The sequence below is a fragment of the Corynebacterium sp. HMSC27B11 genome, from assembly GCF_001815985.1.
Lineage (GTDB): Bacteria > Actinomycetota > Actinomycetes > Mycobacteriales > Mycobacteriaceae > Corynebacterium.
The window spans coordinates 1-47,861 of sequence record NZ_KV823567.1 but is presented as its reverse complement, the minus strand read 5'-3'; the positions used below and the strand labels follow the sequence as shown (position 1 = coordinate 47,861).

The following is a 47,861-nucleotide window of genomic DNA, read 5'->3' as shown; positions in this document are numbered from 1 at the left end:
GGCTCATCCCCGCTAGCGCGGGGAGCACACTGGACGACCAGCGGATATTCGAGCCTCAGCGTCATTCTAGCTTCAACTGTACGAAGCCATCCCGCCCCGACCTACCGGCCCTCGTACTTACGCCTCAACTGGCGGGCCTTGCTCCAGCCCGTTCTGCGTCGTGTTTTCTCACTATCGCTTTTGCGCATCATGAGCTTAAGACCGTCAAAATCGGTGGGCTCCCAGTCATGCCGATGCGTGCGGAACTCCATACCTTGCTCGTTATTGCTGCTGTAGACCAGCAGCGCACGGCCGTCCTTGCACAACTCCACCGTTCGATCCCATAGAAGCTCACGAATCCGCGCCGAAGGCCTACCAACAAACGTCCCCGGTGCGAGTTCCATTAACCACTTCGTTAGGTCCCCTCGCAGTCCCGCTGGACAGGCAGTGACGATCAGCACCATCACTGCTCCGCTCCTTCCTTCCCCCAATTAATGCCCGCGGACGTCAGCTCCAGCTCGCTCCACAACATGAGCTCAATGTCGCTCAGCGGCTCGTCATCCGGGACGTTCATCACGAACTTCAAATCCCGCACCATCCGTGGCATCAACCGCTTCTCCACAACGGCGTCCCGAACCAAGCGACGCACCATCGGCCCCACATTTTCAGTGCCGGACGCAACGGCGTTGAACGCTGCCGGAATGGATACCTCCGCCTTATAAAGGTCCGCGACATCGTAAACAAATGACCGGTCAGTTCCCGTATGAATCACTCCCAAAGCAGGCACGAAGCCAAGCCCGACGATCACAGCATGGGCGATGCCGTAAAGCGCCGCACTGCCCGTCGTCAACGCCTGATTAATCGGGTCTGAGGAGTCGTAATTATTCGGGTCGTAGCGCCTCCGATCCCACGCCACACCCGTCCGTCTCGCCTCCTCCGCATACAGCCGTTTCATGCGGGAGCCCTCCCGGCCCCGCAACTGCGCCATCGTCAGCCCCGACACGTCCTCACCGGGAAAACGAAGCCCATACATCCGTCGAGCGCAGTCCAAACGTTTACGCTGATGCGTCACAACCCTGGCCTGCAGCTCAGCCATTCGAGAAGACTTAGCAGGTGGACGACCATGGGCGTAATAACGCACACCACGCTCACCAACCCAGACCGTGGAAACCCCAGAATCTCCCAGCAGAGCTATCGCAGCATTCGTGATCCGAGTCCCCGTACCTAACAGCAAGGCAGCGAGCTGTGTTGCAGGCACATGTGCAACTCCCCGCTGATCCGTCACCGTCAGCGCGTTCCCGTCCCGACTGACCACCGCCCGCTCCACATAGAGGAAAGAAATCCGATCCCCCATCTGCGACAGCGATTGGCGCTCAATCGGAACCTGCTGCGGGGTGCGCACGGCTAACTCACCGGCGCCAAGGTCAGTAGCCCACAGCCATAGCCACGCGCACGACCGATACCCTGCTCCAAGGCCCGCCTCAATAGCTCCGGGTCTGTCACCTCCAAGGTGCCGGTGAACCGAGCCTTCGCAATCCGTACTGGTCGGCTGCGCCCGCCACCAGCCTTCCTGCGGTGAAACACATCAGTCCAGCGCTCCGTGACCTGCGGGGTGTCGAACTCAGACCACCGCGAACGTTCCTCGTCGCTGACCTCGTCATCAACCCGGGGTGCCAACGCAAAGCCAGCCGCATCAGCCTTGCGGTAAAGCCAGCCAATCTGATGCCGCACAGAAACGTGGGCCTTCACCTTGCCCCGCTCTCCCTTCCGGAACTCGGAATACGTCGGGTTGGCCACCAGCTCGAAACGCCATCGCTGCCCACGAGTGAGCTTGTCCAGGAACCGGGAGTAGTCTGCCGTCTGCGCAGGAAGCGTATCCCACCCGGCCTGTTCCACCAGAACCGCGCCCGTCGGTTTCTCTGGACCCACCAAATAAAGCACGTGCCCGTGCTCACCTGGATCCACGCGCCACAGCACTCTGGCGTCCGATTCGTCCAGCTCGGGAGGGAATGCGGCACGCACCGCGGCGTGCATGCGCTGCGGGTCACTCAGTAGCTTTCGCCCTTCCCTCCGGTGAGGATTGAGCCGAATTTTCGTGAATGTCGTCATGCTCGCATCACCGTTTCAAAAAACACGTCACCCGTCGCGGACTTCTCGTCACCATCCGGATTGTCAATCTCCACGTCCTCGGCACGGATCACTTCCCGCCACCCGTACTTTCGGTGCTCCGGGCTGAAGGACACCGGCACGTCCTGGCGGGGAACCGAGCCACCCTCACCGGGGTTGGCATCTCGGTAAATCGCCAAAGACACCTTCTTCGGCGACTCCTTGCGGTGCACCGCGGTGGCGTGCCACGTGTCGTGCGCGCGCAGGGCAGACTCCGCGTCGCCATCCACCACACCGATCACAAGGCCAGGGTGCACTGGGCAAGACCGGCGACCCATGTACAGCGGGTAAGCGGGTCTGCGCAGGGCCTCCGCCATCTGGTCCAGCAGCTCCCGATCTTCCGATTCCACCGCCGCGACGAACGCCGCATCTGAGAGGAAGTACCTGGTCACGAGGCTGGCGTTTGCTCCCGGGTTCTTCAGCCAGGGCTGCGCCGTCTGGTAGTCCCGCAGCAGGCTCCCCGACTGATCAACACGCACTGCAATCCGCAACTTGGCCAGGTCCTCCACGCCGTCAGTACGGCGCCGCCCCTGCGCAGCCGCGATCAGCCCCACGATGCCGGACTTGGTTGGCGTGGTGGCCGTCGCCCGAACACTGAAGCGGGACTCGTCGCCCCAGGACTGCATGGGACCTTTGAGTAGTAGTAAGAGGGAATGCACCATTACTCATCACCCATGAGCTGATCGATGGCGCCGGCCAGCTGCTCCTTCAGCTCCGGAAGAGTCACCTGGGTCGCGATATCGGTAAACGGCTCCGCCAGCTGCCCCAGGCCCATGACGAAGGAGGCCTGCGGCTTGAATCCATAGACGTTCTCCACGTCCCGCGCCTCCTGAGCCAGTACCTCGGCACCGACCTCGCGGCGGCCCTTGTCCTCGGTTGCTTCGACAGGAGCCTCGAAGGCGTTCACCAGGGAGACCGGGCGGGTATCGCGAACCGCGACGTAGACGAGCTCCGGCAGGGTCTGGTTAGCGAAGGTGTTGATCTTTCCGGTCGGCATCGACGCGATGAAGGCCTCAACGAACTCCACGGCAGCCTGCTTCGCTGCGTCCTCGGAGTCCAGGTTCTCGGCCAGACCCTCCAGGTTGACGGTGGCGTAGCGGTACAGCGTCGAGGACATCATCTGTACCGTGCCGATCATGCCAGCACCGGTCTCTTCACCCTCCTCGGCGAGGTCATCGACGGCGGTGAAGTAGTCGAACTCCGGGGCGGAGTCGTGAATCCCGAGTGCGTGGGCGACCTGCACAGCGGCGTCGACGTTGTATGCAGCATCGTCGGCAACCATGCGGCCGAACATGGCGATATCCACCGAGTGCTCCTGGTCGAGGATCGCCTGCGCCTCGCGCTTGGTGAAGTTCTTACCGTCGCGTTCCTGGATCGCCTTCACCGCGTTGTCGATCTGGTGAGCGCTGAGGAACAACAGGTAGCCGGTCTGTGGGTAGGCAACCTCTGCGTCGGTCTCGTCCTTATCCTTAGGCTTCTTCTCGACGGCCGTCTTAATGCCAGCTGCCTTGAAAAGCTGTTCGGTTCGCTCGATCGCGGTGCCCTGCTCCATGCCCTGCTCTTCGAGCTGACGTGCAATCTTCTCCGGGAGTCGCTTGGAACGGTCGCCGATGTTGGCGGCGTCGAAGTTCTCGAAGAAGTAGCGGCGAATCGCACGCTTCCAGGACTGGGAGGAGACGCGCTGGCGCGGCACGCCACCGAAGACGGCGTTCTTCGGCGCGCCCGTATCGTCACGGTTGATCAGGGATGGTGGCAGGGACTGGAGGGCATAGATATCAACGATCTTGGACATGGTGTTTCCTTCCGGATTAGTGGTCGACGGTGTCGTCGTGGTGGTTGTTTAGGACTCTTCGGTGGTGGCTCGGCCACGGAATGTTCCGTTGGCGAAATCTCGACCCCATCGCAGGAGCACGCCGTTACGCCGGCGGGGGTTCTGCAGGCTTCGCAGGTCCTGCGCAAGCTGCCCGTAGTCAAAGCCAATCTTCTTGTCTCGCAGCAGCGCAATGAGATTGCGCAGGTGGATCATGCGCGTGTCTTCGTTAAACGCGGACTGCATCGCGTCAAACCTCGGTTTGATCGACTTCGATTCCACCGTGGCGTGCAGCCGACCGCAGGCCGCGGCGAAAGACTGCTCCGAGTTATGCACCTGCTGCTGGGAACTCTGCATGTGCTGGCCGAAAAGAGTGAGTGCATAGAACGCCGCGCGCTCAGACGGGGATGCGTGGTCCGACTTCCCCTGCTCCCTTTCACTCAGGGGCACGACCAGTGCCATGAGTACGGATTCCAGCGCGAGGGGGTGGTTCTCCAGCTTGAGGGCTCCCGCCTTACGGAGCTCGGCCAGCGTCCCGCGCGCGTTTGCTGCCGCAGTGTTCCCACCCGCGAGGTAGTCGCGCTGCAGGACCTCTGCCGTGCGCCCGACCGCAAATTTTAGGTTCGGACGCTGCTCCGCGGGAGTGGTCGCCTCCGCCGTTCCAGTGCCCGCCACGTCCGCAGCCACACCGGGTGACGGAGCGGTTGTTTTAAGATCGCTCGCCATTGCCTTCTCCTTCTTCGCTCATCGTTTTCTGTGGGGCAGTAAGGGGGAGTTCCTTATTGAGTTTTCGTTTGAGTTGCTGGAATGCTGTGCCTGCATTGATGACGCGGCCGCCAGAGTCCTCGTCCAGGAGCCTGCCAATCAGCGCCTTTTGCCCCGCCCCATTCAGCAGATCCTGGGCGATGCCCAGCGCTGCCTCACGTACGGTGTGCTGCCAGGAACTCACTTCCTGTGCCATATTCTTCGGATCCAGTCCCCGCAGCCAGTTGTGGAAACGGGGCTCCAGCTGGGCATAGAGGCGGTCGGCGGCATCGACACCGAATTCGTATTCTCCGCCGGCAGCCACGTAGAGCTGGCCAGCAAAGGCGCCCACCGCGGTCGCCGCCCGTCCCGTGGCCTCCGCGCTGTTACGGACATCATTACGAACCGCGCGGCTCCACTCAGAGTTCCGGAGCAGATGCACTGGAAGCCCGATGGAGGAGCTCACGATTGTGCCGTAAGTGGAGCTCTGCGGGCCATAGGCCATGGACACAATCTGCAGGTCGAGGACCTCCCGATCCTCGAGGATTCTCGCGACGTTATCGACATTCTCCGGCCTTTTCGGCGGCAGCTCCCGGCTTGAGAAGCCTGGGTCTCCGTCCACCGCAACAAGGGCATCCAGCGAGCGCCAGGTAGTGCGCTGTTCGTCGTAGGGCCGCGGGTAGTAAGCCTCAAGGCCCTTCTTGGACTTGTTCTTACTGAACCTATAAGGGGTCATCGGGTCCCCGAAGACGTTCAGCCCAGCATTCGGGATGCGGTCGCCATTACTCACCAGCACCCGGGTGACCACACCATCTTCGGTGAAGAGCCGGATTCTGCGGGACTGCCACGTCGCCAAGTCTGCTGGCCCTTTCGGTTGGGTGGCTTCCAGGTCCTGAGGCGCGGCGGTATCGGGCTCGCGCTCCCAGACTGGCTTATCCGTCTCGGCGGCAGTGGACACGCACGACCCCGTGGTGTTCAGCACGAGGGTCTCGAGTAGGTTGGCCCCTCGGATAACGGTGCCTCCGGTTAAACCGGACCAGCCCTGCCCGATGGGGTAGCCCCTGCCTCCCTTGATCCGTGGATCCCCCACGGCCCCGGATTTAATACCCGAGTAGTCGTAGGCCTGGGCATGGATGAGCCAGCGTGCCGCTTCGTCATAGTTGATCGACGTCCGGCCTGGCCCGGTGCGCATGGTGAAGTAGCTATCCTCCGAATCCGGCAAGATCCGGCGGATCTCGTTGCTGGTGTTTTTCGCCGTATGAAGGTCAGCTACCTGCATGAAGGGCACCGCCGGGTCCAGCAGGTCGAAGCGGTCCTCGATGTTAGCCAGATACCCGAGAACGACCTCGTCCTTCCCCGTCTCCCGCAGTGTTTCCCTCGTATCGAGGAACCATGTTTCCCACTCAAATTTCTTGCGCGACCGTGGGCTCGGGTAACGCCGCACAAAATCGTGGTAGTGCGCTCGCCAAAAAATGGCGAGTAATACCCGCAGCACCGCGTAATCCTGCGTGGGGGAATCCCCGACGACGGCTAGTGGTTTCGCGCTACCGTCGAACACCTGGCGGATGCTCAGCAGCTGGTTTCCTTCTGCGGTCCGGCACTTGATCCACGGTTCATGCACGAGGTTAAAGGTCTCGTTACTTCCCACCGTTTTCTCCTTTCCCGCTCACTGTCCCACTCCCTGCCTGTTAATCCTGTTCATTAATCATTTTTCCGATCTAGCTAATAACCTACGTTGCGGTGCAGACACGGTTCGGTCGCTCCGTTGTGGTGTTCGAACAGCCACACTGCTCTCCCCGTGATCCTCGGTCACCTCCTTGACTTAGGCACGACCTCAAGGCCCAACTCCGAGCTGTATCGCACCAGGAACCTCCCGATCTCGGCTTCTCCCTTCTCATCAAGACGAAGAGCCAACTGCCCCTTGAGGAGGAAGTGCTCCTGCCACTCCGGTGGTGTTTCTTCCTCCAGCCGAGTGACGACCGCCTCGAAGTCCTCCTTCCAGTTCGTCATCCGGGTCGGCAGCCGAACCGTGCTCATGGCCAGATCCCAGGCCTGCTGAAATTCAGGCGTAACTCCGCTCAGAATCTCCACGGAGTGCTCAGCGCTCCGCGCGGTCAGGGGTCGGTAGCCATAGTCAGTACTCACCACTGGAATGACCTCGACGGTCGGCTCGCTGTCACGGACCTGTGCCGCACCCCGTTCCTCATCTCCCAGTGACTGCGCCGCAGCAATAAGGCCACAGAAGAGCGATTCGAACTCCTCCGCATCGAAGGCCGATGGAACCCGGTATCTTGCAGACCGCGCGTGCGCCCGTTCCGCTCGGCTCCGGCTCTCACGTTCTGTCTCTGCCCAGAGCTCAGCCCACCCCTCCGGAACCGCGTGAGTAGCCCCGTACACCGCCTCCACCAAGGGGGCGGTGTCGTCCGGCCGTCGGAATCTTTCCGGCAGGTGCAGCAGGGTGGCGAGGAGGATTTTGGGGTCGTAAATCGCCTGGGCTCCCTTATCGAGCTCCGGCACGCCGTCGCGGTCCACAACACCGCGAATAAATACCTGCGGCTTCCGCAGCGCCGTCGGCCTGTCCGACGTTGGCCGATGGTGGCGGTGAATGCGCCCGATACGCTGAATCACCAGGTCCATGGGAGCCAGGTCGGTGATCAGAACGTCGGCATCGATGTCCAAGGACTGCTCCGCGACTTGGGTTGCGACCACGATCTTCCGCGCAGGCCTCCCGGCCCCCCGGCGCGCCGCAGGCCCAAGCTCCTCGCGCAAACGGTCCTCGCGTTGCGAGCGCTCCCAGGCCATGAAGCCCGCGTGGTGCAGCTCGACCTCATCCGGATAGGCCTCGGCGAGCTCCTGGTATGCCTGCTGTGCACGCGCGATCGTGTTGCAAATAACCAGCGCACAACCACCCTCAGCGAGTAGCTGATCAAGCAGCGCCTGCAGCTCGGTGAGCCCGTCCCCGATGACCTGCAGGCTCGCGTCGAGGTTCCTCGGCGACGGTTCCGGTTCCCAGACCTCGTCCTTCTCCTCCGTGACCACCGTGATCCGCGGATATGCGGAGGACTCAACCCTCAGCGGCTCGCCGCTATACGCCTCCGCGAGCTCCTCGCGCTGACGGGTGGGCAGCGTCGCGGTCATGACGATCACGCTCGCCCCGTAGTAGGCGAGCCACGCGAGGGTGGTCTTGAGATAGTCGGAGGTATAGGCGTCGTAAGAGTGAACCTCGTCGAAGATAATGACCTTCCCCGCTAGCGCGAGGTGTCGGAGCATGGAGTACCGCTGCACCAGCGCCAGCATAAGGACCTGGTCCACGGTGCCGACGACGATATTGGAGAGCAGTCCGCGCCGTCTTCCGCTCGTCCACTGGCTGGCGACGACTTTTCCGGCAGCGCCGCCTGCCTCATCTTCCGCGATTCCTTTGTACTTCAACGCCCGGTAAGGTTCCGCGAGCTGGTTCTTCGAGTGCGCCAGGTACAAGGACGCCACCGTGTCGCCGGTCGTCCCCTGCGCCCAGTTAATGGTGCGATCGAGCAGCCCGTTGGCGGTCGCCATCGTCGGCGCGGCGAAGTAGACGCCCTGGACGCCTCCCTCGGCCCCGAGTTGATGGGCCGCGGCGAGTGCGGCTTCGGTTTTACCCACCCCGGTTTCCGCTTCCAGGATGTACAGCGCTGGCCCCTCGGTAGCGCGTACAGCCTCGACCATGGTGCGTTGCACGCTGCGGGCGCAGAATTCTTCTGGCCACGAGAAGGACCGCCGGAAGAACTCATCGATATTCGCAGCCGGCTCGGTTGGGTCCCACGGCGGGGTGATGTCGGTTTTCGTCATACCGTTCTCCAGGCGCTCTCGCATGGGCTGGAGGGCAAGTGGGAAGGCGTCGACGTTGGAGGCAATCCAGTCCGCGAAGACGACGATGCCGGTGAGCAGCTGCAGCTCCGGAGCTCGAGGTGTGGACATCTTGCTCAGAACCGGTTTAATCTCCGTTAACTCAGCGAGCCCGTCCAGGAGTTCCTTGTGGATCTCCCGCCAGGACTGCGGATAGTCCTTCAGGGCGTCCTCGACATCCCGACGGAGGTGCTCCTCTGCCGGAATTCCATGGTGAGCACCAACGATGGAGCGCAAGCGTCTACGCATAGTGCTGGACGCCGAGGTCTCCGACTCAAGCCACTCCCCCAGCATCGCGGCGGAGGCCACACTGTGCGGCACCGCCCGTAAATCGGTCTCTCGATACCCAGTATCGAGCGGTAGTCCGGCGTCCGAGACTGCGTTAAGCAGGTAGTCATATCCCGGCTTTTTATCCAGCAGCCCCTGGAAATACGTAGTGGCCTTTCCTACGTCATGCCCGCCAGCCAGCCATGTCACGAGGCGGCGCAACTCCCCCACGTCAATACCCAACTCGCCACTTAGGTCATTCTTTGTCGCATCCGCGACCCAGATATCGAAAACCTCCCCGGCGGTCGCGGCCACATCCGCCAGGTGTTGCGGCAGATTGAGATACTCCCCCTCTTCCCCAGACTTCGCCCACAGTGCCGCGAGCTGAGGACTCACTCCACGCAACCACGCATCAAGCTTGCTAATAAAAGCATCGCGCGTATTGGAAGCGTTCGATTCACGAGTGTTCGAGCTCCCAACGCCATGTCCGGGGAAAGTCATACAATCCTCACTACTTCCGGTGGTGAACATAACCATAGCTACTTCACAGATCGAAAGCAAGCTTCTCGAACCCCTTTCGAACAATCCCCAATGCCCCAGTTACTTTTTAAAGTTACGCCCATAACCTTCCTGAGGCGTACTCTTGAGCACGCTCCCCGCAGCACTAGCTCCGGCGGGGATGAGCCTTGGGGCATTGGCGAATGCGCCACTTCCCCGCGCTAGCGGGGATCCCCAAGGCTTCTTTTCTTTTTCCGCCCACCCCACCGCAGAACCGCGCACCCAGAACCCCGCCGATTTCGCATAACGCGCGTTACACCATAATGTGAGACAGCGCACGCTTTCACGCTTTTTAGCAAGCTGGCATTCAGAGAAAACTGGTGGAATACCCAGAAACATCGTATTCTTCCCAGAAACGGCGTGATGCACGCCACACCCCCGCCCCGTTCGACATGATTCGTCGGGGCTCGCACTTTTCGCTCGGGAGATCCCCGCACCGGAAACAGATCCAAGGAGGAACATTGACACCCAATCAAGTCGGCCTAGCGCTCGTGCTGCTAGGCGTGATGGTCTTGCTGGGCAAGACCATGCGAATCAAGTGGGGCTGGACCCAAAAGCTGTTCCTCCCTGCCTCCATCCTCGCGGGCTTCCTGGCTCTCTTCCTCGGCCCTGAGGTCTTCGGCTCCATCGCCTCGGCGCTGGGCACGGACCGCTTCGCCGAAGGCGGCATCTTCGGCGAGGAGACCCTCGCCGTATGGAAGACCCTCCCTGGCCTGCTGATTTCCGTGGTCTTCGGTACCCTCTTCCTCGGCCAGAAGCTGCCGAAGCCGAAGGAGGTTGTGGAACTCGCCGGCCCGCAGCTCTCCGTGGGTGTGGCCTTCGCCTCCGGCCAGTACGTCGTGGGTATCGCGCTGGTGACCTTCCTGCTCGCCCCGCTGTTCGGCATTAATGAGGCCGCCGGTGCGCTCATCGAGATCGGCTTCGAGGGTGGTCACGGCACCGCTGCCGGTATGCAGTCCGTCTTCGAGGACATCGACTGGGCTGAGGGCTACGACCTCGCCGTCGCCGTAGCCACCGTTGGTCTGCTCTCCGGCATCGTGATCGGCGTGGCCGTCATTAACTGGGCCATCCGCACCGGTCGCACCGAGGTCATCACCGAGGTCAAGGACCGTTCCATCGAGGACCAGCGCGGTCTGTTCCGTCGCGACGAGCAGTACATGGCCGCGAAGATGACGACGCGTCCGTCCTCCGTCGAGCCACTCTCCCTCCACGTCGCCTTCCTTGCTGTGGCAATCGGCGTGGGTGTGATCCTGCTGAAGGGCCTGCAGTGGATCGAGCAGATGCTGTGGATCGACAAGATCGAGCTGCTGAGCTACGTCCCGCTGTTCCCGATGGCCATGATCGGCGGCATCTTCGTCCAGCTCGGCCTGAACTTCCTGGGCTACGAGCACCTCATCGACCAGAACATGATGCTGCGCATCCAGGGCCTGGCTCTGGACCTGCTGATCACCGCTGCCCTGGCGACGATCTCCCTGCAGGCCATCGCCAATAACTTCTGGGCATTCCTGATCCTGTGTGCCGGCGGCATCCTGTTGAACGTCTTCCTGCTGCTATGGCTGGCGCCGCGCTCCATCCCGGAGTACTGGCTCGAGCGTGGTGTCGGCGACTTCGGCCAGTCCATGGGTGTCACCGCAACCGGCCTGATCCTCATGCGCATCGTCGACCCGCAGGCGGAGTCCCCCGCTTTCGAGTCCTTCGGCTATAAGCAGCTGGTCTTCGAACCCTTCTTCGGTGGCGGCATCATCACTGCCGTATCCATCCCGTTCATCATTGCGGTCGGACCACTCCCAGTCTTGGGCGTCATGACGGCGCTGTTCATCTTCGCCATCGCAACCGGCCTGTTCTACTGGGGCCGTAAGTTCGGCATCGACCGGTCCAAGGCCGCTGGTGGTACCAAGGCCTTGGGCAACCACAAGGCCAACATGGAGGCCAAGGCGGCCGCCGCGGCTGCTCAGCAGCACAAGGACTAAGCCACAACAGCTAGCCAAAAAGCTCAAGCCGGGTGCTCGGCGCGGAACTCTCCGCACAGCACCCGGCTTTTGCTTTGCCCCCAGGCCGCGGCGCGGCTTGGGCTGCGTGGTTCGGTAGGCCCGGCCTCGTACGCCCGTTTGTCCTGCTTGATCCCGGCAGGACCCACCCGCGTACCCTGCGCGGACCGGCAGCCCCCTTCGCCGCGTGAGCTACGTGCCCCCTACCTGGCTCCCACCTACTTCTCGTTCTGCGACTTCTTCGCCTTCATCGGCGTCTTCGCATCCAGAGGAACGAACACGGTGAACAGCACAATCACCACCGAGAAGACCGCACCCACCAGGAAGGCTAGGTTCAGGCCCGAGGCCAGGCCACTCACCGCGTCACCCGGGGCGCTATTCAACGCGCGCTGGGTGCCGAAAGTCATGATCGCGATAAAGATCGCGGTGCCACCGGCAGCAGCCACCTGCTGGAAAGTATTGAGGATCGCCTGCCCATGGGAGGCCAGGGCGTCCGGCACCGCGGCCAGCGCGTTACTCATCAGCGGGGTCATCAGCAGCGCGATACCGATGTGCAGCACCACCGCGACCCCCGTCAGCGCCCAGAAAGAGGAGTCCCGGCCCAGCACCACCAGGCCCAGCATCGCGGCGCTCATCAGGATGGATCCCGGGATGGTCAACACGCGCGTACCCCGGGCGTCGTAGACCCGGCCCACGAACGGCCCCATCACGCCCATCGCCAAACCACCGGGCAGGATCGCCAGGCCCGACTGACTCTCCGAGAGCCCCATCACCTGCTGGGCAAACATCGGCATCAGGATGATGAAACCGAAGAGCATGCTGAACGTGAGCAGCATCAGAGCCAAGGAGAGCCGGTAGTTCCGCTCCCCCAGCGGGGCCAGATCCAACAACGGTTCGCGCACCCGCTTGCCCGCAGGCTCGCCGTCCCCCGCGTTCGCGGCAACCGCGCTCCCCTGCGCACCCTGCTCCTCTGCAGCAGCCGCCTTCCCGGCGCGGGCCTCGCGGGCCAGCGACCGCTGACGCGCGAAAAAGACGGCGAGAATCACAATGCCACCGAGCATCACCCCAACCCGGCCCACCGGAATCCCGTGAGCCAGGTCGGACAGCCCAGCCATGCCGTAAAGCGTGGCGGCGAAACCTGCCGCGGAAAGGAACACCGAAGGCACGTCCAGGTACGGGCGGGTCGGCTCCTCGAAGTTCCGGACCAGCAGCAGGCCCACCACCAGGGCGAGCACCACCAGCGGCAGCATCAGGATGAAGATCCAGCGCCAGCCCAAAGAGTGCAGCACCAAACCAGAAAATGTCGGGCCCAGCGCCGGGGCCACCGCGATGACCACAGAGACCAGGCCGAAGACCCCGCCGCGGCGCTCCAGTGGAACCAGCCGCATGATCGTCGTCATGAGCAGCGGAATCACCAGCGCGGTGCCGGAAGCCTGAATAATGCGGGCGACCAGCAGCACCGGGAAGACCGGCGCCACAACCGCGAGCACCGTGCCCGCGAGGAAGAGCAGCATCGCTGCGGCGTAAACCTGCCGCAGACTAAAACGCTGCATGATGTAGCCGGTCATCGGGATCACCACGGCCATCGTCAGCATGAAGCTGGTGACCAGCCACTGCGCGACATCCGCAGTGATCTCGAAGTAGCCCATCAGCACCGGCAACGCGACCGAGAGAGTGGTCTCGTTGAGGATGACCACGAAGGCTGCGGCGACGAGCACGCCGATCAGGAGCTTCGCGTTGGGTGCGGGTGTGTCGGCGGTGTGCGAGCCGCTGTTTTCGGCGCCGGTGCTAATGGCTTTCTCCTATTGTTCGAGTTCTTTATTTTTCTCCATGTCAGCGCGAATCTCCGCGAGTCGGGAGCTGGCCTTGACGTCGCGGCCAGCTTCCGCGATCTCGGTCATGCGGTCCTGAACCGAGCCCTCGACGAGCTCCTGGGCACCCAACGCATTCGCGTAACGGGATTCGATCTTATCCCTGACCTTGTCCAGGGTCGGGACGGCCTCATCCGGGGCGAGGGCGGCGTCGTTCATGGAGGCCATCGACTTATTCGCGGTCTCCTGCATCTTCGCCTGATCGGCCTGCGCGCGCAGCTGATTAATCTGGTTCAGCTGGTCCTGCAGGCGGGTTTCGGACTCCTGCTGCTGACGCTGTGCTTCCTCCGCGCTTCGGGACGCCGCCGCGTGCAGCTCCTTGGTCTCTTCCAGCTGCTGCTCGACGGTGACCAGGTTGGAGGCGAAGAGCTCCGCGGTCTGGTTCAGCTCCGTGGCGCGGTTGGCGTCGCCCTCCGACTGGGCTTGGTCGGCCTGCTGGAGTGCGACGCGGGTCTTTTCCTGCAGCTCGGTCGCGTCCTTCTGGAGGCGGTTGAGCTTCATCTCCAGCTGGTTACGGTTACCGATGACGCTGGCTGCGTGCTCGGTGATCTTCGCGTGCTGCTGGCGGGCGGCCTCCTCGGCCTGACGGATCTGCACCTTGGGGTCGGCGTTCTCCTCGATCTTCGTGTCGAAGGACGCCATCAGGTACTTCCAGCCCTTGGAAAATGGGTTAGCCATAAGTATCGCTCCTCTAGTAGGTCGTGCGCCCCAGAGTAGACACGAATGGCTCACCATGACCGCGCAGCGGCCAAGAAAAGACCCGCGTGGTAGCGCGGGCCCTCAGTGCGGAAAGGCGGGGGCTTAGCCCTCCTGCTGAGCCTCAGCCTGCTTCATCTGCTCCTCGACCTGCTTGCGAACCTCGTCCATGTCCAGCTTCTCAGCCTGGGAGATGAGGTCGTTGAGGGCCTCCTTCGGCAGCATGCCGGCCTCGCGAGCCAGCAGGACGCCGTCGCGGAACATCATGATCGTCGGGATGGACTGGATCTGCAGGGCTGCCGCGAGCTCCTGGTTAGCCTCGGTGTCCACCTTGCCGAAGGTGACCTCCGGGTGCTCCTCGGAGGTGGCCTCGAAAATCGGCCCGAAGCGCTTGCATGGGCCGCACCACTCTGCCCAGAAGTCCAGCAGGACGATGCCCTCCTTGCCGACGGTCTCCTGGAAGTTCTCGCCAGTGATTTCCTTCGTAGCCATGTGTTATCCCTTTCGCTGCTTACGTTGTGTCCGCCCGGGGTGCCCGCCCGGCGCGGCGAATTTTTATCGTTTCTTTCTGCCCCGTGCAACGTTGGGTGCAGTTTGCTTTATTCCAGGGTCGGCGCACGAAACATGAGTTACTTTGTTTTTTATGAGCATTCCGAACGCATCTTTCGCTGAAGCAGCCCCGTCTGCCACCTATAAGGCCTGGAAGAAGCTGGCCAAGAAGCCGGCCGGCAACCGCCTGTTCTCCGTATTCGCGGCCTTCAAGGCCCCGTACTTCCTCACCGTGCTGCCGTTCGTCAAGGACCTGCGCCCGGGCTACTGCCAGGTCACCGCGCCGAAGTGGTGGCTGGTCCAGAACCACATCGGCACCTTCCACGCCATTGCCGCCTGCAACCTCGCTGAGGTCGCGATGGGCATGCTCGCCGAGGCCTCCGTGCCGAACACCCACCGCTGGCTGCCGATGGGCATGGAAGCGAAGTACCTGAAGAAGACCACCGGCCGGCTGACCGCCACCGCGACCGCCGAGCTGCCGGACTTCTCCACCATTACCCGCGAAACCGGCGGCCAGGAAGTCCCGGTGAAGATCCACTTCGAAGATTCCGCCGGCGTGGAGTCCACCTACGCGGAGATCAAGATCTGGGTCACCGCCAAGAAGTAGGCGCGGCTCACCCTTGGAAGGCGAACCAGCGGCCGCCCACCCGGTGCAGCTCGACGTCCATGTCGTAGAGCTCCCCGAGCTTCTCAGCGGTCAGCGCCTCGTCCACCGGGCCGCTGGACAGGATGCGCCCGTCCTTCATCAGCAGCACGTCCGTCGTGGACGCCGCGATCTCCTCCACGTGGTGCGTGATCAGCACCGTCGCCACCTCCGGCCGGGCCTCGCGCAGCCGGTCCACGACGTGCAGCAGCGTCTCCCGCCCCGGCAGGTCCAGCCCTGTCGAGGGCTCGTCCAGAAGCAGCAGCTCCGGCTGCGTCACCAGGGCCCGGGCGATCAGCGTGCGCGCCCGCTCCCCCTGGCTCATCTGCGGCCAGCGCCGATCGGTGCGGTTGCCCATTCCCACCAGATCCAACAACTCGCTGGTGCGCTGCTTCATCTCCTCGGTGTAGTCGAAGCGCTGCACGTAGCCATTCGACCCGGACGCCCCGGAGAGCACCGCCTCATAGGCCGTGATGTCCCCCAGGTTCTTCCGCGGGTCCACGTGCCCGATGCGTTTGCGCAGCTCCAGGGTGTTGACCTTCCCCATCTGCTCGCCGAGGATCTCGACGGTCCCGGTGGTGGGGAAGGACTGCGCCCCCATCAGCTTGAGCATGGTCGTCTTCCCCGCACCGTTGGGCCCGAGGATCGACCAGTGCGTGCCCGCGGGAACCTTAAGGTCAATCCCGGAGATGAGGTCCTTACCATTGCGGGTCACGGCCACCCCCGAGATGGAGATCGCCACCGGCCGCTCCCCCGTACCTGCAGTGTTCGCGTCGCTGTGATCCATGCCTCATAACCCTACGCCCCCGGGCAGACACGCCCGCGGGCCACCCTTCCCCTTCCCCGTTTCCACCCCGGGGCGCGGTGTCTTCTTGTTATGACGACGTCAGGGCGAAACCCAGCCCCCACGCCGCGCAGGCCACCCCGAGCATGCCCACGGCCACCAGGGCGGCCACCGCGTAGCGGCAAACCACAGCGTAGCGGTGGAGCGTGGAGCGCGGTGACGCAGCAGGCTCGGCGGCCTCAGGCGGTGCGAGGAGGTCCGTGACCAGGCCGACCGCCACGGTGGAGAAGGTGGTGAAGCCGCCCAGGAATCCGGTCCCCATCACGAGCACGGCCGCGGCCCCGCTCACCGAGACCGGCCCCAGCGAGAGCTCGCCGAGCGCATCCGGCCCCTCCCCCGCACCGGTGGCCGCGCCCATGAGCAGGCCCAGCAGGAGGCTGCCGACGGTATTAATCACCGCCAGGCTCGCCAACGGGGGCACGTGGCGTTTCAGCCAACTATCCGCACCCCAGCGGGCGAGCGCGCCCAGCCCGCCAGCGATGGCCATGAGGAGCACCGCGCCTGCGCCATAACCCGCCATCACGCATCACCCCCGAGGGCGCTCTGGTCCGGCTGCCCGCCGGGCTGCTTGCCCGCGCCCTGCTCGGCGGACTGGGAAGTCACACCCCCGCGCTGGCTGGCGGCGCGGCCGGCAGCAATGCCGGCCGTAGCCGCGCACACGCCCAGCACGATCGTGGCCGCGAAGTAGCCGAGAACGGCAATGGCGCCGGCGTCGTCGTTAATAAAAGCGACCGCACCGGCAAGAGCAGAGTAACTGGTGAACGCCCCGCAAAAACCGGTGCCGAGCAGGAGCTTCTCCCGACCCGCGAGGAACCAGTCGCGCCGCACGGAGGAGCCAAACCCCGCTGCCGCATTGTCGTCCCGGAAGAAGCTGCCCACAAAGCCCAGCAGCCCCGCGCCGAGCACATTCGCGGACAGCAGCCCCCACTGCCCGGCCAGGCCGGCCCCGCCGCTGAGCGCATCGGTGAGCACCCAGCGGGCCAGGGTGCCGAGCAGGCCGCCGGTGAACACGAGCAGAGCGCCAATCACGCTGTTCAGCGTACCGCCATCCCAGAAACGCGAAAACTCGCCCACGGCCAGCTGTACAGCTCACTGGGCTTCAGTGAACCGCTGTGCCACTCGAGGGCACAGGCTGGCGGGGCGAGTTTCAGGCAAGGAGGTGGTGGCTACCACCGCCTGGGCGCTTAGGCCTCCTTGACCGCGGAGACGTCGAAGTTCAGGGTGATCTTCTCGGAGACCAGGACACCGCCGCCGTCGAGGGCGGTCTGCCAGGTCAGGCCGAAGTCCTTGCGGTTGATGGTGGTCGCACCCTCGAAGCCGATGCGGGACATGCCCCACGGGTCGGTGACCTCGCCGTTGAAGTCGAAGTCGATGGTGACGGACTTGGTGACGTCCTTGATGGTCAGGTCGCCGGTGACCTTCAGGCCGTCCTCGCCGTTGGCCTCGACCGCGGTGGAGGTGAAGGTGATCTTCGGGAACTTATCCACCTCGAAGAAGTCGGAGGTGCGCAGGTGGCCGTCGCGGTCGGCGTTGCCGGTGTCGATGGAGGCGACGTCGATCTCGACGTTGATCGCTGCGTCCTCGAGGTTCTCCTTGGTGCTGGCGGAGCCGCTGAACTCACCGAAGTTGCCGCGGACCTTGGTCACCATCGCGTGGCGAGCGGTGAAGCCGATCTCGGTGTGAGTCGGGTCGATGGTGTAGGTACCTGCGTAGTCGTTCACGGACTTGGTCACGGTGTGCTGCCTTTCCTTGCGGCGGCTGCGTTGTTCCGCCGTGGTGATTTTTCTTTCGGGACGTCAGGCTCCGGCCTGGCGTTGATCTCAACCATAGGCCGATGTTGGTGACGTGTCAACTACTTAGAAATATGTTTAAATGAATGCACCATGAGCAGGAATGATTCACAGCTGACGCCCCAGGACGACGCCACAACACAGGCAGCCCCGGGAGCGAAGCACAATGCGAAGGACGGTACGGCACAGCCCGAGACCCAGCAGGCAGGCCAGCACCCGGCGCAGGACGTGCGCTGGCTAACCGACGAGGAACAGCAGGTCTGGCGCCAATGGCTAGACCTGGGCGCCCGCATCACCAACGCGCTCAGCCGGGAGCTACAGCTCGACAGCACCATTTCGCTGGCCGACTACGAGGTGTTGGTCTACCTGTCGGAATCGCCGGATCACCGGCAGCGCGTCGTGGCGCTCGCCGAGGCCATCAAGTGGGAGCGCTCGCGCCTGTCCCACCAGATCACCCGCATGGCCAAGCGCGGGCTCGTCCGCCGCGAATCCTGCGATAACGACGGCCGCGGCGCCTTCGTGATCCTCGAGGAGCAGGGGCTGGAGGCCATCACCGCCGCCGCACCGGGGCACGTCGAAGCCGTGCGCCACATGATGTTCGACGGGCTGAGCGCAGAGCAGCTCGCCGCCTTCCGGGACGTGCTCGCCCACATCGAGCCGCAGGTCGCGGACCAGGAGGAGCGCATCGCCGCGGCTCTGGCCACCAAGCGCGGGCGCGGCAAGGCGCAGCACTAAGAACTAAGAAGAACTAGCCCGCGCGGTACTCGGAGAACTTCGAGTACTGCAGCTGGTGGGCCACCACCACGGTGCCGATCGGGCCGCCACGGTGCTTCGCGAGGATGATGTCCGCCTCGCCGGCGCGCTCGTGATCGCGGTTCGCGCTATCCGGGCGGTTTATCAGCATGACCATATCCGCGTCCTGCTCCAGCGAGCCGGACTCACGCAGGTCCGAAATGCGCGGCAGGGCGTCGTCGCCGCGACTCTCCACGCCACGGTTCAGCTGGGAGATCGCCACGACCGGGACGTCCACCTCCTTGGCCAGCAGCTTCAGCTGGCGGGAGAACTCGGAGACCTCCTGCTGACGGGACTCGACCTTCTTGCCCGAGCTCATGAGCTGCAGGTAGTCCACCACGATCAGCGCGATATCGTGCTGCTGCTTCAGGCGGCGCGCCTTCGCGCGGATCTCCATCATCGTGAGATTCGGGGAATCATCGATGAAGATCGGGGACTTATCGATCTCCCCGATGCGGCGAGTCAGCCGCTCCCAGTCGTCCTCCTCCATCTTGCCGCCACGCATCGCGGAGAGGTGTACCTCCGCCTCGGCGGAGAGGATGCGCATCATGACCTCGGACTTACTCATCTCCAGGCTGAAGAGCACGGAGGCCTTGTTCTGGCGGATGGAGGCCGAGCGCATGAAGTCCAGCGCCAGGGTGGACTTACCGACACCAGGGCGAGCCGCGACGATGATCATCTGCCCGCCGTGCAGCCCATTGGTGAGGTCGTCCAGATCCTGGAATCCGGTGGCGATGCCCTTGGCGGTGCCGCCCTGGGACTCGAGCTCGTCGATCTCGTCCAGGGTGGGGTCCAGCAGGCGCTCGAAGACCTCGTAGTCCTCGCTGGTCGCGGAGTTCGTCAGCGCGAACATCTCCTGCTGGGCGTTGTCCACCACGGACTCCACCTCGGCACCTTCGATGCCGGAGTAGCCCAGCTGCACAATGCGGGTGCCCGCGGTCACGAGCCGGCGCAGCGTGGCCTTCTCCTTGACCAGGTTGGCGTAGTAGCCCACGTTCGCACTGGTCGGGGTCTTGGACATGATGGACTGCAGGTACGGCGCTCCGCCGATCTGCTCGAGCTTGCCATCCCGGTCCAGGCGCCCGGCGACGATGACCGGATCGACCTCCTTGCCCTCCCCGTAGAGGCGGACGATGACGTCGAAGATCGTCTGGTGGGCGGGACGGTAGAAGTCGTCCATGACGAGGACCTCGACGACCTCGCTGATGGCGTCCTTGTTCATCAGCATGCCGCCGAGCACGCCCTGCTCCGCCGCGACGTTCTGTGGCATCTCGCGGCCCAGATCCTGGAATTCTTCACGACGTCCACCCGAACGCCCGGATCGGCGCTGGCCGGATCCGAAGTTATTGCGGGCGGGCGCGGCAGAGCTCCACGCACCCCCACCGCTATCCGGGTGCGGGGCGTGGTCCTCCTCCGGTGGTGGCGGCAGGAGTTCTGCGCCGTCGTCGAAAGACATTCCACCCATGTTGCTCTCCATCGTGCCTCCGCGTGCTTAATCAGGCTCGGTTATCACCCTAGCCAGCGCTGCGGACAAACCCGATTCGGCGGCCCAGAGCGTTCTAATTCTTGTTCTTCAGATGACTGACTCGGGGCCGATCCAGCGCGCATTCGGAGGAGTTATCCACAGGCGATTGTGGATAGCTCTGTGTATGGCGTGTGGATGATGTGTGGACAAATCCACAAGCCCCAGGTCAGCTTGTGGATGAACTGTGGATCAGCCTGTCCATAACCCTCTGTGCGCCCTATTTCTGCAGGTAGAGAGCTTTTCCAAAAACCTGCCGAGAAGCAGACCCCCCTGTGGATAACTCGCGAAAATGCCTATAAGTGCAGCTCAATATGGCGTGTCCCCCACAACCTTCACCCACCGCTAGACCCCCCGAAATTACAAGTTTTGGGACGCCCCGCAGGCAGTTATCCACATCCTTGCCCACACCGCGCAAGGCCCTTGAATACACCAAGCCCCCGGCGGGATCATTCCCGGCCGGGGGCCTCGTGCTTGCTGTTGTCTATGTGTGCGTTCCGGCGTTCATCGCAGCAGCGCCGCTCGCCTGTGCGGCGGCCTGCACACCAGCCAAAACGCGGTGAAAAATGAGCCTGTCCCAACGCCATTGTGCATGGGCGGTTCCAACCCGGCCCCTGGGTGTCTAAGCCAGAGGCATGGAGGGCCGGACCCGCCGTAAAACCGGTTGTCTAGGCCGGCGAAGGTCAGCGAGGGCTTAAGCGCACAGCGCTCAGACGGCGCGGCGCATGCCACCCGCCTCGGCGCTGGACGCCAGGCTGCTTCTGCGATTACTTATCGGCGTCGACCACTGCGAACTCGAGGTTCGCGGTCATGCCGGAAACCAGCTTCACATCCACGGCGTACTTGCCCGTGTTCTTGATGCTGTTCTTTGGCAGCTTGATGGCGTGCTTGTCCAGCTTCGGACCGCCTGCGCGCTCAACAGCTGCGACGACGTCTGCGGTGGTCACGGAGCCGAACAGCTTGCCGCCCTGTGCGGTGCGCACCGGCACCTGAACAGCGGACAGCGCCTCGAGCTCTGCCTTGACCGCCTCTGCGTGCTCCTGGTCGCGGATAACGCGATCAGCCTTGGCACGCTGGATGTCCTTGATCTGCTTCTCTGCGCCGCGGGTCGCAACGATGGCGTAGCCGCGTGGCAGCAGGTAGTTACGTCCGTAACCAGCCTTGACTTCAACGATGTCGCCGGGGACACCGAGCTTGTCAACGGCGGTGGTGAGGATCAGCTTCATGATCCAACCCTTTCGTTGTGCATGGAGTGTTGACGTGAACAGTGATTATTGCTTCTGGCGGCCGGTCTGCCGGTCACCAGCGCTCATCAATTGGTTCAGAATGGCGGCTCTTCGTCGCCGACACCGAAATCAGTTTGAGGTGCAGAGTTCCACGGGTCATCGGCATTGGAGGCGTTCTGCCCGCCGAAGCCACCCTGGTTCTGCTGGCCACCCATGCTCTGCCCAGAGCCGGAGCCCTGGTTGAATCCGCCCTGGCCGCCCTGGTTTCCACCAAAGCCACCCTGGCCACCCTGACCGAAGTTGGAGCCGCCGCCCTGGTTTCCACCAAAGGACTGCCCGCCACCACGGGGGTTGCGCTGTACCTGCGCGGTCGCGTACTTCAGGGACGGACCGACCTCGTCGGCCTCCACCTCGAAGACGGTCCGCTTCTCACCCTCGCGGGTCTCGAAGCTCCGCTGGCGCAGCCGACCAGTGACGACCACGCGGTCGCCCTTGTTCAGCGAGTTGGCCACGTTCTCCGCAGCCTGGCGCCAGATGTTGCAGGTGAGGAACAGTGCCTCGCCGTCGACCCACTGGCCTGCCTGCGCGTCGTAGCGCCGCGGGGTGGATGCGACTCGGAAGCTGGCGACTGCGGCACCCGACTGGGTGTAACGCAGCTCCGGATCAGCAACAATGTTGCCGACCAGGGTAATTGGGGTATCTCCCGGTGCCATTGATAGTTCCTTTCAGCTGGGGTTATGCAGTTAAGGCCAGGTTAATCGCCTACGCCCCGTGCTGCATGGGTGAAGCTGATTTCTTACTTGTCCTTGCGGAGCACCTTGGTGCGCAGGACGTTGTCGTTGAGGTTGAGCACGCGGTCGAGCTCGCGCACAGTGTCCGACTCGCAGGTCAGGTCGAGAACGATGTAGACGCCCTCTTCCTTCTTCTGGATCGGGTACTCAAAGCGGCGCTTGCCCCAGACATCAACCTTGTCGACCGAGCCCTTTTCCTCGCGGACAATGTTCAGGTACTTGTCCAACGATGGGGCTACGGTGCGCTCATCCTGGGAAGGATCGACGATGATCATGACTTCGTATTGACGCACGGACCTCATCACCTCCTGTGGTCTAGTGTTTCGGCCATGCTTATTTGGGCATGGCAGGAGGGTCGTTGCGTCAGCAACCTGGCCAGTGTACCCCGCTGCCTGCGGAAATGGGAAATCCGCGGCCACAACCCCCGTTGCTCCCCTCGCGCCCCCGCTCGGCCCGTCTCAGGCCGGGTTATTTATTGATCGACGCCCAACCCACGGCCAGGGTGACCGGGATGATCGTCATGAAAATGATCGCGATGGAAAACAGCAGGATGATCACGTTTTTGGGCTTCTGCGCGTGGAAGCTGTAGAACGCCGTGCCGAAGAAGATGAATCCGATGAGGATGCTGCCCATCCCCAGGTACAAGGACATCGACATTGCCGCTCTAACTCTCCCTTAGTCCGTTGCGGGCGCGGTTTCGCTGCGGCTCTTCCCAGCGGGCTTCTTCTTCGCCCTGGTTGCGCCGCTTTCTTTTTCCGACGTCAACCGCCTCGCGCCCGGCTCCTTAGCCGCCAGGATACCCGCGAGCGGGTCTGCTCCCGAATGCGCGGCGCGCACCAGGTCGCCCTGCCTGCCCGGCGCGGTCAGGCGCCCGTCGGTCTGCAGCATGTCGCGGATGACGATCACCGCCATCGCGACCACCAGGCCCAGGCGCAGCACCGTCACGCTGTCGACCAGCCAATTCGGCGCCGCCTCCTCGGCGGGGAGGAATTGCCACATCCGCAGGTACCAGTAGCCGGCCTCGATGGTGGCCCAGATGAAGTACAGCCGCCACCGGGGCAGCGCCAGGGCGATCAGCGGCACCAGCCAGATGGAGTACTGCGGGCTCCACACCTTATTGGTCAGCAGGAAGGCAAGCACCGCAAGGAAGGCGACCTGAGCGACCCGGGGCGTCGTCCTCAAATAAAAGACAACGAACCAGCCCAGTGCGACCAGCGCTACGAGCAGCAGCCCGGTGGTGATGTAGTTGAGCGTCTCCACGCCCTCGATGGCCTTGGAAGGCGAGCCGCCGTCCCAGGCCTGGTTGCCGGTGATGTGGGCGATGACCGCGTAGATCGTCGAGCCCTCGTAGCCGCGCACGGAGTTCAGGCGGAAGAACTCGCCCCAGCCGCGGGGCGCGGCGATCATCACCGGGGCGTTGAGCAGCGCCCAGCTGCCGATCGCGCCACCCAGCATGCGGCCCAGCTCGCGCCACGCGCGGGTCTTCAGGCACAGCAACAGCAGCGCCCCCAGGATGAACGCGGGCCAGAGCTTCGCGGCCACCCCGAGCCCGCCGAGCACGCCCGCGAGCAGGGGCTTGTGATTCGCCCACGCGGCCAGGCAGCCCACCGCGAAGACGATGGAGAGCAGGTCGAAGTTCGTGAACGCGTGGACGATGACCAGCGGGGAGGCGGCCATGAGCATCGCGTCCCAGGTGCGCGCACCCACCAGGCGGGTCAGCCGCGCCACCCCGATCAGCCAGCACAGGGCCAGACCAATGGAGGAGACGGCGAAGAAGACCACGGAGGCGGGAACCGGCGGCAGGCCCAGGGAATCCCACGCGGCGTGGACCGGACGGGCGAGTGCCGCGGCGAAGAATTGATAAAACCCGGAGAGCACCGGGTACTCCATCCACCGCTCCACCCCATCGGTGGTGATGGACTGGAAATACGGGACGGTCAGGGTGTCCAGGCCACGGCCGCCGAACAGCGGGATCTGGTCCGAGTAGCAGGCGGCGGTGTACTGCGGGCGGCTCGACCAGTCCAGGTGAGCCTGGCCCTCAGCATTGACGTTGCCGCGCAGGCACGGGGCCTTCTGCAGCCAGCCGAGAATGAGGAAGAAACCCGCAGTCGCGAGGATCGCTAGCTGCGGGTTCCACCGGGGCGCCACCGCGTGGCGGTCACGGTTGGCCATTTAGCCCAGGAGATCGTCGATGATCTGGCCGAGGTCCGGCGGCGGCGGGGCTCCGCCACCAGTGTTCCCGCCACCCTGGCGCGGTGGCGTGGCCGGCTCCGGCTGCGGGGCCGGGGCTTCCTGCGATGGCTGTTCCTGCTCCGGCTCCGGCTGCGGGTTCTCCGGCTCGACGTAGCTACCGCTGTCCGGAACACCGGCCGCAGCCTCGCCACCGGAGCCCCAGTTCTCGATCGGGTCGTCGACCAGGGAGCGGTCCATCACGTTCTTCCAGATGGTGGACGGCATGCCGGAGCCGTACATGGTCCCGCCCCACTGGTCGACCAGCGGGCGGTTGTCCACGCTGCCGATCCACACGGCGGTGGCCAGCTGCGGGGTGGAGCCGATCATCCAGGCGTCCTTGTTTCGGCCGGTGTCACCGAGCTGGGCGGTACCGGTCTTCGCAGCGGACGGGCGGCCGTTGGCCAGGGCGTTGCCGTTGGAGTAGGCCGCGATCGGGCCCATCGCCTCGATGACGGCGTTGGCAATCTCCTTGTCGATCACCTGGTCGCCCTCCGGGTCGGTGTTGTCGAGCAGGACCTCACCATTGGAGTTCTCCACCTTCTCCACGAAGTGCGGGCGGTGGAAGACACCCTCGTTGGAGAGGGTCGCCAGGCCAGCGGCCATGTCCAGCGGGCGGGACTGGTACTGGCCCAGGACGATGCCCTCGTACGGCGTGCCGCCGTTTTCCTGCAGGGTCTTGCCGAAGCCCGGCAGCTCCTCTGCCACGCCCAGGCGGTGGGCCATGTCAGCCACGGCCTGCGCGCCCCCGTCGAGAGAGCGGGTCAGGCGAATGAAGGAGGTGTTCAGGGACATCTTCAGGGCCTGCGCGATGGAGCAGCTGCCGCAGGATTCGCCACCGACGTTCGTGACCTCGGTCTGGCCGGTGGTCACCGGGGAGGAGTCGAAGTTGTCGTAGATCGATCCGCCCTGGTCCAGGTAGGCGGCGAGACCGAAGATCTTGAACGTCGAGCCAGTCTGCATCGGCGCATTGGCGTAGTCCCAGCCGACCGGGTCGTCGCCGCCGTAGTAGCCGCGCACCCCGCCGGTCTTCGGGTCGATGGAGACGACCGCGCCGCGGATGCCCTCCATCGCGCCCTCGAACTGCTGGTGGACCTCGTCGACGACCGACTGCTGCACCTTCGGGTCGATCGTGGTCGTGATCTTCAGGCCGCCGGTGTTGACCTGGTTTTCGTTGATGCCGGCTTCCTCAAGCTCGCGGATGACTGCCTGCTTGATGAGCCCGTTGGTGCCCTTGGCCTGGGAGACCTGCCCTGCCTTGGCCGGGTCCTGAGCCTTCGGGTATTCCGCGGTGTCGCGCTGCTCCTGGGTGATGGAGCCCATGCCGAGCATGCCGTCGAGCACGTAGTTCCAGCGGGATTCCGCGCGCTCGCGGTTGGTCCACGGGTCCAGCACGCTCGGGGACTGGATGGACGCGGCGAGCACCGCGCCTTCCTCGACGGTGAGGTCCTTGACGTCCTTGTTGAAGTAGGCGTGCGCGGCGGAGTTGATGCCGTAGGCGTTGCGCCCGAAGTAGATGGTGTTGAGGTAAGCGCCGAGGATCTCGTCCTTGGACCACTCGCGGGCCATCTTGGAGGAAATCACCAGCTCCTTGGCCTTACGGGAGATGCTGAGCTCGTCGCCGACCATGGCGTTTTTCACGTACTGCTGCGTGATGGTGGAGCCACCGCCAGCGCTGCTGTTGCCGGTGAGCTGGCCGAGCGCGGCGCGGCCGAAGCCGGTCAGGGAGAAGCCGGGATTGTCGTAGAAGTCCCGGTCCTCTGCGGCGAGGACGGCCTCGCGGACGTGCTCCGGGATGTCGGAGACGTCCACGTTGGTGCGGTTGCCCTCGGGCGGGATGATGCGCGCGAGCTCGGTCTCGTTATCGGAGGCCATGATGTAGGAGACCTGGTTGTTGACCAGCTCCTCTGGCTCCGGGACCTTGGTCACGGAGTAGGCGGTGAAGAAGGCCACGACGGGCACGATGATGGCGACCGCGATGAGCGCGGTGAAGCCCACCAGGACTTTCTTGCGGAATTCGCTATCGCGCCAGTGGTTCTTCTTGCGTGCCCGCGCGACGTAGTTGCCGCTGCGGACAGAGCGCCCGGAGCCGGACCCGTTCTTCTTCGGGCCTGGCTTCGCGGCGTTGTTCTTGCGGCGCGGCGGCTGAGTGTTCTTACTCAACGAGCTATGTCTCCTCATTGAAAAGGGCAGTCGATTTTTATTACTTTACGCGGTCGCCCCCGTGGTTTGCACCTTTCGCGCGCCACTTTCGCCACAGGGGTTAACTTCCTTCCCATCCGCGTGGCCCGCGCCTTCTCGGAATGTCCTGCTCTCTCGGTTCCCCTCCCCTACCTTTTAGGACGTCGCCCCGGGCCAGCACTTGATCGGTTTACTGGCGGCTCTTGATCGGTCAACCGCCTTAAGCACCCCAATTGCCAAGGTCAGCGGCCTTAAGTTGTTCAGCTATGAGCAATAATTCGACTTCCCCTGCAGCGGCCGAGGGCCGCACGGTCAACATCGCGATCGTCGGCCTCGGCAACTGCGCCACCTCCCTGGTTGAGGGTCTTGAGTTTTATAAGGACGCCGCCCCGGATGCTGAGATCCCGGGCCTGATGCACACCGTTTTCGGCGATTATCACGTCGCGGACGTCAAGGTCGTCGCCGGTTTCGACGTCGACGCGGACAAGGTCGGCAAGGACGTCTCCGAGGCGCTGTACTCCGGCCAGAACCAGACGATCAAGATCGCGGACATCCCGCACCTCGGCGTCGAGGTCAAGCGCGGCCCAACCCACGACGGCCTGGGCCGTTACTACCAGGAGTCGATCGAGGAGTCCTCGGTGGAGCCGGTGGACGTCGTCGCTGAGCTGAAGAAGGCGAAGGCGGACGTCGTCGTCAGCTACCTGCCGGTCGGCTCTGAGGAAGCGGACCGCTTCTACGCGCAGTGCGCCATCGACGCTGGCTGCGCGTTCGTCAACGCCCTGCCGGTGTTCATCGCCTCCGACCCGGAGTGGGCACAGAAGTTCCGCGACGCGGGCCTGCCGATCATCGGCGATGACATCAAGTCCCAGGTCGGCGCCACGATCACCCACCGCGTGCTCGCCCACCTCTTCGAGGAGCGCGGCGTGCGCTTGGACCGCACGATGCAGCTGAACGTCGGCGGCAACATGGACTTCAAGAACATGCTGGAGCGCGAGCGTCTGGAGTCGAAGAAGATCTCCAAGACGCAGGCGGTGACGTCCAACCTGAAGACCTCCCCGCTGGCGGGCAAGGTACACGACAAGAACGTGCACATCGGGCCGTCGGACTACGTGGGCTGGCTGGATGACCGGAAGTGGGCCTACGTGCGCCTGGAGGGCTCCGCCTTCGGTGAGGTGCCGCTGAACCTGGAGTACAAGCTCGAGGTGTGGGACTCCCCGAACTCCGCGGGCATCATCATCGATGCTGTTCGCGCGGCGAAGATCGCCCTGGACCGCGGCGTTGCTGGGCCGGTTGAGGCGGCGTCCAGCTACCTGATGAAGTCCCCTCCGACGCAGCTGCCGGACGATGTGGCGCGCACCCAGCTGGAGGAGTTCATCTCCGGCGGGATCGCCTAAACCGCTCACGTGCGTCGGCTGAGGCTTCGGATCAGTCGGCGTCACACACCGCTACCCCCGGGGTGCTACACAAGCCTCCGGGGGTAATTTTTCCCGTGATAAGGGATTATCTGGTACTCGATAGTTTTGCACCGACAACACTCAGGTAGATTGGACAATATGCCACGTTCAAAAATGGACATTGCCCGGGATCTTCGCCCGAGCCTCACGCGTCTCTACCTGCTGTACTTCCGTAAGACGGAGCAGTCGAACATCTCGCAGGCCCAGCTGTCGATCATGATGATCCTGGACAGCGAGGGTCCCATGCGCATTTCTCAGATTGCTGCGATGGAGTCCATCCGCATGCCGACGGCGTCCAACGCCGTCAACCAGCTCGAGACGATGGGGCTGGTCCACCGCGTTCGGGACGTCAGCGACCGTCGCGGCGTGCGCGTTCAGCTCACGGACAAGGGGCGGGAGGAGCTGCACAACCAGGAGGGGGCGCGCAGCATCCAGCTCGCCAGCATGCTGGAGAACCTCAGCGAGGAAGAGCTGCAGACCGTGGACGCCTTCATCCCGGTCATCGACACCATCCTGGAGCGGTACTCTGAGGATGACGAGAGCGTTACTCCAGCCGATCCCGCGAAGTAGCGCTAAAAGCTGAATTGGGACGGGGAGCTCAACGCTGTGGCACCGAAGAAGACGAAGAAGTCCCGCACCTCTAAGAAGGCATTCCGCCCGCCAACGCTCGCGAAGCCGGTGATCGCGCCGCGCGTGAACCGGGCGCTGCGCGTGCTGGTGGCGTGGCCGCCGCATGCCGGGAGCGTGGGCGAGGACTTGGCGCGCACCGTTGCCTGGCTCGCGCAGGAGAACCCGCTGGTCGTGCGCACCGCGACGGTGATCTCCCAGACCTGGCCGCAGACGGACGCCCCCGCCGCGGCGGCGGATCAGGCGGACCTCTACCCCACCGCCAGCTCGGACCTCTACCCCACCAGCCCGGACACCAGCGGTAGCCACGGCACGCCGGGGGCCGGGGTGGGCGCGGCTGAGGCGCTGGGCGCGCCGGTCGCCGGGTCCGCCAGCCCCACCAGCTTCACTGCGGCCCGGGAGGCCTTCAATACGTGGCTGGCGGCAGAAATGACCGCGGCGGGCGAGTCCGCGCGTGCCGCGCTGCTGGCCGCCGGGGTGCCCGAGAAAATGCTGGATGAAGAGCAGCTCGCGATGGTCTACAGCGACCATTCCGAGACCAGCCGCCTCATCGAGGCCGGTGAGGAGTTCGGGGCGGATGTGATCCTGCTGGGCTCGCAGGCGGATTCGCCGGACGGGCGCTACCGGATGGGCTCCACCGCAGACGCGCTGCTGCACTGCTCCCCGCTGCCGCTGATGCTCGTGCCGCGGAACCTGGACTTCTCCAAGGCCGGTCCGACCCGCGTGAACTGCGCTTATGTGGATACCGAGCAGTCCCAGCAGGCACTGCGCCATGCCTCGGATCTCGCGCGGCGGTGGGACGTGCCGCTGCGGCTGGTGGCCTTCTCCCCCGCCGGGGTCTCGCTGGATCCCACGCAGGTCGCCTTCGGCGATGCGGTGGATGCTGCGGGCACCGGCGGTGCTGGTGCTAGCAGTGCCGCAGCCCCGTTGGCGGAGGCTTGGCAGGTGCAGGCCAAGGAGCTGCTGGAGCGCGGCCGGAAGCGAGCGCTGTCCCGCCACCCGGATCTGGAGGTCACCACGAAGACCGGCATCGGCGCGAGCTGGGAGGAGGCCGTCGGCGCGATCAAGTGGCGCAAGGGCGACCTGATGGTCATGGGCTCCAGCGTGTTGGGCGATTTCAACCGAGTGTTCATCGGCCCATCCACGAACCAGATCCTGCGGCACGTGCCGGTGCCGGTATTCCTCAGCACGGTCTAGTTGGTCGGGTCGAGCGAGCCGAGTCCAGCTGCCCCTCCCCCGTTGTGCGTGCCGCGCCGCAGCACAGACGCACTACCCCGCCCGGGTTACTCTTCCCCGCTCGAGTGTGGCAGCGGGGTTTAGCTTTGTGGCCGGGATCTCTTAAGGTTGGGAGCTACCAGGAGTTTCACCGAAGGAGAGGGTAATCGTGAGTACGTTAGGCCCGGGGCACCCGGAGAATCGCGCCGAGCTGCCGCCGGAGGACCTTCCGCCGCAGAGCGCCGGCCGCCCGAAGCTCACCGAGCTCGATTACGAGGCCGATCCCCTCGCCCGCCTGGAGCGCAATAACCGCTCGACGAAGCAGGCGATCATCTACTTCTGTGCCGTCCCGGGCATCGCTGCCGTCCTGGCATTGGGCACGGCAATCATCTCCCGCATCGTGGGCGGCCCGTATTGCGATGCCGATTCCTCCGCCTGGTTGTGCACCGAGGGCTTCCGGCTGTTCTTCCACATCGCCCCTGCTCTGGTGTGCTTTTTCGGGCTCTTCGGAGCGGCGTATATCTGCTACTACAAGTGGAAGCGCCACCAGCGCTGGCGTCCGTGGATCGCGGTGATCTGGTTCATCATGCCCGTGGCGATCGGCTGGTCGGTCAACAGCGCGGCGATGCTGATCCTCAACGCCTAAAACTCAGCGCTCCCCACGTCCCAACGGGGCCCACCCCCAACGGGTCCCGAAAGGCAAAGCTCCAACGCAAACCCCCAGATGCAGGCCGCCCGGTCCCCTCCCCGGGCGGCCTTTCGCGTTACTTCGCGACGATATTGATCATGCGGCCCGGCACGACGATGACCTTCTGCACCGTCTTGCCCTCGATGTGGCCCTGCACGGTCTCGTCAGCCAGCGCCGCGGCCTCCAGGTCCTCCCGGGAGGCATCCGCGGCGACCATGATGCGGGCGCGAACCTTGCCCATGATCTGAACCGGCATCTCGATCTGGTCGTCGACCAGCCAGTCCTCTTCCCACGCCGGGTACGGCACGAAGGCCACGGAGGCCTCGTCCTGGGTCAGGCCAGAACCCTGACCTGCCCCGCCAGCCAGCAGGCCAGAGGCCTCCGCACCACCCAGCACCTGCCACAGCTCCTCGGCCAGGTGCGGGGCCACCGGGGCCAGCATCAGCGCCAGCGCCTCCGCCGCCGCGCGCGGCACCGCAGCATCCGCCGCGGCACCCTGGGCGCCACCGGCACCCGCCGCGCCGTACTGTTTCGTCAGGTAGTTCACCAGCTCGATCAGCTTCGCGACGGCGGTGTTGTTGTGCAGGTTGGTGTAGTCCTCGTGGACACCCGCCAGCGCGCGGTTCACCGCACGGCGGTCCTCATCCGGCAGCGAGGCCAGCGTGTTGACGTCCTCATCGACGACCGCCTTGCCGGACGTCTCGTCCACGACCAGGCGCCAGGCACGCTGCAGGAAACGCTGCGCGCCGACGACGTCCTTCGTCGCCCACGGGCGGGAGGTATCCAGCGGCCCCATGGACATCTCGTAGACGCGCAGGGTGTCCGCGCCGTAGTTATCGCAGATCTCGTCCGGGGAGACGGAGTTCTTCAGGGACTTGCCCATCTTCCCGTACTCCTGCTGGACCGGGGTCTCCGCCCCGGTCTCCGGGTTGACGTGCACGAATGCGCCGTCGCGCTCCACGACCTCCGCGGCCGGCATGTACACGCCTCGGGAGTCGGTGTAGGCGTAGGCCTGGATGTAGCCCTGGTTGAATAGGCGGTGGTAGGGCTCGAAGGAGCTAACCACGCCCAGGTCGAAGAGCACCTTGTGCCAGAAGCGGGAGTACAGCAGGTGCAGCACCGCGTGCTCCACACCACCGACGTACAGGTCCACGCCACCAGACGGGTTGCCCTCGCGCGGGCCGACCCAATAACGCTCGTTGTCTATGTCTACCAGCGCGTGATCGTTATTCGGGTCGATGTAGCGCAGCTGGTACCAGGAAGAACCGGCCCACTGCGGCATGACGTTCGCGTCGCGGTAGTAGGTCTGGGTGCCGCGTCCATCGCCGAGGTCCAGCTCGACCTCGATCCACTCGCGGGCCTTGGCCAGCGGGGGCTGCGGCTCGGTGTCCTGATCCTCCGGGTCGAAGGCGACCGGCTTGTAGTCCTCGACCTCCGGCAGCTCCACCGGGAGCATGTCCTCCGGCAGCGGGTGGGCGACCCCGTCGGCGTCGTAGACGATGGGGAAGGGCTCGCCCCAGTAACGCTGGCGGGCGAACAGCCAGTCGCGCAGCTTGAACTGCACCTTGCCGTGGCCGTAGCCCTTCTCCTCGAGCCACTCGGTGGTGGTGGCCTTCGCATCTGCCAGGGCGAGGCCGTTGATGTCCAGACCCTCAGCGTTTGCGCTGTTCACGGCCTTACCACCATCGGTGTACGCGGCGGTGAGCCGGCCGTCCTCGCCCTTCTCGCCGCCGGCGACGACCTCGCGGATCGGCAGGCCGAAAGCGGTGGCGAAGTCGAAGTCGCGCTCGTCGTGGGCCGGGACCGCCATGATGGCGCCGGTGCCGTAGCCCATGAGGACGTAGTCCGCGATGAAGACGGGCACCTGCTCGCCATTGACCGGGTTGGTGGCATAGGCACCGGTGAACACGCCGGTCTTTTCCTTGTTCTCCTGGCGCTCCAGGTCGGACTTCGCGGCGATGGACGCGCGGTAAGCGGCGACGGCCTCGGACGGGCTGCTCTGGCCGAAGGTCCAGCGCTCATCGGCGTCGGCGTAGGCGGCCTGCGCGGAGCCGGCGGCGTCCTCAGCTGCGGAAACGAGGGTGTCGACGAGCTCGTGCTCGGGGGCGAGCACCATGTACGTCGCCCCGAAGAGGGTGTCCGGGCGGGTGGTGAAGACCTCGATCGGGCCCGCGGCGGAAGAAAACGCCAGCTGCGCGCCGCGGGAACGGCCGATCCAGTTGCGCTGCATAGACTTGACCTTCTCCGGCCAGTCGAGGAATTCCAGGTCCTCGAGCAGGCGGTCGGAGTAGGCGGTGATGCGCATCATCCACTGCTGCAGGTTCTTGCGGAAGACCGGGAAGTTACCGCGCTCGGAGCGGCCTTCGGCGGTGACCTCTTCGTTTGCTAGCACGGTGCCCAGGCCCGGGCACCAATTGACGGTGGAGTTGGAGCGGTAGACCAGGCGGTAGCCGTCGATGATCTCCTGGCGCTCGGCCTCGGTCTTCTCGGCCCAGTCGGCGTGCTCGGCCTCGAGCTTCGGGATGAGCTCGGAGATCGGACGGGCGCGGCCCTTCAGCTTGGAGGGGTAGCCCGGCGCGGGGTCGGCCTCCGGGTCGAACCAGGAGTTGTAGATCTTGAGGAAGATCCACTGGGTCCAGCGGTAGAACTCGCGGTCGGTGGTGGCGACGGCGCGGCGCTTATCGTGGCCGAGCCCCAACCGGCCCAGCTGGCGCTCCATGTTTTCGATGTTGGCCATGGTGGTGGTGCGCGGGTGGGTGCCGGTCTGAACGGCGTACTGCTCGGCGGGGAGGCCGAAGGCGTCGTAGCCGAGGGTGTGGAGCACGTTCTTGCCGGTCATGCGCTGGAAGCGGGCGTAGACATCGGTGGCGATGTAGCCCAGCGGATGGCCGACGTGCAGCCCGGCGCCGGAGGGGTAGGGGAACATGTCCTGCACGAAGATGCGGTCTTCCGGCAGCTTCTGCCCGTCGGTGGCGAGGTCGCCGACGGGGTTGGGGGCGTTGAAGGTGCCGTGTTCGGCCCAGTGCTTCTGCCACCGCTGCTCGATATCCGCGGCGAGCGCGGGGGAGTAGCGGTACGGGGTCTGGTCGGACGTGTCAGCTGGGGTGTTCATGGTTGGTCATTCTAGTAGACGGGGTAATAGACTGAACCGCATGATCGTGCTCACCATCCTGCTGGTTATTCTCGCCCTCGCTGTCCTGACGGTGGGGCTGCTCGGGTTTATGGAGAAACTGCCTGGTAACGGGGTGGTTGGGCTGCGTATCCCGGAGGTTCGGAAGTCCCCCGAGAACTGGGTTTTGGCGCACAAGATCGCGGGCCCGGCGTGGATGGGTGCGGGTGCGGCGCTGCTGGGGGCTGCGCTGCTGACGACGGGGATCGGCGGCTGGATGTGGCTGGTCTTCGCGCTGTTGATCGTGGGGGCGCTGTTCCTGATCGGGATGGGTTCTGCGATGGCGGCGTCCACGATGGCTCGCCTGGAGCACCTGCGTGGTCAGGAGGCCGAGGAGGCACGGGCCGCTGAGGGGTGCTGTTCTTCTGGTTCTTCTTCCGACGACGACGCCTCGGCCGGCGGTTGTGAGCCGACGGCGGAGGAATGTGCGTCGGGGAATGCGTGCGGTAGCTGCTCGCTGAATGGCGCGTGTGAGGGCGGGGGAGCGGCCTTCGACGCTGGTCAGGGTGCCGGTTCTGGTGCTGGTGCTGGCGCTGGGCAGGGCTCGCAGCAGGCGGCGGCGAAGCCTGCGCTGGATCTGGATGCGGCCCGCCGCGCGGTGGCGGAGCAGGACCGCCGCTAGGGGAGCTTTTCTGCGGGGGATCATTCGCACTTAGACCCCTGCTGTCGCGCGTTTCCCCCGTCCGACGCTTGAGCGTTTTAGGTAAAATTCCGCCCATGGCCAGTGCGTATCATCCGAACACCCAGGCTGAAATCAACAAACTCTTCTCGCTACAGAAGCAGTACGCTCTCGAGCGACGCTTCAGCGATCTCGAGAGAAAGAAGAACGCCCTCGCGCAGTGGAACCCCCTTAAGGTCGCAGAACGGCGGTTCCCTTTCTACGCCGTCTTCGTAGGTGTAATCACGTCCGCCACAGCGATGTACACCGTCCACCGGTCGCTGGTAGTCATCGCCATCATGAGTAGTGTTGCGTTATTTCTCGGTCTGTTCCCGGGTAAGATCAGCCCGCTGTTGGTCGTTGAGGCGCTCGGTCTCAGCTTCATGTTCAAGTACGGCATGAAGAGTGGCATCACGATGACCGTGGTCTTTCTTATCCTTACTGCGCTGGCCTACCTGGCGGGCAAAATCTCACTGCGCACCATCTTCGCTGAAAAAATTGCTGAGCAGGAGAAGTCTAAGCAGCAGTCGATCGCGATGATCGCTCAGCACCAAGGGGTTCTTCAGGACCAAGGCATTCCGCTAGCCCAGCGGAATAAGGCTTTCGATATCTTCACCGGCGCATCACGAACCCCGGAGACTGTGCAGGACATCATCGATGTTCTAGCTAGCGGGGGCGCCTACGACATCGACAGCGCAGTGCGCGCCCACAACGAAGACATAGAGCGAGTAAATGCTCTGCGTGCAAAAGAGCAGCGCCGCATTAATGAACAAAACAGGCTGGCGGCAGCACTCCAGCGCATGGCCTTCTGGAACTCGATGCAGCTCGACGCAATTGAGGACGAACTGCGACGTCGCTAAGAGAGGTTGTCCGCGGCGTCTTCTAGACTGTGGGGTATGAACCCCGGTAAGCCCCCGAGCACCGCGTCCGTGGACGCGGCGGACACTCCTGCATCCGTCGACGCGAACAGCAACGCTGCACCTGCCGTCCTCGTGTGCGGCAGCATCAACGTCGACACCTTCGTGGGCCTCGATGAGTTCCCGCACCCCGGCGAGACCATCATCGGCCGCCGTGGCCTGCAGGGGCTCGGCGGCAAGGGCGCGAACCAGGCCGTCGCCTCCGCCCGCATGGGCGTGGAGACGATCCTGCTGGGCGCAGTGGGGGAGACCAGCGCCGATAACCCCAGCCAGCCGCTCGACCCGCTGGCGCTGCTGGCAATCAAGGAGCTCGACGAGCACGGGGTGAACACCGCCCACATCGCCCGCACCAACCAGCCCACCGGCCAGGCGTTCATCATGAACGACGCGTCCGGCGAAAACATCATCATCGTCACCTCCGGGGCCAACGAGCTGGTCAGCCCGGCTGAGCTGACGGGCCTGGCCACCGAGCTGGCCGATGAGCGCCCCATCCCGGTTGTGCTGGCCCAAGGCGAGCTCACCCCGGAGCACTCCGCGGAGCTGCCCGCCCTCGCCGAGGCCATCGGGGCCCGGCTGATCCTGAACCTCGCCCCGGTGACGACGAAGGACGCCGACCTGGTCGCGGCGTCCGACCCAATCGTCCTCAACGAGCTGGAGGCCGCGGACATCACCGGGCTGCCTCGCGAAACCCCCACCGAGGAGCTCTTCGCCGCGCTCAAGGACGTCGCCCGCACCTGCGTGGTCACCCTGGGGCCGGCGGGCGCGGCCGTCATCGACGAGGACGGAGTCACGCGCGTGCCCGCCCCGCAGATGGAGACCATCGTGGACACCACCGGTGCCGGGGATGCGTTCTGCGGCACGCTCGCGGCGGCTGTGGCCACCGGCTCCTCCCTGGTGGACGCCACCCGCGTGGCTGTTGCGGCCGGGTCCTTGGCGACCCAAAAGGCCGGCGCGGCGGCGTCGTACGCGACGGAAGCAGAGATCCGCGACCTGGCGGCGGAACAGGAAAACCGCAGCTAGAGGCCGAAAGCGTTCCCCTGGACTAGGATCACCACGCCCAGGCCTTCCATGCAGCCTTCAGGCCATCGACCAGCGGAATCAGACCGAAATAGGGGATCGTGCTGGGCGGCAGGAAGGCACCCGCACCGGCGACGACAGCCAATCAATCCCAATCGCCATCTGCTTACCCCAAATACTCAAAGCAGAATGCCGATCTAACCGCCTAAATCACTTTTATCTTCAAGGGGAGATAATAGGCTGAAAAAATCTAATGTCTGAGAATTATTCAGCGCATACAGCACGCAGCTATATACTTCGTCACTCAGTTCATCTAAATCTGAAACATTGGCACTCGCGCTGAATGAGATAGCGACCGTATTAACCTCAGTCGCATCCGGACTTCTTCCATCATCCCCCGTCGGAAGCTCTAAATTATATTCATTCTCTCGGTCAACCCCTTGAACGCAGTCAATTATTTCCATTACCATGGGACTATCTTTCAACGCCCTCAGTAACCGTGACTTGATTACGCTAAACCTTTGTGGGGAACACCTAACGTTGAGCTCCTCTTCAAATAAATGCATCGTCAACTCCCTCAGTCCTTAATACAGTGAGCGCAGCGAGAGGACGATGATGTCGGCGATATTCGTCACGGCGAAAAGGCCAACAGCCTGGGCGATCGTTGCGAACAAGGGGGCTTCCTAGGGTCGGGCGCGGAGTATGCGCGAGGTGTGAAAGTGCGTGAGCAATATCCTAGCTTTCGCACCGCGTTCTCCCAGGTGCGCGTGGCACACTTGAGGTATGAGCACTTCTGCAGCCAACAACACCCAGCCTCGTAAGATCATCCTCGACTGCGACCCCGGCCACGACGACGCCATCGCCATGCTCCTGGCCTGGGGAAACCCGAACCTCGAGCTGCTCGCGGTCACGACCGTCGCGGGTAACCAGACCCTCGAGAAGGTCACCAAGAACGCGCAGGCGCTGGCCCGCGTCGGCGGGATCACCGGCGTGCCCTTCGCCGCTGGTGCGCACCGTCCGCTCGTCGGGCCGCAGCTGATCCCGGATGAGATCCACGGCGAATCCGGCCTCGACGGCCCGCAGCTGCCGGAGGCTGGCGTGGAGCTGGAGGACACCCACGCCGTCGACCTGATCGCGCAGGTCATTGAGCGCGAGGAGCCGGGCACCGTCACGCTCGTGCCGACGGGCGCGCTGACCAACATTGGACTGTTCGCGCGCCGCTACCCGGAGCTCGTCTCCCGCGTGGCGGGTGTGACGCTGATGGGCGGCGGGCACCACACCGGCAACATGACTCCGTCCGCGGAGTTCAACATCCTCGCGGACCCGGAGGCCGCCGCGATCGTCTTCGACGCGGAATGGCCGGTCACGATGGTTGGTTTGGACGTCACCCACAAGGTGCTCGCGGTTCCGTCCCGCATGGCGCAGCTCAAGGCCGTGGGCACGGACGTCGCGCAGTTCATCGCGGAGCTCGTGGAATTCTTCGGCGGCGCGTACATGAAGGAGCGCCGCTACCCGGGGCCGCCGATGCACGACCCGCTGGCCGTTGCGGCGGTGGCTGACCCGGAGGTGCTGCGCACCGTGGCGGCCCCGGTCGTCGTGGAGACCAAGGGTGAGCACACCCGCGGCATGACCGTGGTTGACCTGCGGCGCACCTGGGGCGCGCAGGATCAGACGGCTGAGCAGCCGGGCGATCCTTCCGCGCTGTGCCGCACGGATGATTACGCCTGCGCGGGCATGGATACCTATGGCGAGCACGTGGAGCCGGTGCGCCACCGCGTCGGCGTGGACGTGGACGTGGATCGCTTCTGGGATCTGCTGGTTGATGCGCTGACCCGCATCGGCGACACCGACTTCCGCAGCTAGCGCCGGGAGCGGGGGCGGGGGAGCGGGGCACGCCCCCTCCTTCACGTTTTGCAGAGTTTGATGTCGCTTTTGGACGAATTTCCGACATCAAACTCTGCAAAACGCACAATAGACCGGCAATAGACGCGCACTGGGCCCGCCGGGGCGTGCAGCCAACATCACAGGAAAAAGTGTGGACTCGCACGAATCACCCGCTTATCCTGCAAGTATGAACGCAACTACGCCCCGCTCAGGCGGGCCCAACAACCCCGCCGCCGCGACCCCGGTCATCGACCCGGTGGATTCGCGCAAGGGTGGCCTGCCACTGCTCATGTTCGTGCTCATCACCGCGGCGGTGGCATTCCAGCTCAACGCCTCGATGCTCTCCCCGGTGCTGCGCACGATGGCCACCGAGCTCAACACCGACGAATCCGCGGTCGGCCTCACCCAGACCGCGTTCTTCACCGGTGGCGCGATGTGCGGCCTGTTCCTCCCACGCCTCTCGGACATCGTGGGACGCCGCCGCATCCTCGTCATCATGCTGGCCGTGATGTCCCTGGGTGGCCTGCTCGCCGCCCTCGCCCCGAACATCGGCATCCTGATGCTCGCCCGCGCGCTGCAGGGCATTTCCGGCCCGACCATCCCGATGACGCTGATCATCCTGCGCAGCCAGGTTAAGGACGAGGTTCGCCTCGGCACGTTGATGGGCCTGATCGCCGCGATCAACGGTGGTGTTGCGGGTATCGACGTCCTGCTCTCCGGCTGGATGGCTGAGCACTGGGGCTTCCGCTCTGTGTTCTGGCTGATCTTCACCGTCGGCGCGGTCGCCACCGTAGTGGTCGCGATGTTCGCGCCGGAGTCCAAGCCTTCCGATAACGTCCGCATGGACTGGATCGGCGCGGCCGTCCTGGTCGTCTCCGTGCTGTCCATCACGCTGGCCGCGAACGAGGCCGGCAAGGGTGCCGCCGCGGATTGGTTCTACGTCATCGGCCTGGTCGCTGCTGGTCTGATCGTGTTCGCCATCTTCTGGCGCTGGGAGACCCGCCAGGAGAACACCGCTGGAGCGGCCCCGCTGGTCGCCCCGAAGTACCTGCGCCGCCGCGAGACCTGGGGTCTGCTGCTGACCACCGTTCTGACGATGACGGGCGTGTTCGCTGCCGTCAACGGTGTGGCACCGTCCCTGGCTCAGAACGCGGAGGCCGGTTTCGGCATGCGGGCGACGATGGCGTCCCTGCTGCTCCTGACCCCGTACGCACTGGTCGGTTGGGCGGTGGGCCCGTTCGCTGGTCGCCTGGCGCCGAAGGTGGGCTATGCGAACCTGCTGCGCCTGTCCAATATCGCGTCCATGCTGCTGCTGTTCCTGCTGGCGTTCGTGGGCACGCGCTCGAAGATCGTGCTGATCGTGGGCGTGATCCTGCTGGGCGTGACCTATGCGGGTATCGGCAATATCGTGCTGAACAACCTGGGTGTGGTGAATTCGCCGCAGGATAACCAGGGCTTCCTGCCGGGTATGAACTCCGCGGCCTTCAACCTGGGTGCGGGCATCTCCTTCGCGGTGCTGCCGGTGTTCCAGGTGGTGGGTTCCCCAGAGGGTTCGGACTCCGCCGCGGGCTACACCACGGCCTTCCTGGTGGGTGGCATCATCCTGGGTCTGGCTGCGCTGACCAGCCTGTTCATCCCGAAGAGCACCACGGCAGAACAAGAAGCCGCAGCGCAGGAAAGCGCCACGGCTTAAGCATCCGAAAGGGTTGATGGGGAGCGGGGGAGAGCGCGGGGGCGCTCGCAGCGGGAGGCGTGGGGGCCTCCCGCCCGGGGGCTAGCTATCCGCTTCCGTAGGGGGTCAGCGCCCCCGGGTCAGCGCACCGCTTCCCGCCCGCCCGGGGCTAGCACCCGGGCCAACACCCCACTCACCCAGCCCCGCCCGGGGGACTAATTTCCTACTTCACCCGGCCCTGGGGTTTGTGCCCCACGGGCCAGCGCCCTACTTCTCGCGCTCGTCCAGCGCCTTCTGCGCGTAGGACTCCAGCGAGGTCCCCAGCAGCCCGAACTTCGCGAGCTTCACCGGGGCAGGCTGCTCCGCGAAGTAGGCCTGCAGCATCTTGCTGAACTTCTCGTACTTCTTCTCCGTGTACGGGTACCAGTTCGCTTCCAGGCCAGCGCCCTGCGAGCCGTCCTTGTCCACGATGACGGACTTCGGGTTACACCAGGCGCGCAGACCCTCGGCGCCCTTGTGGCGGCCCATGCCGGAATCGCCCACACCACCAAACGGCAGCGCCGGGGTGGACTCCGTGGCCATGACGTTGTTGATGGACACCCCGCCGATGCGCAGCGCCCCGGCCACCCGGCGCGCCCGGTCCATGTCGGCGCTCCACACAGACCCGGTCAGCCCGAAGGGCGTGTCATTCGCCCGGTCGATGACCTCCCGCTCCGAGCTGAAGCTCAGCACCGGGATCACCGGGCCGAAGGTCTCCTCCGTGACAACCAGCGCGTCCTCCGGCACATCGACCAGCAGGATCGGCGGGATCAGCGCGGAACGGCCGTCCCAGTCCTGCCCGGTGAGCTGCCGCGCACCACGTGAAACAGCGTCCTGAACCTGCTCGTTGACCCGCTCGATCTGGAAGTCGACGGTCATGCGGCCCAGGTCGTTGTTGCGGGCGTCCGTGTCCGCCTGCGTGAGCAGCCGGGCTTGCCGGACCAGCTCGGCGACGAACTCCTCCTTGATGCTCTCGTGGACGTAGAGCCGCTCCACGGAGGTGCAGGACTGCCCGGTCGCCGTCAGACCACCGAACAGTGCCCCGGCGGCGGTGCGGGGGATGTCGACGTCCTCGAAAACGATCATGGGGTCCTTGCCACCGAGCTCGAGCTCGACGGGAATGAGCATGTCGGAGCACTGCTTCATGATCTTCCGGCCGGTCGCGCACGAGCCGGTGAACATGACGAGGTCGGGGTGCTGGTCGATGACCTCCGCGCCCACGGCACCGTCGCCGTAGACCACCTGCACCCAGTTCGGGGCGATGGCGGCTTCCTCCATGAGGGATTCGATCAGCCCGGCCAGTGGGGTGTGCTCGGAGGGCTTGTAGACGACCGCGTTGCCGGCAGCGAGCGCGGCGACGATCGGCACAATCGCCTGGAAGAAGGGGTAGTTCCAGGGCGCGATGACGAAGGCCACGCCGAGTGGTTCGTACCAGATCTCGGACTTCTTACCCATCATCGTCAGCGGGGTCTCGACCTTCTGCGGGGCCAGGACCTTCGCGGCGTTCTTCTCGTGCCAGCTGATGACGTCCAGCGCGCCGAACATTTCGGACATCAGGATGTCGCTGCGGGACTTTCCGGTTTCCTCCCGGACGCGGTCGACGATCTCCTCGGTGCGGTTGACGATCGCGCCGCGCAGGAGGCGAAGGTGTTCGAGGCGTTCCTCGACGCTCAAGGCGCGAATGGATTTCTGTGCTTCGCGTGCTCGTTCGACGACGCCCTCGACCTGGGCGTATTCGGATTCTGGGATCTGTGTTGCCATGGTGTGTGCTCCTTGTGGTTGCTGAGCGCGGGTTAGTCGCGTGGGTTCTGCGCGTCGGCGGCGGCGAGGGCGGCCTCGTAGGCCTCCTGGTTGATGGTGGTCTCGTAGCCGATGGCCTGGTGGATATTGGGCAGCTGGTTGGGGTTGGTGCCCCGGGCAAGCAGTGGGGAGTCGGTGAGTTCTTCGCCAAGGCGTACCCCGAGGTTGGAATAGTAGAGGCTGTGGACGACACCCTTGATACCAAGGTTGGCCATGCGCATCAGCCCGGCGAGTGGCTCGGGGAACTTGGCATTCGCGTTGGCCATCGCCACGATCAGGCGGACCAGGGGAGTGGGCGCGTAGGCGCAGACGGTGGCGAGGACGAGGAAGGCGGTGCGGTCGTCGTCGTACATGTAGGAGAGCATGCGGTCGATGCCGGCGGCGCATCCGGACTCGGAGAAGGACGGTAGCGCCCCGCCTCCAGACGTCAGGGGCACGGACGTCGCGCCACCGGACGCTGCGGTCGGGGACCCTGCGCGTCCGGACGCGGCCTTGCGGGCCGGGACGCCGGGGATGACGACGTCGCCCAGGCGCAGCAGGCCCTTCATCTGCGTGGCGGTGAGCAGCTCGGTGGAGCGGGGGTTGAGGTTATTGCTGGTCATGTCTGCTTTCTTCCTTCCTTAGCTCGCGGCGATGATCTGCTCGGCGGCCTTGAGGGACAGGGCGGCGATCGTGAGTGCGGGGTTGATGCCCGGCGCGTTCGGGAAGATCGAGGAGTCCGCGGCGTGGATGCGCTGGCTGCCGTAGAGGGTGAACTCGGGGGAGACCACTCCCTGCTTGGCGCTCGCGCCCATCCCGAGCCCGCCCATGAGGTGCAGGCCGATGCCGAACTGGCCGTAGAGGATTTCCTCCGCACCGGTGGCGTTGAAGATGTTGCGGATGGCGGCCATGCCGGCGTCGCGGCGGCGGGCGTCCTCCCGGTTGAGCTTCTTCTTGATCACCGGGTTGCCCTTGCGGTTGATGGTGATTTCGCCGGGGTTGGTGTCGCGCACGCAGACCTCGATGCAGCCCAGGCGCGGGAAGTCCTGCATGATCTCCGCGTGGCGGGCGCCGAAGCCGGGCAGCAGAAGGGCGATGTTGCCGGGGCCTGCGAAGACGTTCTCCAGCTTGAAGCCCTGGCGGCGGAAGCTCGGGTCGTCGGACTTGTAGTTCTGCAGGGGGCCGGCGAAGGCGCGGACGTCCTCGGCGTAGCGGCCCAGGTTCATGTACTGCGGGTGGGTGAAGAAGTTCTTGCCCAGGCCCGGCAGTTGCTTTCCGTAGCCGCTGCGCAGCAGCAGGGCGGTGTTACCGATCGCCCCGGAGGCCAGCACGACGCGCCGGGCGGTGAAGGTGCGCTCCACGTGGGGTTCGAAGTAGGTGGGTTTGCCGAAGCCGCGGCGACCCTTCGGGGTGTTGTCCGCAGGCACGCGGGTGGTGACGGTGACGCGGTCGGGGTGCTCGGTGATGGTGCGTGCTTCGGCGCAGTCGATGAGGTGGAAGCCGTGCTTTTCTGCTGCTGGCAGGGCGGTGACGGCGGTGGATTGCTTGGAATCGATGCCGCAGCCGCTGAGGCACTCCACGCAGCAGTTGCCGTCCTCGAAGCGGCAGTCGGCCTCACCGCGACGCAGTGGGGCGTAGCGGTAGCCGTTGGCGTCGAAGCCGTCCGCGAAGTTCTTGGCGTTGTTGTTGCGCCACTCTTCGGGCACGTTCTTGAGGCTCATGTTTCCCTCGGCGCGCTCGTAGTAGTCGGCGAGGTGGTCCTCGTTGAGCCAGGAGACGCCGGACTGGTCGCGCCAGGAGGAGAAGGCGACGTCGTCGAAGCGGTCCATGAGGGCCTGGTTGACGATGGACCCGCCGCCGACAACCTTGGGGCGGAGCAGGCCGAGGCCGGCGTCGGTGGTCAGTTCCACGCCGCCGCCCCAGAAGAGCTGGGAGCTGGAGTCGATCTCGGTGCGTGGGTAGGTGTGCCGGTCGTAGCGCTTGCCGGCTTCCAGGCCGAGGACGGTCAGCCCAGCGGCGGCGAGTTCGCGAGCGATGTTGAGCCCGGAGGTGCCGGCGCCGATGATGATGACGTCGTAGGTTTCTTGCGCCGCGGCGGTCGGGTCGATTCTTTCTGCGGTCACGGGTGTGGTGCCTGCGGCGGGCGTGGTGGCGGCGGTCGCGGTGCCTGCCGTACCCTGCGGTCCTGCGGACGGGTTCTGTGGTGCGCGGCCTGGTGCCGTGCCGGTGCTGCGGTCCCCTGGGTTATTCATCATGGTGGTTAGTTAACCCGACGAAACCCTCTGTGTATTCTATATTTGTGAAAAAGTTTTAAAGCTGCCCGCGGGGTGCAATTCTCCCCATGGCTGACGGGCCTGTGATGCGGGCTACAATGCCAAGAATGAGCGCCGATAACCCCGCCCCGCAGAAGCAGACGGTCCTGCAGAAGATTCTGGGCTACCGCCCGGACTTTTTGATTGTGTTGATCGTGCTCGCGGTGATCGCGGCGGTGATCGTGCCGCTGCGTGGGCAGGGCGCGGAGATCGGCAACTGGGTGGTGACCATCGCCATCGCCTTCCTCTTCTTCCTCTACGGTGCGCGCCTGCACCCGAGGGAGGCGCTGGAGGGCTTGATGCACTGGCGGCTGCACCTGCTGATCATCGCTTTCACCTTCGCGATCTTCCCGCTGATCGGCGTGGCGCTGCGGCCACTGTCCGGGCTGATCGGGCAGGAGTTGTACCTGGGCATTTTGTTTTTGACGTTGGTGCCCTCCACGGTGCAGTCCTCGGTGGCGTTTACCTCGATCGCCCGGGGTAATGTGGCTGCCTCGATTGTGGCGGCGAGTGCCTCCAGCCTGCTGGGTGTGGTGCTCACCCCGCTGCTGGTGCTGTTGTTGATGTCCACCGCGGAGGGTGGTTTCCATATCGACGCCAGCACCTTCTACAAGATCGGCCTGCAGCTGTTCTTGCCCTTTGTGGTGGGTCAGCTGTTGCGGCCGTGGGTGAAGGATTTCGCGGCCTCGAAGGCGACGAAGAAGGTGGACCAGATCTCCATCGGCCTGGTGGTGTATGTGTCCTTCTCTGAGGGGATTGTGGACGGGATCTGGTCGACGATCAGTTGGGTGAGCGTGGTTGGCCTGGTGCTGGGCTCGGTGGTGCTGGTGTACCTGATGCTCTCGGCCTCCTCGTTCGCGGCCCGGAAGCTGGGTTTTAACTATGAGGATCAGGTGGCGATCCAGTTCGCGGGCACGAAGAAGTCGCTGGCCTCTGGTTTGCCGATGGCTGCGGTGATGTTCGGCGGGGGAAGTTTGGGGATGATGATCCTGCCGCTGATGATCTTCCACCAGGTGCAGCTGATTATTTGTTCCTTCCGGGCCTCCAGCTACGCCGCGAAGTATGAGGAGGCCCCGGAGCGTGCCACGACCTGGTAGCGCCGGCCTCGCAGCGGTCCTAGCTGCGCTTGAAGTAGCCGATGCGGGGCCGGAAGCCCTGCGGATGCTTCAGCTGCGCGACGGCGTCCGCGATGATGAGGCGGAAGCGCGGCTTCATCGGGGGCAGTTGGGCCACGGAGAACCAGCCAACGTCGGTGGATTCTTCGTCGCCGACGATGGGTTCAGCGAGTGAATCATAGTCGGGGAGTGTGGGGTCGAGGGGGTTGGCGTCCTTATCGGTGAGGACGCACCGCATCGCGGTATCCATGTATGCGGTCTGGTCCCCGTTGGGGTAGGTGACCTGGTCGGTGGCGCCGACGCCGAGGAGGGCGGCGACGGTGACGTATAGGCCGGTTTCTTCTTTGACTTCGCGGATGGCGGCGACGTGGGGTTCCTCGCCGGGGTCGACGATGCCGCAGACGGGCGTCCATTCGCCGTTGTCGGCGCGTTTGACGAGCAGGACTTTCGGGACTTCCCAGAGTGGGGCTTCGGGCGGGACTTCTTTGAGGACGATCGCGGTGATGCCGGGGAGCCAGAGCGGGTCGTTGCCGATTTTTTCACGCAGGTTGAGGATGAACTCGGGGGTTGCCATGCCTGCAGTGTAGCTGGGTGGACGCTGGGGTTGGGTGGGGTGGCTGGGGGAGTGGGTGTGAGTGTTAGTGGCGGGCCGGGGCGGGTAGGTGCGCAGGGTTGGGGATGGGAAAAGGCTCCCGGGGCCGCGCGAACAATGCAGTTCATGTGGTCTGGGAGCCTTCTATCCGCCTAGTGGCGGTGATGCGCTACAGCGCACTGCCCTTCCGGCCTACAGGGGGACCAGCTTTCGCCGGCCCTCACCTGAAGCCGAGGGTGTTATTTAGTTTTCGCGGCGGCGACGGCCTGCCAGCAGTGCGCCACCGATGGCCAGAGCCATCGCAGCAGCACCCAGCATGATCGCCACACCGGACACACCGGTCACAGCCAGGGAACCCTGACGGTCAGCGCTGGAGCTGGAAGCACCAGACTGTGCGCCAGAATTACCGCCCAGAGGGCCGACCTTGCCGGACTGGCCGCCAGCGTTAGCACCCTGGTTGCCAGAACCCTGCTGAGCACCCTTGTCCGCAGGAGCCTTGCCGGCACCAGCACCGTGGCCCGGGGTGGAGGAGCCGTGGGAAGAACCGTGGGAGGAGCCCAGGTGGCTACCGATGAGGCCACCGATGATGCCACCACCGATCAGGCCCGGGATCAGGCCGTCAGGGAGGTCAGAGGAGCCACCCGGCTTCTTGCCGCCACCCTGGTCACCCTTCTCCTCAACAACCGTCACAGTGAACTTCTCCGTGTCCGTGGACCCATCCGGGTAGGTGACAGTCACCGTGACGGTGACCTTGTCGCCGTGCTTCGCGCCCTCCGGAGCGGTGACCTTCAGCTCGCCGGTCTTCGGGTCAGCCTCAACGGTCCAGCCATCCTTGCTGACCTCAGTCTCGATCTTCGAGCCCTCAGGCAGCTTGTCGCCCTTGTTCGGGACATCCACGGTGCCACCTGGCTTGACGGTCTGGTTCTCCCAGTCCGGGGTCACCTGGTCAGCCTGGTTACCCTTCGGCTTGTCGTTCGGGTTGGTCGGAGTCACATCCTCAGGGTTCTCAACAATCTCCACCGTCACGCGGTCGATCTCGTTACCCTCAGGATCCTTGACCACAACAACGACCTTCTCGCCCGGCTTCGCATCCTCATTCGGGGTCACGGTGATGTTGCCGTTGTCGTCGATTTCAGCCTTGCCCGGGCCCTCGGTCTCAACCGTGGTGTCCGGCTTGACCGGGCCGCCGTCGTTCGGGATCACGATCGGCTGGTCTGGGGTGGTCTTGCCGTCCTCCCAGCTCGGGTCGGTCTCAACGGTGACGGTGAAGGTCTCGTTATCCTTCGAGCCATCCGGGTAGGTCACCGTGACAGCGATCTCGGACTTATCGCCCTGCTGTGCCTCAGCCGGCGGGGTCACTGTGATGGTGCCATCCGGAGCCGTGGTGACGGTCCAGCCCTTGTCAGACTTGGCCTCAACCGTGGAGCCCTCTGGCAGCTGGTCCGGGCGCTCGTTCTTCACGTCAACCGGGACGTTCGGCTTGGTCGTGGCGTTCTTCCAGGTCGGGGTGTACTTCACGGCATCGTCGCCGGTGTTGTTGCCCTCGTCGCCCTGGTCGCCACCCTTCTCGGTCACCTTGACCGGAACCTGCTGCTCGGTGCCCTCGATCGGGTCACCATTCTCGTCGACGTTAACAACCGGAACCTTGTAGTCACCCGGGGTTGCCTTCTCATCCGGGGTCACGGTGATGACGCCGTTCTCGTCGATCTCGACAGTGATCTTGCCGTTTTCGTCCTCGACGACGACCTTGTCGGCCGGGTTACCGTCCTGACCGACCAGCTTCGGGGTGTGGCCTTCTGGAACGTCGGTGGTCGGGGTGATCTTCTCAGATCCGCCCTGCTCGACCTCGGTATCCTCCGGGTACTTCTGCGGGTCAACCGCGTCCGGCTGTTCAACCGTGATGGTGACGTCGACGTTGTCCTTCGAACCATCCGGGTAAGTCACCTCAACCGGAACAGTGATCTTGTCACCCGGGGTCGCATCCTCAGGGACGGTCACCGTGATCTCACCAGTGTTCTCGTCTACCTTGACACCCTCAGGAGCATCATCACCAGGCTTGAAGGTCGTCCCGTCAGGAGCCTCGGTCGGGTTGCCGTCCTTGTCCTTGAACTCAGGCTTGTCGATCTTGACGTCGTCACCAGGCTTACCCGAACCATCTTCGTAGCCAGGCTCGTAGATGGTGTTCTGGTTCGGAA

General features: G+C 64.6%; 41 protein-coding genes and 2 pseudogenes. 13 read left to right on the top strand and 30 right to left on the bottom strand.

All coding sequences use genetic code 11. The features are described from left to right. Nucleotides 1-101: 101 nt before the first annotated feature. The 8 genes from cas2e to HMPREF3097_RS07305 form a co-directional block, all read right to left on the bottom strand. On the bottom strand, nucleotides 102-446 hold the full coding sequence (gene cas2e, locus HMPREF3097_RS07340; RefSeq protein WP_070761734.1) for a type I-E CRISPR-associated endoribonuclease Cas2e: 345 nt from the start codon (nucleotides 444-446) through the stop codon (nucleotides 102-104). Then, nucleotides 443-1,381, bottom strand: a complete 939-nt coding sequence (cas1e, locus tag HMPREF3097_RS07335; RefSeq protein WP_070761733.1) for a type I-E CRISPR-associated endonuclease Cas1e — start codon at nucleotides 1,379-1,381, stop codon at nucleotides 443-445. The genes cas2e and cas1e overlap by 4 nt, the downstream gene beginning before the upstream one ends. A gap of 2 nt (nucleotides 1,382-1,383) precedes the next feature. Next, the gene (cas6e, locus tag HMPREF3097_RS07330) at nucleotides 1,384-2,088 is read right to left on the bottom strand and encodes a type I-E CRISPR-associated protein Cas6/Cse3/CasE (protein WP_070761732.1); all 705 of its coding nucleotides are present in this window, start codon (nucleotides 2,086-2,088) and stop codon (nucleotides 1,384-1,386) included. Beyond that, nucleotides 2,085-2,807, bottom strand: a complete 723-nt coding sequence (cas5e, locus tag HMPREF3097_RS07325) for a type I-E CRISPR-associated protein Cas5/CasD (RefSeq protein WP_015382090.1) — start codon at nucleotides 2,805-2,807, stop codon at nucleotides 2,085-2,087. The genes cas6e and cas5e overlap by 4 nt, the downstream gene beginning before the upstream one ends. Next, on the bottom strand, nucleotides 2,807-3,937 hold the full coding sequence (gene cas7e / locus HMPREF3097_RS07320) for a type I-E CRISPR-associated protein Cas7/Cse4/CasC (RefSeq protein ID WP_070761731.1): 1,131 nt from the start codon (nucleotides 3,935-3,937) through the stop codon (nucleotides 2,807-2,809). Before cas7e ends, cas5e begins: the two co-directional genes overlap by 1 nt. A gap of 48 nt (nucleotides 3,938-3,985) precedes the next feature. Then, nucleotides 3,986-4,681: a type I-E CRISPR-associated protein Cse2/CasB gene (gene casB, locus HMPREF3097_RS07315; RefSeq protein ID WP_070761730.1), complete on the bottom strand. Its 696-nt coding sequence runs from the start codon at nucleotides 4,679-4,681 to the stop codon at nucleotides 3,986-3,988. Beyond that, nucleotides 4,665-6,347 (bottom strand): type I-E CRISPR-associated protein Cse1/CasA, encoded by a 1,683-nt coding sequence (gene casA, locus HMPREF3097_RS07310; protein WP_070761729.1) that lies wholly within the window; start codon nucleotides 6,345-6,347, stop codon nucleotides 4,665-4,667. The genes casB and casA overlap by 17 nt, the downstream gene beginning before the upstream one ends. 161 nt (nucleotides 6,348-6,508) lie before the next feature. Then, nucleotides 6,509-9,349, bottom strand: a complete 2,841-nt coding sequence (locus HMPREF3097_RS07305; protein WP_070761740.1) for a CRISPR-associated helicase/endonuclease Cas3 — start codon at nucleotides 9,347-9,349, stop codon at nucleotides 6,509-6,511. Between the two features lie 449 nt (nucleotides 9,350-9,798). On the opposite strand from HMPREF3097_RS07305, the gene HMPREF3097_RS07300 reads away from it, so the two are divergent. Beyond that, on the top strand, nucleotides 9,799-11,376 hold the full coding sequence (locus tag HMPREF3097_RS07300; protein WP_070761728.1) for a sodium/glutamate symporter: 1,578 nt from the start codon (nucleotides 9,799-9,801) through the stop codon (nucleotides 11,374-11,376). Between the two features lie 236 nt (nucleotides 11,377-11,612). On the opposite strand, the gene HMPREF3097_RS07295 is transcribed toward HMPREF3097_RS07300, so the two are convergent. From HMPREF3097_RS07295 to trxA, 3 genes are all read right to left on the bottom strand, one after another. Further along, nucleotides 11,613-13,112, bottom strand: coding sequence for an MFS transporter (locus tag HMPREF3097_RS07295; RefSeq protein ID WP_070761727.1), 1,500 nt, complete (start codon nucleotides 13,110-13,112; stop codon nucleotides 11,613-11,615). Nucleotides 13,113-13,196: 84 nt separating this feature from the next. Further along, a complete protein-coding gene (locus tag HMPREF3097_RS07290; RefSeq protein ID WP_070761726.1) occupies nucleotides 13,197-13,943 on the bottom strand; it encodes a PspA/IM30 family protein in 747 nt (248 codons plus the stop codon). Nucleotides 13,944-14,066: 123 nt separating this feature from the next. Further along, on the bottom strand, nucleotides 14,067-14,453 hold the full coding sequence (gene trxA, locus HMPREF3097_RS07285; protein WP_070757873.1) for a thioredoxin: 387 nt from the start codon (nucleotides 14,451-14,453) through the stop codon (nucleotides 14,067-14,069). A gap of 151 nt (nucleotides 14,454-14,604) precedes the next feature. On the opposite strand from trxA, the gene HMPREF3097_RS07280 reads away from it, so the two are divergent. Next, complete coding sequence (locus HMPREF3097_RS07280; protein ID WP_070761725.1) at nucleotides 14,605-15,117, top strand: hotdog fold domain-containing protein; 513 nt, start codon at nucleotides 14,605-14,607, stop codon at nucleotides 15,115-15,117. Nucleotides 15,118-15,124: 7 nt separating this feature from the next. Here HMPREF3097_RS07280 and HMPREF3097_RS07275 read toward each other — a convergent pair whose 3' ends face one another. The 4 genes from HMPREF3097_RS07275 to HMPREF3097_RS07260 form a co-directional block, all read right to left on the bottom strand. Further along, complete coding sequence (locus HMPREF3097_RS07275) at nucleotides 15,125-15,940, bottom strand: ABC transporter ATP-binding protein (protein WP_070761724.1); 816 nt, start codon at nucleotides 15,938-15,940, stop codon at nucleotides 15,125-15,127. An 88-nt stretch (nucleotides 15,941-16,028) separates the two neighbouring features. Further along, complete coding sequence (locus HMPREF3097_RS07270; RefSeq protein ID WP_070761723.1) at nucleotides 16,029-16,517, bottom strand: CrcB family protein; 489 nt, start codon at nucleotides 16,515-16,517, stop codon at nucleotides 16,029-16,031. Then, complete coding sequence (locus HMPREF3097_RS07265; protein ID WP_083317980.1) at nucleotides 16,517-17,071, bottom strand: fluoride efflux transporter FluC; 555 nt, start codon at nucleotides 17,069-17,071, stop codon at nucleotides 16,517-16,519. The genes HMPREF3097_RS07270 and HMPREF3097_RS07265 overlap by 1 nt, the downstream gene beginning before the upstream one ends. Nucleotides 17,072-17,181: 110 nt before the next feature. After that, entirely contained in the window at nucleotides 17,182-17,730 is a 549-nt protein-coding gene (locus HMPREF3097_RS07260) for a YceI family protein (protein WP_070761722.1), read from the bottom strand. A 150-nt stretch (nucleotides 17,731-17,880) separates the two neighbouring features. Here HMPREF3097_RS07260 and HMPREF3097_RS07255 point away from each other — a divergent pair, with 150 nt between their 5' ends. Continuing rightward, entirely contained in the window at nucleotides 17,881-18,522 is a 642-nt protein-coding gene (locus HMPREF3097_RS07255; RefSeq protein ID WP_070761721.1) for a MarR family winged helix-turn-helix transcriptional regulator, read from the top strand. Between the two features lie 13 nt (nucleotides 18,523-18,535). Here HMPREF3097_RS07255 and dnaB read toward each other — a convergent pair whose 3' ends face one another. The 7 genes from dnaB to HMPREF3097_RS07220 all read right to left on the bottom strand — a co-directional run bounded on the left by dnaB (nucleotide 18,536) and on the right by HMPREF3097_RS07220 (nucleotide 26,528). Further along, complete coding sequence (gene dnaB / locus HMPREF3097_RS07250) at nucleotides 18,536-20,056, bottom strand: replicative DNA helicase (RefSeq protein WP_070761720.1); 1,521 nt, start codon at nucleotides 20,054-20,056, stop codon at nucleotides 18,536-18,538. A gap of 812 nt (nucleotides 20,057-20,868) precedes the next feature. Continuing rightward, nucleotides 20,869-21,327, bottom strand: a complete 459-nt coding sequence (gene rplI / locus HMPREF3097_RS07245; protein WP_070761719.1) for a 50S ribosomal protein L9 — start codon at nucleotides 21,325-21,327, stop codon at nucleotides 20,869-20,871. Between the two features lie 95 nt (nucleotides 21,328-21,422). Further along, on the bottom strand, nucleotides 21,423-22,040 hold the full coding sequence (locus HMPREF3097_RS07240; protein ID WP_012361210.1) for a single-stranded DNA-binding protein: 618 nt from the start codon (nucleotides 22,038-22,040) through the stop codon (nucleotides 21,423-21,425). Nucleotides 22,041-22,123: 83 nt separating this feature from the next. After that, on the bottom strand, nucleotides 22,124-22,411 hold the full coding sequence (gene rpsF / locus HMPREF3097_RS07235) for a 30S ribosomal protein S6 (RefSeq protein WP_012361211.1): 288 nt from the start codon (nucleotides 22,409-22,411) through the stop codon (nucleotides 22,124-22,126). Nucleotides 22,412-22,586: 175 nt separating this feature from the next. Beyond that, entirely contained in the window at nucleotides 22,587-22,775 is a 189-nt protein-coding gene (locus HMPREF3097_RS07230) for a hypothetical protein (RefSeq protein ID WP_070761718.1), read from the bottom strand. Between the two features lie 18 nt (nucleotides 22,776-22,793). Next, entirely contained in the window at nucleotides 22,794-24,290 is a 1,497-nt protein-coding gene (locus HMPREF3097_RS07225; protein ID WP_070761717.1) for a glycosyltransferase family 87 protein, read from the bottom strand. Next, the gene (locus tag HMPREF3097_RS07220) at nucleotides 24,291-26,528 is read right to left on the bottom strand and encodes a transglycosylase domain-containing protein (protein WP_070761716.1); all 2,238 of its coding nucleotides are present in this window, start codon (nucleotides 26,526-26,528) and stop codon (nucleotides 24,291-24,293) included. A 266-nt stretch (nucleotides 26,529-26,794) separates the two neighbouring features. Between HMPREF3097_RS07220 and HMPREF3097_RS07215 the strand changes: the two genes are divergently transcribed. The 4 genes from HMPREF3097_RS07215 to HMPREF3097_RS07200 all read left to right on the top strand — a co-directional run bounded on the left by HMPREF3097_RS07215 (nucleotide 26,795) and on the right by HMPREF3097_RS07200 (nucleotide 30,470). Further along, entirely contained in the window at nucleotides 26,795-27,922 is a 1,128-nt protein-coding gene (locus HMPREF3097_RS07215) for an inositol-3-phosphate synthase (protein ID WP_070761715.1), read from the top strand. A gap of 159 nt (nucleotides 27,923-28,081) precedes the next feature. Beyond that, nucleotides 28,082-28,552 (top strand): MarR family winged helix-turn-helix transcriptional regulator, encoded by a 471-nt coding sequence (locus HMPREF3097_RS07210; protein ID WP_070761714.1) that lies wholly within the window; start codon nucleotides 28,082-28,084, stop codon nucleotides 28,550-28,552. A gap of 36 nt (nucleotides 28,553-28,588) precedes the next feature. Next, complete coding sequence (locus HMPREF3097_RS07205; RefSeq protein ID WP_070761713.1) at nucleotides 28,589-29,806, top strand: universal stress protein; 1,218 nt, start codon at nucleotides 28,589-28,591, stop codon at nucleotides 29,804-29,806. Between the two features lie 187 nt (nucleotides 29,807-29,993). Then, nucleotides 29,994-30,470 carry a hypothetical protein gene (locus tag HMPREF3097_RS07200; protein WP_070757891.1) on the top strand — a complete coding sequence of 159 codons (477 nt, stop codon included), beginning with the start codon at nucleotides 29,994-29,996 and terminating at the stop codon, nucleotides 30,468-30,470. Between the two features lie 118 nt (nucleotides 30,471-30,588). Here the strand turns inward: HMPREF3097_RS07200 and leuS are convergent, their stop codons facing one another. After that, nucleotides 30,589-33,624: a leucine--tRNA ligase gene (leuS, locus tag HMPREF3097_RS07195; protein ID WP_070761712.1), complete on the bottom strand. Its 3,036-nt coding sequence runs from the start codon at nucleotides 33,622-33,624 to the stop codon at nucleotides 30,589-30,591. Nucleotides 33,625-33,664: 40 nt separating this feature from the next. Here leuS and HMPREF3097_RS07190 point away from each other — a divergent pair, with 40 nt between their 5' ends. The 3 genes from HMPREF3097_RS07190 (at nucleotide 33,665) to HMPREF3097_RS07180 (ending at nucleotide 36,276) form a co-directional block, all read left to right on the top strand. Continuing rightward, nucleotides 33,665-34,303, top strand: a complete 639-nt coding sequence (locus HMPREF3097_RS07190; RefSeq protein ID WP_083317979.1) for an SdpI family protein — start codon at nucleotides 33,665-33,667, stop codon at nucleotides 34,301-34,303. Between the two features lie 95 nt (nucleotides 34,304-34,398). Further along, complete coding sequence (locus tag HMPREF3097_RS07185; RefSeq protein WP_070761710.1) at nucleotides 34,399-35,199, top strand: hypothetical protein; 801 nt, start codon at nucleotides 34,399-34,401, stop codon at nucleotides 35,197-35,199. 36 nt (nucleotides 35,200-35,235) lie between these two features. After that, nucleotides 35,236-36,276, top strand: coding sequence for a ribokinase (locus HMPREF3097_RS07180; protein WP_070761709.1), 1,041 nt, complete (start codon nucleotides 35,236-35,238; stop codon nucleotides 36,274-36,276). Between the two features lie 37 nt (nucleotides 36,277-36,313). On the opposite strand, the pseudogene HMPREF3097_RS09980 reads toward HMPREF3097_RS07180, so the two are convergent. After that, a pseudogene (locus tag HMPREF3097_RS09980) lies at nucleotides 36,314-36,412 on the bottom strand (cadmium transporter); the annotation flags it as partial. A gap of 58 nt (nucleotides 36,413-36,470) precedes the next feature. Further along, nucleotides 36,471-36,737 (bottom strand): hypothetical protein, encoded by a 267-nt coding sequence (locus HMPREF3097_RS09680; protein WP_141759499.1) that lies wholly within the window; start codon nucleotides 36,735-36,737, stop codon nucleotides 36,471-36,473. Nucleotides 36,738-37,056: 319 nt separating this feature from the next. Between HMPREF3097_RS09680 and HMPREF3097_RS07175 the strand changes: the two genes are divergently transcribed. Together HMPREF3097_RS07175 and HMPREF3097_RS07170 are read left to right on the top strand one after the other, a co-directional pair. Next, nucleotides 37,057-38,136: a nucleoside hydrolase gene (locus tag HMPREF3097_RS07175; protein ID WP_070761708.1), complete on the top strand. Its 1,080-nt coding sequence runs from the start codon at nucleotides 37,057-37,059 to the stop codon at nucleotides 38,134-38,136. Nucleotides 38,137-38,446: 310 nt separating this feature from the next. After that, complete coding sequence (locus HMPREF3097_RS07170) at nucleotides 38,447-39,850, top strand: MFS transporter (RefSeq protein ID WP_371260094.1); 1,404 nt, start codon at nucleotides 38,447-38,449, stop codon at nucleotides 39,848-39,850. A gap of 246 nt (nucleotides 39,851-40,096) precedes the next feature. On the opposite strand, the pseudogene HMPREF3097_RS07165 reads toward HMPREF3097_RS07170, so the two are convergent. The 3 genes and pseudogenes from HMPREF3097_RS07165 to HMPREF3097_RS07155 all read right to left on the bottom strand — a co-directional run. Then, nucleotides 40,097-41,635 (bottom strand): annotated as a pseudogene (locus HMPREF3097_RS07165) (aldehyde dehydrogenase family protein); the annotation flags it as partial. A 26-nt stretch (nucleotides 41,636-41,661) separates the two neighbouring features. After that, the gene (locus HMPREF3097_RS07160; RefSeq protein WP_070761705.1) at nucleotides 41,662-42,270 is read right to left on the bottom strand and encodes a hypothetical protein; all 609 of its coding nucleotides are present in this window, start codon (nucleotides 42,268-42,270) and stop codon (nucleotides 41,662-41,664) included. Between the two features lie 18 nt (nucleotides 42,271-42,288). Continuing rightward, nucleotides 42,289-43,902 carry a GMC family oxidoreductase N-terminal domain-containing protein gene (locus tag HMPREF3097_RS07155; protein ID WP_070761704.1) on the bottom strand — a complete coding sequence of 538 codons (1,614 nt, stop codon included), beginning with the start codon at nucleotides 43,900-43,902 and terminating at the stop codon, nucleotides 42,289-42,291. A gap of 116 nt (nucleotides 43,903-44,018) precedes the next feature. Here HMPREF3097_RS07155 and HMPREF3097_RS07150 point away from each other — a divergent pair, with 116 nt between their 5' ends. Then, nucleotides 44,019-45,056, top strand: a complete 1,038-nt coding sequence (locus HMPREF3097_RS07150) for a bile acid:sodium symporter family protein (protein WP_070761703.1) — start codon at nucleotides 44,019-44,021, stop codon at nucleotides 45,054-45,056. Nucleotides 45,057-45,075: 19 nt separating this feature from the next. Here HMPREF3097_RS07150 and HMPREF3097_RS07145 read toward each other — a convergent pair whose 3' ends face one another. Together HMPREF3097_RS07145 and HMPREF3097_RS07140 are read right to left on the bottom strand one after the other, a co-directional pair. Continuing rightward, a complete protein-coding gene (locus HMPREF3097_RS07145) occupies nucleotides 45,076-45,648 on the bottom strand; it encodes an NUDIX hydrolase (protein ID WP_070761702.1) in 573 nt (190 codons plus the stop codon). A 261-nt stretch (nucleotides 45,649-45,909) separates the two neighbouring features. Continuing rightward, nucleotides 45,910-47,861: YPDG domain-containing protein (locus HMPREF3097_RS07140; protein WP_210398564.1), on the bottom strand; the 1,952-nt coding region annotated here is incomplete at its 5' end.

Bases quoted from the DNA above. Each gene is read 5' to 3' on its own strand.
- cas6e (WP_070761732.1), bottom strand. From the start codon at position 2,088: ATGACGACATTCACGAAAATTCGGCTCAATCCTCACCGGAGGGAAGGG.
- cas5e (WP_015382090.1), bottom strand. From the start codon at position 2,807: ATGGTGCATTCCCTCTTACTACTACTCAAAGGTCCCATGCAGTCCTGG.
- cas7e (WP_070761731.1), bottom strand. From the start codon at position 3,937: ATGTCCAAGATCGTTGATATCTATGCCCTCCAGTCCCTGCCACCATCC.
- casB (WP_070761730.1), bottom strand. From the start codon at position 4,681: ATGGCGAGCGATCTTAAAACAACCGCTCCGTCACCCGGTGTGGCTGCG.
- HMPREF3097_RS07305 (WP_070761740.1), bottom strand. From the start codon at position 9,349: ATGACTTTCCCCGGACATGGCGTTGGGAGCTCGAACACTCGTGAATCG.
- HMPREF3097_RS07300 (WP_070761728.1), top strand. From the start codon at position 9,799: ATGATTCGTCGGGGCTCGCACTTTTCGCTCGGGAGATCCCCGCACCGG.
- HMPREF3097_RS07290 (WP_070761726.1), bottom strand. From the start codon at position 13,943: ATGGCTAACCCATTTTCCAAGGGCTGGAAGTACCTGATGGCGTCCTTC.
- trxA (WP_070757873.1), bottom strand. From the start codon at position 14,453: ATGGCTACGAAGGAAATCACTGGCGAGAACTTCCAGGAGACCGTCGGC.
- HMPREF3097_RS07280 (WP_070761725.1), top strand. From the start codon at position 14,605: ATGAGCATTCCGAACGCATCTTTCGCTGAAGCAGCCCCGTCTGCCACC.
- HMPREF3097_RS07275 (WP_070761724.1), bottom strand. From the start codon at position 15,940: ATGGATCACAGCGACGCGAACACTGCAGGTACGGGGGAGCGGCCGGTG.
- HMPREF3097_RS07270 (WP_070761723.1), bottom strand. From the start codon at position 16,517: ATGGCGGGTTATGGCGCAGGCGCGGTGCTCCTCATGGCCATCGCTGGC.
- HMPREF3097_RS07255 (WP_070761721.1), top strand. From the start codon at position 17,881: ATGAGCAGGAATGATTCACAGCTGACGCCCCAGGACGACGCCACAACA.
- dnaB (WP_070761720.1), bottom strand. From the start codon at position 20,056: ATGGAGAGCAACATGGGTGGAATGTCTTTCGACGACGGCGCAGAACTC.
- rplI (WP_070761719.1), bottom strand. From the start codon at position 21,327: ATGAAGCTGATCCTCACCACCGCCGTTGACAAGCTCGGTGTCCCCGGC.
- HMPREF3097_RS07240 (WP_012361210.1), bottom strand. From the start codon at position 22,040: ATGGCACCGGGAGATACCCCAATTACCCTGGTCGGCAACATTGTTGCT.
- HMPREF3097_RS07230 (WP_070761718.1), bottom strand. From the start codon at position 22,775: ATGTCGATGTCCTTGTACCTGGGGATGGGCAGCATCCTCATCGGATTC.
- HMPREF3097_RS07225 (WP_070761717.1), bottom strand. From the start codon at position 24,290: ATGGCCAACCGTGACCGCCACGCGGTGGCGCCCCGGTGGAACCCGCAG.
- HMPREF3097_RS07220 (WP_070761716.1), bottom strand. From the start codon at position 26,528: ATGAGGAGACATAGCTCGTTGAGTAAGAACACTCAGCCGCCGCGCCGC.
- HMPREF3097_RS07215 (WP_070761715.1), top strand. From the start codon at position 26,795: ATGAGCAATAATTCGACTTCCCCTGCAGCGGCCGAGGGCCGCACGGTC.
- HMPREF3097_RS07210 (WP_070761714.1), top strand. From the start codon at position 28,082: ATGCCACGTTCAAAAATGGACATTGCCCGGGATCTTCGCCCGAGCCTC.
- leuS (WP_070761712.1), bottom strand. From the start codon at position 33,624: ATGAACACCCCAGCTGACACGTCCGACCAGACCCCGTACCGCTACTCC.
- HMPREF3097_RS07190 (WP_083317979.1), top strand. From the start codon at position 33,665: ATGATCGTGCTCACCATCCTGCTGGTTATTCTCGCCCTCGCTGTCCTG.
- HMPREF3097_RS07185 (WP_070761710.1), top strand. From the start codon at position 34,399: ATGGCCAGTGCGTATCATCCGAACACCCAGGCTGAAATCAACAAACTC.
- HMPREF3097_RS07180 (WP_070761709.1), top strand. From the start codon at position 35,236: ATGAACCCCGGTAAGCCCCCGAGCACCGCGTCCGTGGACGCGGCGGAC.
- HMPREF3097_RS09680 (WP_141759499.1), bottom strand. From the start codon at position 36,737: ATGGAAATAATTGACTGCGTTCAAGGGGTTGACCGAGAGAATGAATAT.
- HMPREF3097_RS07175 (WP_070761708.1), top strand. From the start codon at position 37,057: ATGAGCACTTCTGCAGCCAACAACACCCAGCCTCGTAAGATCATCCTC.
- HMPREF3097_RS07170 (WP_371260094.1), top strand. From the start codon at position 38,447: ATGTTCGTGCTCATCACCGCGGCGGTGGCATTCCAGCTCAACGCCTCG.
- HMPREF3097_RS07160 (WP_070761705.1), bottom strand. From the start codon at position 42,270: ATGACCAGCAATAACCTCAACCCCCGCTCCACCGAGCTGCTCACCGCC.
- HMPREF3097_RS07155 (WP_070761704.1), bottom strand. From the start codon at position 43,902: ATGATGAATAACCCAGGGGACCGCAGCACCGGCACGGCACCAGGCCGC.
- HMPREF3097_RS07150 (WP_070761703.1), top strand. From the start codon at position 44,019: ATGCCAAGAATGAGCGCCGATAACCCCGCCCCGCAGAAGCAGACGGTC.
- HMPREF3097_RS07145 (WP_070761702.1), bottom strand. From the start codon at position 45,648: ATGGCAACCCCCGAGTTCATCCTCAACCTGCGTGAAAAAATCGGCAAC.